At 37.6% G+C, this 57,671-nt stretch carries 46 protein-coding genes and 1 tRNA gene; 25 read left to right on the top strand and 22 right to left on the bottom strand.

Annotation, left to right across the window (positions count from 1 at the left end):
- The first annotated feature begins 66 nt into the window (after positions 1 to 66).
- From PN497_RS04440 to PN497_RS04430, 3 genes are all read left to right on the top strand, one after another.
- The gene (locus PN497_RS04440) at positions 67 to 990 is read left to right on the top strand and encodes an NAD(P)H-dependent glycerol-3-phosphate dehydrogenase (protein WP_096572161.1); all 924 of its coding nucleotides are present in this window, start codon (positions 67 to 69) and stop codon (positions 988 to 990) included.
- 744 nt (positions 991 to 1,734) lie between these two features.
- Entirely contained in the window at positions 1,735 to 2,988 is a 1,254-nt protein-coding gene (gene sigC, locus PN497_RS04435; protein ID WP_096572160.1) for an RNA polymerase sigma factor SigC, read from the top strand.
- A gap of 167 nt (positions 2,989 to 3,155) precedes the next feature.
- A complete protein-coding gene (locus tag PN497_RS04430) occupies positions 3,156 to 3,611 on the top strand; it encodes a Fur family transcriptional regulator (protein ID WP_096572159.1) in 456 nt (151 codons plus the stop codon).
- 84 nt (positions 3,612 to 3,695) lie between these two features.
- Here the strand turns inward: PN497_RS04430 and cobN are convergent, their stop codons facing one another.
- Complete coding sequence (gene cobN, locus PN497_RS04425; RefSeq protein ID WP_096572158.1) at positions 3,696 to 7,496, bottom strand: cobaltochelatase subunit CobN; 3,801 nt, start codon at positions 7,494 to 7,496, stop codon at positions 3,696 to 3,698.
- 200 nt (positions 7,497 to 7,696) lie between these two features.
- Between cobN and PN497_RS04420 the strand changes: the two genes are divergently transcribed.
- The gene (locus PN497_RS04420; protein ID WP_096572157.1) at positions 7,697 to 9,658 is read left to right on the top strand and encodes a GAF domain-containing sensor histidine kinase; all 1,962 of its coding nucleotides are present in this window, start codon (positions 7,697 to 7,699) and stop codon (positions 9,656 to 9,658) included.
- Between the two features lie 95 nt (positions 9,659 to 9,753).
- Complete coding sequence (locus PN497_RS04415; RefSeq protein WP_096572156.1) at positions 9,754 to 10,443, top strand: N-acetylmannosamine-6-phosphate 2-epimerase; 690 nt, start codon at positions 9,754 to 9,756, stop codon at positions 10,441 to 10,443.
- 429 nt (positions 10,444 to 10,872) lie between these two features.
- On the opposite strand, the gene PN497_RS04410 is transcribed toward PN497_RS04415, so the two are convergent.
- Complete coding sequence (locus PN497_RS04410; protein ID WP_096572155.1) at positions 10,873 to 11,103, bottom strand: hypothetical protein; 231 nt, start codon at positions 11,101 to 11,103, stop codon at positions 10,873 to 10,875.
- Between the two features lie 71 nt (positions 11,104 to 11,174).
- On the opposite strand from PN497_RS04410, the gene PN497_RS04405 reads away from it, so the two are divergent.
- From PN497_RS04405 to PN497_RS04395, 3 genes are all read left to right on the top strand, one after another.
- Positions 11,175 to 11,780 (top strand): DUF3318 domain-containing protein, encoded by a 606-nt coding sequence (locus PN497_RS04405; RefSeq protein ID WP_096572870.1) that lies wholly within the window; start codon positions 11,175 to 11,177, stop codon positions 11,778 to 11,780.
- A gap of 129 nt (positions 11,781 to 11,909) precedes the next feature.
- Positions 11,910 to 12,248 (top strand): carbon dioxide-concentrating mechanism protein CcmK, encoded by a 339-nt coding sequence (locus tag PN497_RS04400; protein ID WP_096572154.1) that lies wholly within the window; start codon positions 11,910 to 11,912, stop codon positions 12,246 to 12,248.
- A gap of 148 nt (positions 12,249 to 12,396) precedes the next feature.
- Positions 12,397 to 15,672: a type ISP restriction/modification enzyme gene (locus tag PN497_RS04395; RefSeq protein WP_096572153.1), complete on the top strand. Its 3,276-nt coding sequence runs from the start codon at positions 12,397 to 12,399 to the stop codon at positions 15,670 to 15,672.
- A gap of 263 nt (positions 15,673 to 15,935) precedes the next feature.
- Here the strand turns inward: PN497_RS04395 and PN497_RS04390 are convergent, their stop codons facing one another.
- Together PN497_RS04390 and PN497_RS04385 are read right to left on the bottom strand one after the other, a co-directional pair.
- Entirely contained in the window at positions 15,936 to 17,066 is a 1,131-nt protein-coding gene (locus PN497_RS04390; RefSeq protein WP_096572869.1) for an aldo/keto reductase, read from the bottom strand.
- 149 nt (positions 17,067 to 17,215) lie between these two features.
- Complete coding sequence (locus PN497_RS04385; protein WP_096572152.1) at positions 17,216 to 17,713, bottom strand: bifunctional nuclease family protein; 498 nt, start codon at positions 17,711 to 17,713, stop codon at positions 17,216 to 17,218.
- Positions 17,714 to 18,399: 686 nt separating this feature from the next.
- Between PN497_RS04385 and PN497_RS04380 the strand changes: the two genes are divergently transcribed.
- Positions 18,400 to 19,056, top strand: coding sequence for a riboflavin synthase (locus tag PN497_RS04380; protein WP_096572151.1), 657 nt, complete (start codon positions 18,400 to 18,402; stop codon positions 19,054 to 19,056).
- An 84-nt stretch (positions 19,057 to 19,140) separates the two neighbouring features.
- On the opposite strand, the gene PN497_RS04375 is transcribed toward PN497_RS04380, so the two are convergent.
- Entirely contained in the window at positions 19,141 to 20,730 is a 1,590-nt protein-coding gene (locus PN497_RS04375; protein ID WP_096572150.1) for a peptidoglycan DD-metalloendopeptidase family protein, read from the bottom strand.
- 88 nt (positions 20,731 to 20,818) lie between these two features.
- Complete coding sequence (locus tag PN497_RS04370; RefSeq protein ID WP_096572149.1) at positions 20,819 to 21,619, bottom strand: biotin--[acetyl-CoA-carboxylase] ligase; 801 nt, start codon at positions 21,617 to 21,619, stop codon at positions 20,819 to 20,821.
- 77 nt (positions 21,620 to 21,696) lie between these two features.
- On the opposite strand from PN497_RS04370, the gene pgeF reads away from it, so the two are divergent.
- A complete protein-coding gene (pgeF, locus tag PN497_RS04365) occupies positions 21,697 to 22,473 on the top strand; it encodes a peptidoglycan editing factor PgeF (RefSeq protein WP_096572868.1) in 777 nt (258 codons plus the stop codon).
- Positions 22,474 to 22,702: 229 nt separating this feature from the next.
- Here the strand turns inward: pgeF and PN497_RS04360 are convergent, their stop codons facing one another.
- Positions 22,703 to 23,281: a Uma2 family endonuclease gene (locus PN497_RS04360; RefSeq protein WP_096572148.1), complete on the bottom strand. Its 579-nt coding sequence runs from the start codon at positions 23,279 to 23,281 to the stop codon at positions 22,703 to 22,705.
- Positions 23,282 to 23,375: 94 nt separating this feature from the next.
- Positions 23,376 to 24,413, bottom strand: a complete 1,038-nt coding sequence (gene csaB / locus PN497_RS04355) for a polysaccharide pyruvyl transferase CsaB (protein WP_096572147.1) — start codon at positions 24,411 to 24,413, stop codon at positions 23,376 to 23,378.
- 227 nt (positions 24,414 to 24,640) lie between these two features.
- Here csaB and PN497_RS04350 point away from each other — a divergent pair, with 227 nt between their 5' ends.
- Both PN497_RS04350 and PN497_RS04345 read left to right on the top strand, forming a co-directional pair.
- Positions 24,641 to 24,976 carry a DUF2499 domain-containing protein gene (locus tag PN497_RS04350; RefSeq protein ID WP_096572146.1) on the top strand — a complete coding sequence of 112 codons (336 nt, stop codon included), beginning with the start codon at positions 24,641 to 24,643 and terminating at the stop codon, positions 24,974 to 24,976.
- A complete protein-coding gene (locus tag PN497_RS04345; protein ID WP_096572145.1) occupies positions 24,973 to 25,266 on the top strand; it encodes a DUF3593 domain-containing protein in 294 nt (97 codons plus the stop codon). The genes PN497_RS04350 and PN497_RS04345 overlap by 4 nt, the downstream gene beginning before the upstream one ends.
- Before the next feature lie 435 nt (positions 25,267 to 25,701).
- Here the strand turns inward: PN497_RS04345 and PN497_RS04340 are convergent, their stop codons facing one another.
- Genes PN497_RS04340 through PN497_RS04330 form a run of 3 tightly spaced genes read right to left on the bottom strand, consistent with a single transcriptional unit; the run spans position 25,702 to position 29,035 of the window.
- Positions 25,702 to 27,147 (bottom strand): glycoside hydrolase family 13 protein, encoded by a 1,446-nt coding sequence (locus PN497_RS04340; RefSeq protein ID WP_096572144.1) that lies wholly within the window; start codon positions 27,145 to 27,147, stop codon positions 25,702 to 25,704.
- Positions 27,148 to 27,152: 5 nt separating this feature from the next.
- The gene (locus tag PN497_RS04335; RefSeq protein ID WP_096572143.1) at positions 27,153 to 27,845 is read right to left on the bottom strand and encodes a DUF4276 family protein; all 693 of its coding nucleotides are present in this window, start codon (positions 27,843 to 27,845) and stop codon (positions 27,153 to 27,155) included.
- The gene (locus PN497_RS04330; RefSeq protein WP_096572142.1) at positions 27,842 to 29,035 is read right to left on the bottom strand and encodes an ATP-binding protein; all 1,194 of its coding nucleotides are present in this window, start codon (positions 29,033 to 29,035) and stop codon (positions 27,842 to 27,844) included. The genes PN497_RS04335 and PN497_RS04330 overlap by 4 nt, the downstream gene beginning before the upstream one ends.
- A 208-nt stretch (positions 29,036 to 29,243) precedes the next feature.
- On the opposite strand from PN497_RS04330, the gene PN497_RS04325 reads away from it, so the two are divergent.
- The 4 genes from PN497_RS04325 (at position 29,244) to PN497_RS04310 (ending at position 33,015) form a co-directional block, all read left to right on the top strand.
- Complete coding sequence (locus PN497_RS04325) at positions 29,244 to 29,708, top strand: DUF29 domain-containing protein (protein WP_242052647.1); 465 nt, start codon at positions 29,244 to 29,246, stop codon at positions 29,706 to 29,708.
- A gap of 155 nt (positions 29,709 to 29,863) precedes the next feature.
- Complete coding sequence (locus tag PN497_RS04320; RefSeq protein ID WP_096572140.1) at positions 29,864 to 31,153, top strand: glucose-1-phosphate adenylyltransferase; 1,290 nt, start codon at positions 29,864 to 29,866, stop codon at positions 31,151 to 31,153.
- Positions 31,154 to 31,274: 121 nt separating this feature from the next.
- On the top strand, positions 31,275 to 31,730 hold the full coding sequence (locus tag PN497_RS04315; protein ID WP_096572867.1) for an AAA family ATPase: 456 nt from the start codon (positions 31,275 to 31,277) through the stop codon (positions 31,728 to 31,730).
- Between the two features lie 295 nt (positions 31,731 to 32,025).
- The gene (locus PN497_RS04310) at positions 32,026 to 33,015 is read left to right on the top strand and encodes a DnaJ C-terminal domain-containing protein (protein WP_096572139.1); all 990 of its coding nucleotides are present in this window, start codon (positions 32,026 to 32,028) and stop codon (positions 33,013 to 33,015) included.
- 4 nt (positions 33,016 to 33,019) lie between these two features.
- Here PN497_RS04310 and PN497_RS04305 read toward each other — a convergent pair whose 3' ends face one another.
- A complete protein-coding gene (locus PN497_RS04305) occupies positions 33,020 to 33,577 on the bottom strand; it encodes a peroxiredoxin family protein (protein WP_096572138.1) in 558 nt (185 codons plus the stop codon).
- Between the two features lie 181 nt (positions 33,578 to 33,758).
- Positions 33,759 to 34,361 carry a peroxiredoxin gene (locus tag PN497_RS04300; RefSeq protein ID WP_096572137.1) on the bottom strand — a complete coding sequence of 201 codons (603 nt, stop codon included), beginning with the start codon at positions 34,359 to 34,361 and terminating at the stop codon, positions 33,759 to 33,761.
- Between the two features lie 229 nt (positions 34,362 to 34,590).
- Between PN497_RS04300 and PN497_RS04295 the strand changes: the two genes are divergently transcribed.
- A complete protein-coding gene (locus tag PN497_RS04295; RefSeq protein ID WP_096572136.1) occupies positions 34,591 to 36,696 on the top strand; it encodes an amylo-alpha-1,6-glucosidase in 2,106 nt (701 codons plus the stop codon).
- A 54-nt stretch (positions 36,697 to 36,750) separates the two neighbouring features.
- Here the strand turns inward: PN497_RS04295 and PN497_RS04290 are convergent, their stop codons facing one another.
- A complete protein-coding gene (locus PN497_RS04290; protein ID WP_096572135.1) occupies positions 36,751 to 37,617 on the bottom strand; it encodes a bile acid:sodium symporter family protein in 867 nt (288 codons plus the stop codon).
- 86 nt (positions 37,618 to 37,703) lie between these two features.
- On the opposite strand from PN497_RS04290, the gene PN497_RS04285 reads away from it, so the two are divergent.
- A complete protein-coding gene (locus tag PN497_RS04285; RefSeq protein WP_272109693.1) occupies positions 37,704 to 37,904 on the top strand; it encodes an SDR family oxidoreductase in 201 nt (66 codons plus the stop codon).
- Positions 37,905 to 37,957: 53 nt separating this feature from the next.
- Here the strand turns inward: PN497_RS04285 and PN497_RS04280 are convergent, their stop codons facing one another.
- The 3 genes from PN497_RS04280 to PN497_RS04270 all read right to left on the bottom strand — a co-directional run bounded on the left by PN497_RS04280 (position 37,958) and on the right by PN497_RS04270 (position 41,950).
- On the bottom strand, positions 37,958 to 38,761 hold the full coding sequence (locus tag PN497_RS04280; protein WP_096572133.1) for a Tab2/Atab2 family RNA-binding protein: 804 nt from the start codon (positions 38,759 to 38,761) through the stop codon (positions 37,958 to 37,960).
- 989 nt (positions 38,762 to 39,750) lie between these two features.
- On the bottom strand, positions 39,751 to 40,950 hold the full coding sequence (locus tag PN497_RS04275; protein ID WP_096572132.1) for a 4-hydroxy-3-methylbut-2-enyl diphosphate reductase: 1,200 nt from the start codon (positions 40,948 to 40,950) through the stop codon (positions 39,751 to 39,753).
- Between the two features lie 169 nt (positions 40,951 to 41,119).
- Positions 41,120 to 41,950 (bottom strand): SGNH/GDSL hydrolase family protein, encoded by an 831-nt coding sequence (locus tag PN497_RS04270; RefSeq protein WP_096572131.1) that lies wholly within the window; start codon positions 41,948 to 41,950, stop codon positions 41,120 to 41,122.
- 168 nt (positions 41,951 to 42,118) lie between these two features.
- On the opposite strand from PN497_RS04270, the gene PN497_RS04265 reads away from it, so the two are divergent.
- Positions 42,119 to 42,241 carry a hypothetical protein gene (locus PN497_RS04265; protein WP_272109692.1) on the top strand — a complete coding sequence of 41 codons (123 nt, stop codon included), beginning with the start codon at positions 42,119 to 42,121 and terminating at the stop codon, positions 42,239 to 42,241.
- Here PN497_RS04265 and PN497_RS04260 read toward each other — a convergent pair.
- The gene (locus PN497_RS04260) at positions 42,226 to 43,605 is read right to left on the bottom strand and encodes an ammonium transporter (protein ID WP_199301840.1); all 1,380 of its coding nucleotides are present in this window, start codon (positions 43,603 to 43,605) and stop codon (positions 42,226 to 42,228) included. The genes PN497_RS04265 and PN497_RS04260 overlap by 16 nt on opposite strands.
- A gap of 525 nt (positions 43,606 to 44,130) precedes the next feature.
- Positions 44,131 to 46,344, bottom strand: coding sequence for a CHASE2 domain-containing protein (locus PN497_RS04255; RefSeq protein ID WP_096572129.1), 2,214 nt, complete (start codon positions 46,342 to 46,344; stop codon positions 44,131 to 44,133).
- Between the two features lie 261 nt (positions 46,345 to 46,605).
- Here PN497_RS04255 and PN497_RS04250 point away from each other — a divergent pair, with 261 nt between their 5' ends.
- From PN497_RS04250 to PN497_RS04240, 3 genes are all read left to right on the top strand, one after another.
- Entirely contained in the window at positions 46,606 to 48,648 is a 2,043-nt protein-coding gene (locus tag PN497_RS04250; RefSeq protein WP_096572128.1) for an FHA domain-containing protein, read from the top strand.
- Between the two features lie 89 nt (positions 48,649 to 48,737).
- Positions 48,738 to 49,187, top strand: coding sequence for a hypothetical protein (locus PN497_RS04245; protein WP_096572127.1), 450 nt, complete (start codon positions 48,738 to 48,740; stop codon positions 49,185 to 49,187).
- A gap of 83 nt (positions 49,188 to 49,270) precedes the next feature.
- Complete coding sequence (locus tag PN497_RS04240; RefSeq protein WP_096572126.1) at positions 49,271 to 49,846, top strand: YHS domain-containing (seleno)protein; 576 nt, start codon at positions 49,271 to 49,273, stop codon at positions 49,844 to 49,846.
- Positions 49,847 to 50,159: 313 nt separating this feature from the next.
- Here PN497_RS04240 and PN497_RS04235 read toward each other — a convergent pair whose 3' ends face one another.
- The 3 genes from PN497_RS04235 to PN497_RS04225 all read right to left on the bottom strand — a co-directional run bounded on the left by PN497_RS04235 (position 50,160) and on the right by PN497_RS04225 (position 54,005).
- Positions 50,160 to 50,714, bottom strand: coding sequence for a Uma2 family endonuclease (locus PN497_RS04235; RefSeq protein ID WP_096572125.1), 555 nt, complete (start codon positions 50,712 to 50,714; stop codon positions 50,160 to 50,162).
- A gap of 547 nt (positions 50,715 to 51,261) precedes the next feature.
- Complete coding sequence (locus tag PN497_RS04230) at positions 51,262 to 53,106, bottom strand: GUN4 domain-containing protein (RefSeq protein WP_096572124.1); 1,845 nt, start codon at positions 53,104 to 53,106, stop codon at positions 51,262 to 51,264.
- Positions 53,107 to 53,672: 566 nt separating this feature from the next.
- Positions 53,673 to 54,005: a hypothetical protein gene (locus tag PN497_RS04225; RefSeq protein WP_096572123.1), complete on the bottom strand. Its 333-nt coding sequence runs from the start codon at positions 54,003 to 54,005 to the stop codon at positions 53,673 to 53,675.
- 1,314 nt (positions 54,006 to 55,319) lie between these two features.
- On the opposite strand from PN497_RS04225, the gene PN497_RS04220 reads away from it, so the two are divergent.
- From PN497_RS04220 to PN497_RS04210, 3 genes are all read left to right on the top strand, one after another.
- Positions 55,320 to 56,417 carry a tocopherol cyclase family protein gene (locus PN497_RS04220; protein ID WP_096572122.1) on the top strand — a complete coding sequence of 366 codons (1,098 nt, stop codon included), beginning with the start codon at positions 55,320 to 55,322 and terminating at the stop codon, positions 56,415 to 56,417.
- A 34-nt stretch (positions 56,418 to 56,451) separates the two neighbouring features.
- Positions 56,452 to 56,525: transfer RNA gene (locus PN497_RS04215), tRNA-Arg, on the top strand.
- A 472-nt stretch (positions 56,526 to 56,997) separates the two neighbouring features.
- Positions 56,998 to 57,528, top strand: a complete 531-nt coding sequence (locus PN497_RS04210) for a YdcF family protein (RefSeq protein WP_096572121.1) — start codon at positions 56,998 to 57,000, stop codon at positions 57,526 to 57,528.
- The last annotated feature ends 143 nt before the right edge of the window (positions 57,529 to 57,671 follow it).

The following is a 57,671-nucleotide window of genomic DNA, read 5'->3' as shown; positions in this document are numbered from 1 at the left end:
TGTTCCCTGTTCCCTTCTTCCCCAATTACTAATTACCAATTACCCATTATCCATTACCCATTACCAATGACCAAAACGATCGCTATTTTAGGTGCAGGTGCTTGGGGTACAACCCTGGCAAATTTAGCACGTGCAAATGATCATCAGGTGCGTTTATGGTCACGCCAGGGTGATCTTTCCTTAGAGGATGTTGTTAAAAATGCCGAAATAGTCCTCTGTGCTATATCTATGAAAGGTGTACAGGATGTAGCGTTATCGGTTAAATCTTGTCAAATATCTCCACAGACAATATTTGTCACCGCTACCAAAGGTTTAGATGCGAAAACAACCCGTACACCTTCCCAAATTTGGCAAACCGAATTTCCTGATCATTCCGTAGTTGTCCTTTCAGGTCCTAATTTATCTGAAGAAATTTCTCAGGGTTTACCCGCCGCTACCGTAGTAGCCAGCAAAAATACCGCTGCTGCCCAAGTCGTGCAACAAGTCTTTTCTTCTGGACGTTTTCGTGTGTATACTAACTCTGATCCGGTAGGTGTGGAACTAGGTGGTACACTCAAAAACGTGATGGCGATCGCATCTGGTGTCTGTGATGGTTTGCATTTGGGAACTAATGCCAAAGCAGCTTTAGTAACTCGCGGCTTGACAGAAATCATTCGTATTGGTAAAGTTTTGGGCGCAAAAACGGAAACTTTTTATGGTTTATCCGGTCTAGGAGATTTGTTAGCCACCTGCAACAGCCCGTTAAGCCGTAATTATCAAGTCGGCTATCAGTTGGCCAGTGGAAAAACGCTGACAGAAATTCTCGCCTCTTTACCAGGAACCGCTGAAGGTGTAAACACTTGTCAAGTTTTGATGCAAATATCCCAGGAGCAAAATATTACTATGCCTATTACTGAGCAGGTTTATCGGTTATTGGAAACTCAAGTTACACCCAAACAGGCATTAGATGAACTCATGTTAAGAGATACTAAGCCAGAATATCACCAATAAATTAATGGCTTGCACCATGCTCCACTATAAGCATTATTTCGTAACTCACATCTGCTAATTACCAAATAATCACTAAAGAAATTGTTAAATCGTCAGGAAACTACTTCCCCCATCATGTAAATATAACTATGTAGTTTATCAACAGCAAAATTACTAGGGATAGAATTGTACATAGTTATGAAAATAACCGTAAATATTCCTAGAACATCTCAGTTAACTAAGTCAGTGATTACCGCAAAAAGCAGGTAAATGAAGTCAACAATTGATGTACTTTTTATTTACTTTCCCTATGTACCAAGAAGCTTTGACTGCTATACAGACTTTCGTCCTTAGAGAAGTTCCACCAGAACATCTCTACATACCGCTACTGTGTTTCCAGCCTGGCTGTAGCTAGAAACGTCTATGAGTTCAATCAAAAACCTACAGTCACCCAAAAAATTCGGTAAAAGTGTATCCCTAAGTGAGTTCAAGAATCTAATTTTATACCATTAATAATTTTGGTTGTAGCTTAGGTAGGGTAAGTTGAGTTGTGTACTAGCGAATTATATTCGCCTTCGCCACCTACTTTTCAGACAGCCCCGCAGAATTAGTACAATCTTCCTTCTGCAAAGAATTGTACTGCAAAATTCAATTGTGTTATTTCATCGTGAATTACGGGAACAATAGCAACAGTTGATGATCTGACCGTAATTTTAGCGATTTTAGCTGACCGTAATCTATTAGTACCTTCACAATTAAGACATTATGCCCGCAACATCTTTTCACACAGATGCAGCCTACGATTCCCAAAAGTCTAACCTAACATTAGACTCTGATCTCAATATTGATGAGGGTGATTTGTCCCTAGATGAACTACAAGATATAGAAATAGCTGCTGTTGATCCTCATAACTTGGCTGCAAATAATACCAACCGTCGTAGTACAGACCTAGTACGTTTATACCTTCAAGAAATTGGCCGAGTACGTTTGTTAGGGCGGGATGAAGAAGTTTCCGAAGCTCAAAAAGTACAGCGATATTTGCGGATGCGGATCGTGCTTGCTAACGCAGCAAAACAAGGTGACGCTGTAATTGCCCCTTATCTGAATTTAATAGAAGTTCAGGAGCGTTTAGTATCTGAATTAGGACACCGCCCCTCATTAGAAAGATGGGCTAGAACTGCTGGCATAGAATTATCCGAGCTTAAGCCTACATTATCAGAAGGTAAAAAACGCTGGGCGGAAATTGCCAAGTTGACAGTAGAAGAACTTGATGAAATTCAATCTCAAGGACTTCAAGCCAAAGAACACATGATCAAGGCTAACTTGCGCCTTGTAGTATCTGTTGCCAAAAAGTATCAAAATCGTGGCTTGGAATTATTAGATTTAGTACAAGAAGGTACTTTAGGATTAGAACGAGCAGTAGAGAAATTTGATCCTACAAAGGGTTATCGTTTTAGTACCTATGCTTATTGGTGGATACGTCAAGGAATAACCAGAGCGATCGCTACTTCCAGCCGGACAATTCGCCTACCTGTTCATATTACCGAAAAACTCAACAAAATCAAAAAAGCACAACGGAAAATTGCTCAAGAAAAAGGTCGTACACCTACTTTAGAAGATTTAGCACTTGAGTTAGATATGACACCTACCCAAGTGCGGGAAGTTTTGTTGCGAGTTCCTCGTTCTGTTTCACTAGAAACCAAAGTAGGGAAAGACAAAGACACCGAGTTAGGAGATTTATTAGAAACTGATAGCGTTACCCCAGAAGAAATGTTAATGCGAGAATCTTTACATAAAGATTTGCAGCATTTACTAGCAGATTTAACCACCCGTGAACGTGAAGTGATTCTGATGCGGTTTGGTTTATCTGATGGACATCCCTATTCATTAGCCGAAATAGGCCGCGCTTTAGACCTCTCACGAGAAAGAGTACGACAAATAGAATCCAAAGCCTTACAAAAACTTCGCCAACCCAAGCGCCGTAACCTCGTCCGCGACTATTTAGAATCTTTAAGTTAGGGTGATTGGTGATTGGTGATTGGTGATTGGGAAGATGAATAACCCAATGCCCCATACCCCATGCCCAATAACAACTAACAAACATTCTCAATAAGTTAGGATTGTTGCAAATTGCTCCTAATATTTGTTATATTCTCAATTAACAGGCTTTGTTGAGAAAATTTAGTATGACTGTCTACACAACTGGTTCACTTAAGGCAGAACTAAACGACCGAGGCTGGCGTTTAACTCCTCAACGAGAAACAATTCTACATATATTTCAAGAACTTCCCCAGGGTGAACATTTAAGTGCTGAGGATCTTTATCATCGCCTAGAGAGTGATGGTGAGGGTATCAGTTTATCAACCATCTATCGCACCCTCAAATTAATGTCCAGGATGGGAATTTTACGGGAACTAGAGTTGGGTGAAGGACATAAACACTATGAAATTAACCAACCTTATCCCCATCATCACCACCATCTGATTTGTGTTCGTTGTAATACTACAATTGAGTTCAAAAACGATTCAATTTTGAAAATCGGTGCAAAAACAGCCCAAAAAGAAGGTTATCACTTATTAGATTGTCAATTAACTATTCATGCTGTTTGTCCCAAATGCCAACGGGCATTAATGCCACTTTAGCTAATGTGTGATTGGTGATTGGTGATTGGTGATTGGTGATTGGTGATTGGGCGGATGAATAACCTAATGTTCAATGCCCAATAACTAATTTTCTTCTATAGCTGCTTCTGCTTCATGGACTAAATTTCTCAAATTTTCCAAAGTTTCTAAATTGACATCTTCCCATAAACCTCGTTTGTGTGCTTCTAGCAACCTTTCAGCTATATCTCGCAAAGCCCAAGGGTTTTTGTTGTGAATAAACTCACAAACTACAGAATCTTGTAAATAATTATCTACAATTCCCTGATACATATAATTTTCCACACATTGGGCGGTGGCATCGTAGGCAAATAAAAAATCTACCGTTGCTGCCATTTCAAACGCGCCTTTATAACCATGACGCATTACCCCTGCTATCCATTTCGGGTTAACCACACGGGAACGATAAACCCTAGTAATTTCTTCTTTGAGTTTACGGACTTTGGGTTGAGATGTATTAGCATTATCACCAAAATAAGTTTCGGGGTTTTTGCCTTGGAGAGAACGAACCGCAGCAGTTAAACCACCTTGAAACTGATAATAGTCATCAGAATCAAGTAAATCATGTTCTCGATTATCTTGATTATGTAGAACAACCTGCATTTTTTTTAATCTTTCGACAAATACTTCTTGAGAGGTGACAGTATTATTATTCTCTGTTCCCTTGTAAGCGTAGGAACTCCAGTTGATGTAAGCTTGGGCTAAATCTTGATCAGTTTGCCAGTTTTGGGAAGAGATTAAACCTTGAAGTCCAGCACCATAAGCACCGGGTTTAGAACCAAAAACCCGATAAAGCGATCGCTCTTTGGCATCTTCTAAACTTAAACCTTGTTGTGTCCATAAATCAATATCTTGCTTTACCGCACCTACTAACGGGTTTTCCTCCTCTGGTTCATCTAAACTTGCAACCGCTGCCACTGCTTGAGAAAATAGATCAATTAAATTAGGAAAAGCATCACGGAAAAATCCCGAAATTCTCAAAGTCACATCAACACGGGGACGACCTAAAATTGATAAAGGTAGAATTTCAAAATCTACTACTCTTCTAGCTGCACCATCCCAAATCGGTTGCACACCAAGTAAAGCTAAAGCTTCCGCAATATCATCTCCTCCTGTTCTCATGGTAGAAGTTCCCCAAACTGATAAACCCAGAGTTTTGGGATATTCTCCATGTTCTTGAGTGTAGGTTTCAATGAGATTTTCTGCTGCTTTTCTGCCCACATCCCAGGCGGTTTCTGTAGGAATAGCGCGAATATCTACAGCATAGAAATTTTTACCTGTGGGAAGAACTTCTGGCCTTCCTCTTGTCGGTGCGCCAGATGCAGCACTAGGAACATATTTTCCATCTATTCCTTTAAGTAAGTTGGTAATTTCTTGGGTTGTGTTTTTTAATGCTGGAAGAAGTTTTAATTCTATCCAGTTAAGGACTGGTGACTGGTGACTGGTGACTGGTGACTGGGAATTGATGATTTTTTCGACTAAAAAAGCGGCTTCTTCTTCTAATAGTTCAATGACATCGCCGTGGGTATGACAAGATTTAATTTGCACGCAGAGACGCAGAGGCGCAGAGAGAGTTTCAGGAGGATGAAATTTATTACTATATTCTGTTGTTAAAGGATCGAAATCTAAACCCCAATTTTCTGCGATCGCACGGGTAATTCCGATAGAATGACGGTTGGGGATGCGGGCGATCGCAATGATTAAATCTCTTAGTTGTCTACCTTGGGGAACTTGTCCGAAAATGTGTAAACCGTCGCGGATCTGTGCTTCTTTGAGTTCGCACAAATAACCATCTAAGGAGTTTAAAATTAAACTTTCAAAGTTTACAATATCCTTTTCATCAGTGATACCTAAATCTTTGTAGAGATTTTCTTTGATGACTAATTCTTGAATGCGATCGCGTAATGTGGGTAAACGAGAAGGATCTAATGTTTCTGCTTCGTAATATTCATCAATTAAATTTTCTACCTGTTGCAATGCTCCATATAATTCCGCCCGTGTCATGGGTGGTGTCAGATGGTCAATGATGACTGCTTGAGAACGACGTTTAGCTTGTGAACCTTCACCTGGATCATTAACAATAAAAGGATATAAATGAGGCATGGGACCAAAGGCTATTTCAGGATAACAAGTATTAGATAAAGCTACACTTTTACCTGGTAACCATTCTAAATTGCCATGTTTTCCGACATGAATGATCGCATCACTGCCAAAAATTTCTCTTACCCAATAATAAAAAGCCAAATAATCGTGAGTTGGTTCTAAATCTGGTGCATGATAATTTAAACTCGGATCATTTTCATAACCCCTTGATGGTTGAATACCTACAAAAACATTACCAAATTGAATACCGGAAATCGCCCAATTTTGGATTTTAGATTTTGGATTTTGGATTGGATCAGAAATTGGTAATCCCCATCTTTCTGTGATTCCTTGTTGTACAGGTTTAGGTAAAGTAGTAAAATACCTTTGATATTCTTCTACAGAAAGACTTTGATTTACTCGTTTCCAATCTTTTCCTTCTGGATCATTGGTAACACCAGCAGTTAAAATTTTAATTAACTCATCACCATCAGCGGGGATATCGCCCACATCATAACCAGCCGATTTTAAGGACTTGAGGATTTCTACACAACTAGCAGGAGTATCCAAACCTACGCCATTAGCCAGCCTACCATTGGTGTTGGGGTAATTTGCCAAAATTAGAGCTAGACGACGTTCTGAGGGCATTTTATGGCGTAATCGGACCCAATTTGCAGCCAGTTGGGCAACAAAATCAATGCGATCGCTCACTGGTTCATAAACGACTACATCAGTTTCCAAGTCATCATTGCGAGTTTGCCAACTTTTAAAAGAAACCGCCCTAGTAATAATCCGCCCATCTACCTCTGGTAAAGCCACATTCATGGCCATATCACGGGGAGTTAAACCCTGTAACTGTGCTTCCCACTGTTCCACTGAACTAGCACAAAGAATCACCTGTAACACTGGCACATCTAACTTTTCCCACAGTTCAATTTGCGGTGTTTCCGTCTCCAAACGTGCTAGAGAAAAACTGGTAGTGTTTAATAACAGGCTAATAGGTTGAGAATCTTCAGGTTGAAAAAACTTGATTAACTCATCAGTTACACCTGGTTCACGTAAAGAAGAAACAAAAATCGGTACAGGTTGTAAATTTTTCTTGATTAATGCAGTACATAAAGCATCAATAACTTTTGTATTTCCGGCTAAATAATGGGCGCGGTAGAATAAAATACCTATTTTGGGTAATTGGGAAAAATCTTCCCCCTGCTCCTCTGCTTCTTCCTCCCCTGCTCCCTGTCCTTTATACAATCCCACACGGGGAACAGGTTGTGGTTGTGGGGGGTTGAATGTGGTTAAGAGGGAAATATCAGCGATAAAAAGTAGAGCATTCAGGAAATTTTCTATACCACCTTCCCGGAAATACTGCCATACTTGGTTAACAAGTTCAGTAGAAATAGTTGATTTTGATATTAAATCTGGATCAAGAGCGTCGTCTCCAGGCATTACAATTAAAGTTATGCCATTACTTGCGGCAATTTCCTGCACCACTTCCAAACCATACGCCCAGTAGGAACTTCCTCCTAATAGGCGCAAAACAATTACCTGGGCAAGTTCTAAAACTTGTTCGCCATAATTATCAATACTGATTTGTTGCTGTAGTTGCAGCAGGTTAGCAACTCTAATTTGAGGAAATTCGGCAGGTAATTTTGGTACTGTTGCTGCTAAAGTTTGAATGTCGGTGTCAGCAGCAGTAATCAAAACGAAAGGGGCTGGGGTTTGTTCCAGAAGAACTAAACCGTCTGACTGATTCCATCCGCCTGGTGTGGCACTTATACGATGCATAATTCTTTATTACTACCTTAAACTGTTGATTAGTACACAATCACAAAAAACCAGGAAAAATCCTGCAAGTCCTACGAACAGGCTAAGACGATGGGAAGATAGGGAGATGGGAAGCTGGGGAGGTAAATAACCCCATTACCCATTACCCATTCCCCATTACCCTACTTAGGTATTCCGCCCATCTCATTAGAATTTTGAAAATGCTTAGTTCTCCCGATTTGAGCTTTTCTCGAACCTTGCCTTTAAGTATATTTAATCGGCTTGGCGAGTTGTTGCACCAGATGGCTCAAGCAATAGGCAGTGCTGCTTTGGTACTTACAGAAGCTGTGCTGGCGCGGATTCTCATTCCTGTTGAGTGGCAACAACAACGATTTACGCTTGTAGTTTCTGAGCGATTTAGTGCGCTGTTGTTAGGCAACATAGAGGCAGGGGAAGAGGGAAGTAGGGTAGCACACAAGGAAGATGTTACCTTAAATTGCTTAAATGCTAGTTTGACATTTAATTCCCAAGCGATCGCTGCTTTTGTATCTAATTTAAGAAATTTATTTGAGTCTCATTCTTACACTTACAAAAACATCACACAATATCAACAAGTTCTTGCTCCTAATGATGCAACGCTGCAAAGTAAATTTACCCTATTGTTATTGGAATATCTCCTCCCACTTGTTAACAAGGACTCACAAACATCTACTATTTCCATTCTCACGGAAGGTTTTAGTTGTAAACCTGTAGAAGATGCTCTCACAAAACAAATTGCCCAAGAACGGCTGTTAAATAAGGTAACAACGCAAATCCGTAAAAGTCTAGATTTGCCTGTAATTATGGACACGGCAATTACTCAAGTACGTGAGTTTTTGGAATTAGATAGATTAGTCATCTATAAATTTTTATCATCTCCAGCTAATACGCAAAACACATCTCTTAACTGTCAATATTTAGCACCTACTGTAGTCAACTCTAAACTTACAGAACAAGACCGTCAACAGTATGGGGGTTGTGTAGTATATGAATCTCTAGGACAAGATTCGATTACCTCTGTTTTGAATTTGCAAGAAGAAAACTGTCTGAATCGAAATTCTGGATCTTGGGAAAAATATCACCAAGGTTTTACTTTAGCAGTAGATGATGTAGAAAAAACCTATTCCCTAGAAGATTGTTTATTGAATTTTTTAAAGAAGAATAAAATAAGGGCAAAGTTGGCAGCCCCGATTATTTTTGAAGATAAACTTTGGGGTTTATTAATTGCTCATCAATGTCATACTCCTCGTAATTGGAGTGAAAGTGAAAAAAGCTTGTTGTCATCAGTTGCAGAACAGTTAGCTATAGCTATTCATCAATCTGAATTAATGGGTTCTTTGCGAGAAGCTACACGCACTTTGACTCAAGAAAAACAAACTTTAGAACAACGAGTAATTGAACGGACAATGGCACTGCGAGAAGCACTTTTAGCAGCAGAAGCAGCCAGTCGTCTCAGAAGTGAATTTCTCGCTACTATCAGCCATGAATTATTAACTCCTTTAACTTATGTTATTGGGATGTCTTCTACATTATTGCGCTGGCCTTTGGGTGAGTTAAGTCAACGACAACGGGATTATTTACAAACTATCCATGACAGCGGAGAACACCTATTAGAAATGATTAATGATATCCTCGATTTATCACAGATTGAGGCGGGGAAAACAGTATTAAATATTGCTGAATTTTCTTTAGTGAAGTCAGCAGAAAAGATATTAGACTCTTTATTAGAAAAAGCAACCAGTGAAAAAGTTACCCTGAAACTTGATTTACAAATTAATTCTACCAGTGATATTTTTCAAGCTGATTCTGGAAGAATAGAACAAATTCTTTGGAATTTATTAACTAATGCTATTAAGTTCACCCCAGAAGGTGGTAATGTCACGTTACGTCTATGGGTAGAAGAAAATACCGCTGTATTTCAAGTAGAAGATACTGGAATTGGTATACCAGAAGAAAAATTACCATTACTGTTTGAGAAATTTCAACAACTTGATACTCCCTATCGTCGTCGCTATGAAGGTACAGGAGTTGGTTTAGCTTTAACTAAACAACTGGTAGAACTTCATCGGGGTCGAATTGAAGTAGAATCAACTGTAGGTATGGGTTCAATTTTTACTGTTTGGATACCAAAACAATTAAAATAATTGATAATTGATAATTGATAATTGATAATTTGTAATTCAAAAAACTCCAATTACCAATTACCAATTACCAATTACCAATTACCTCAACATCAAACATGATTAATTTAGAAAAAGGATTAATAGTTTCCTGTCAAGCACCTGTAGAGTCACCATTACATGATCCTTATATTATTGCCGCAATGGCACAAGCCGCAGTGAATAATGGTGCTGTAGCCGTGAGAATTGACACACCCAATCATATCAAAGCCGTGCGGGAAAAAGTCAATGTACCAATTATTGGACTTTGGAAACAAGTAATAGCAGGTTCTGATGTATATATTACCCCCCAGTTTCATCATGCTGTAGCAGTGGCTGAAGCTGGTGCTGATATTATTGCTATAGATGCAACTACTAGATATCGTCCAGGTGATGAAAAATTAATTGATATTATTACCCGCATTCATCAAGAATTAGGTAAACCAGTCATGGCAGATGTGGATACATTTACTTCTGCAAAATTAGCTGTTGACGCAGGTGCTGATATTGTTGGTACTACTCTTTTTGGGTACACTGCGGAAACTAAAAATTTTGCCCCTCCTGGTTGGGAACTTCTCACACAGATAGTAGAAAAATTAGATACCTTTGTTATTTGTGAAGGTGGTATTTCTTCCCCCAAAGAAGCAAAAAAAGCATTGAATTTAGTAGGTGCTGATGCAGTTGTAGTTGGTACTGCAATTACTGGTATTGATTTGCAAGTGAAAGCTTATGTAGAAGAAGTCAGTAGGGGCGAAGTAGGGGCGAAGTAGGGGCGAAGCATTCGGAAAATAGCCTGTGATAAAAATTGATAATTGATCGTCCGAATGCTTCGCCCTTAGAGGTTGTTTGAAAAGTATTAGATGAAACCGATAATCTCTAGAAACCTAACCCCCCTTCCCCCCTTCCCTACAAGGGAATGGGGGTTTCAAAGCCTCTCCCCGCGTCGGGGAGAGGTTTGGAGAGGGGTTTATTTATACATTAAAAACTTTTCAAACATCCTCTTACAGGAAAATAAGCTGTTACACAGCTAAATTGTATAATCCTAATATTCTGAACTCTTGTTTAACAGGCAAGATGCCTGTTCCACTTATACAAATTAAATGCACAACAGCTTAACCTTAGACAAAAATTGATCATTGATTGCCCAATGCTGATGCTTCCAGCATACTTCGCAAACGTCCGTACAGACGTGATTGATATTAGTTGGGAGCTTTGCGATCGCTACTCCAAGCCCACCAAGCACAACCACAATGACACAGGTAAAATTCTTGCCATTTGCGACGATTTTCTGGTGTTGTCACAGGCGATCGCCGATTTAACCAAACTTGTACCGCTTCTCTACTGCTAGAGTGACATTTGGGACAGCAAAATTCATAAGCGTGAACTGCTTGATTTGTCCATTCTGGTGGTGTGGGAGCAAAAGCGTCCATATAAATATTTTCAGTAAAGTTTTAGTAGTAAATTAATATACATAATAATATTATCTCTAATAATGAAAATGATAGAGCCAAATATTGAAATTCGCCGTTTGTTAGATGTCATGCCCGCTTCTGGGCGAATGATGACGAAAATCGTCAGTAAACCAGAGCAAAACAAGGTCATAGATGCCGCTTTTCCCTTACCCTGGAGTCAGGATAGACCAATATATATTAATTTTGATTTGTGGCGACGCTTGACAAAACCACAGCGAGATTTACTACTGTTACATCAGGTAAGTTGGTTAACAGGGGTGAAGTGGATACAACCAGACATTTATCAAGGAGTGTTTTTAGCAGGGTTATTGGGTGGAGTAGTGGAAGCTGCTCAGTCTGATGTGATAGGTGTAATTATAGCTGGGGGATTAAGTGCTTTCGCTGGGGTGCGAATCTGGCGCATCAATCAATCCCAAGCATCACAATTAAAAGCCGATACAACAGCCGTTTTTATCGCCCAAAGACGGGGTTATTCAGAAGCAGAAGCAGCCCAACATTTGTTAACTGCCATTGAAACAGTAGCAAAAATTGAAGGGCGTTCTGGTTTAGATTTTAATGAATTAATTAGGTGTCAAAATTTAAGAGCGATCGCTGGTTTATCACCTGTAGGTATTCCAGATAACTATAGTAAGTGACAGGGAACAGGTGACAGGGAACAGGTGACAGGTGACAGTGTGAAAATTCTTTGGGAATTGAGGTTTTATTAATGGTTTACGCCAATTTGAGCTAACAAAATTTGAGCTAACAATAAGAGGAAAACAACATTGACATTAGCATTAGGCATGATAGAAGTATATGGTGTTCCCGCAGCAGTGGAAGCAGCAGACGCAATGTGTAAAGCAGCTAGAATCACATTTGTAGGTTATGAAAATACCGATTTAGGCAGAATTACAATTTTAATTCGTGGTGATGTGGCCGAAGTAAAAATGGCAGTCACAGAAGGATTAAAATCAGTTTTAAAAGTGAATGGTGGTGAGATACTTTCCCATCATATTATTCCCCGTCCCCATGAAAATTTAGAATGTGTTTTACCAATTTATCAAAGTTCTAGGATTAACCAATTTAACACAGATATCCGTTTTCCTCCCCCATTAAGTAATTAATTAGGTTGACTATAGAAATTCTATAAGATGGTAATAAGCCAAATGTGTCATTTGATTTTTATCTAACAATGGAAAATTATCCCAGGCTTAATTTGATTGAACCGCAAAGGACGCAAAGTACACAAAGGTAAGAGGTTTTTAGAGACTTATGTCAGATTTTAATAATTACATCCAAGATTTACAAGACAAGATTAAACATGGTGGTGAACGTAGTCATTACTCTAGTTTGGAACGTCTGATAGAGGGTTTGATTATTGGTGTTAATGTTATAGTGGAAGAAAAAGGTAATCAAGCTGGTATTCCTGACCTGACTATTAGAAAAAATGATCGGGTTGTGGGATATATTGAGGCTAAGGATGTTAATGTTGATATTAGTAAGTTAGATAAATCTGAACAAATTAAACGCTATTTAGAATCTAATATTGGTTATAATTTTATATTAACAAATTATCTGGATTTTCGTTGGTATGTAGATGGTGAATGTGAAAAAATAGCTAAATTAGCTAATATCAAAGACAATGAAATTTCTTTGGTTGATGATTTACAACCGATAACAGAATTATTACAGTCATTTATTAATCAAAAAGCCAAAGACATTAATAACTATTATGATTTGGCTAAAGCAATGGCAACTTATACTAAAACTATCAGAAATGCTATTGCATCATCTTTGATTATTGAAACAACTACGGACGAATTAAAAGAATTAAAAGAATTAAAAGAACCATTTAAAAAATTACTACTTTTAGATATAGATAACGCTAGTTTTGCGGATATGTACGCCCAAACTATCGCTTATGGTTTATTTACTGCAAAAATAAATCATGCAAATAATCATGCACAAAACCCAGGAGATTTTGTTTTTAACCGCACCAATGCTAGTATTTATATTACTGAAAGAATACCTTTTTTAAAAGGGTTTTTCGATATAGTAATTAATGCTAATGGTGCTAATAGTGTTAGTAAAATTCACAAATCAATTGAAAATTTAATAGAATTATTTAACACAATAGATATGACCAATATTTTAGAAAATTTTGGTCGAGAAACGCGAACAGAAGATCCGGTTTTGCATTTTTATGAAACATTTTTAGCAGCTTATCAAGCATCTTTAAGAAAAAGTCGCGGTGTTTATTATACTCCTGAACCTGTAGTTAATTTTATTGTGCGTGCAGTTAATGATATTTTAACTGATAGAAATATTTTTGATTTAGAATACGGGTTAGGTAATAGACGAGTAACAATTCTTGATCCTGCAACGGGAACAGGGACATTTTTATATGCAGTCATTAAACAAATGCGTGATAATGTTGCTAAATATGGTGTTGATAGATGGAATCTGTGGTTAAAAGATGCAGAAGTTTTAAATCGTTTATTTGGATTTGAATTATTAATGACTGCTTATACAATAGCACATTTAAAATTAGGTTTATTATTAGCAGATTTTAAATATGAGTTTGCACCGGATGAAAGGTTAAAAATCTATTTAACTAATGCTTTGGAAGAAGGGATAAAACAAGGTGATTTAATTCCTGGTATTACTCAAATTATCGCGGAAGAATCTAGTCAAGCTGCAAATGTGAAAACAGAAATTCCGATTATGGTAGTATTGGGTAATCCTCCCTATTCCGTGAGTTCACAGAATGCGAGTAAACGCAAGAGAATTTTAAATCAAGATGAGAAATATTTAGCAGATGTTGAATATACGGGTTTAGTGTGGAATAAAGTTTTAAAAAATGGTAAAGCTGGAAAAACAATTACAGAATTAACCCATATTGGGGAACTTTTAGAATTATATAAAGGTAGGGTGAGATTAGAAGGTGAGAAAAATATTCAACCTTTAGATGATGATTATATTAAATTTATTCGGTTTGCACAATATCAAATTCAAAAAACTCCTCAAGGTTATGGAATTATCGGTTTTATTACTAATCATTCGTATATTAATGGTTTGATTCATCGAGGAATGAGAGAGGAGTTATTGAAATATTTTGATACTTTATATATAATGGATTTACATGGTAATTCTTTATTAAAAGAAACCTCACCAGATGGGGGTGTTGATGAAAATGTTTTTGATATTCAGCAAGGGGTAGCGATTTTAATTGCTGTTAGGGAAAAAAGCGCACCTGATTATTTTTCTACTGCTTATAAGTCTAGAGATGGGGTGAAGGAGTTAGCGCAGGTTTTCTATTATGATTTGTGGGGATGTCGGGAGGAAAAATATAATTTTTTAGAGTCTACAAGTTTAGATAATGTTAATTGGATAGAGGTTAAACCTACTGCACCTAATTATTTTTTTGCACCGAAAAATTTTGATTTAGCTACAGAATATAATCAAGGTTGGAGTGTTACAGATATTTTTCCTGTAAATTCAACAGGTGTTAAGACTCATCGAGATCACTTTGTTATAGATTTTGATTTACAACAATTACGTAAAAGAATAGAAGATTTTAGAAATTTAGATATAACAGATGATAAATTAGTTAATATTTATGATCTGCGAGATACTCGTGATTGGAAAATTAGTATCAAAAGAAAATTATTATCTAGTAATCTAGATTGGATGAATTATTTTACTACTTGTTTCTATCGTCCCTTTGATACAAGGTTTTACTATCATCATCAGGATGTCGTAGAGTTAACTAGAAATGAAATCATGCAAAATGTAAATAAATTAAATAATATTGGTTTGATTTTATGTCGTCAACAGTCTCAATCTGGAGAATGGAGTTTAGTGAGTGTTTCTGATCAAATTATAGAATGTTGCGCTATTTCTAATAAAACTAGAGAAACTAATTATTTATTTCTCCTGTATACATACCCAAATACAGATAATGATCAAACAAATCTTTTTGTAGAAAAAACTCCTAATTTATCTACTCAATTTTTAGAAGCGATTAAAAATAAACTTGGTAAAACACCCACCCCAGAACAAATATTTTACTATGCTTATGCTATTTTTCATAGTCCTACTTATCGCAGTAGATACGCTGAATTTCTCAAAATAGATTTTCCCCGTCTTCCTTTGACAAGTAATCAAAATCTATTTAATGCTTTAGCAAACAAAGGAGAAGCATTAGTAAATTTACATTTAATGAAATCTGATCTTCTGAATAATTTAATTACAACATATCAGGAAATAGGAGATCATCAAATTACTGAAGTCACCTATAATTCAGAATTACAGAGAGTTTATATTAATAAACAGAATTATTTTACAGATATTCCTCAACATATCTGGGAAGTTAAAATTGGTGGATATCAAGTTTTAGATAAATGGTTAAAAGATAGAAAAAATGCTAAACGCAAATTATCAAATGATGAAATTATCCATTATCAAAAAATCGTGGTTGTGTTAACTGAAACTTTACGTATTATGGAAGATATTGATCAAATTATTCCTGGGTTTCCGATTGAGTAAATGAGGTTTTTGTCAGAATCAGGATATCCAGGATTTGAGGATTTTCAGGATTTTTATTGGGATTGTGTTCAAGATGATTTGGAGATTGTAATAATATAGTATTTATCAAAAAACATTTAAAATCTTTATATCGAAAGTAATATAATCATATTCTGAAAATATTAAATATCTCCATCCTGAAAATCCTTAAATCCTGGACATCCTGATTCTGACAAAAAATATTTAATGTTTTAATCCTGGACATTCTGATTCTGACAAAATATCTAACCCCACAACCTCCTCCCCCCTTTCCCATTTAATCTTTCATGGGTATCATTTAATAAAGCAGGAATATCTAAATTTTCAGGACATTTCGGTAAACAATCACCGCATTCTGTACACCGATTTCCTTTCATTCCGGGAAACCAATGACCCGCATTTTCAAACATTGCATAACGATATTTTCCATAATCAATCATATCATAAGCAACTGCCAAATTTCTTAATCTTAAAACTTCAGGAATATTGATATTTTCAGGACAAGGTAAACAAGCATAACATTGACTACATTTATCAGTTCCTAAAACTTGATTCTTTTGATTTTCTAAGTTTTTAAAAACTTTTATCTCTTCTGTTGTTAACTCATTAATATTATGAGAAACTGCCAAAGGTGCAATTAATTCTTCTGGAGTTGCAGCACCGACGCTTAAAGTTGTAATTCTGGAATCACTCAATAAAAACCGATAATTTAATTCTAAAGGTGTGAAAGGTTGACACAGTTCTTTTAATTTGTCTGGTGGTGTGTAAAGTCTTCCTCCTTTATCAGCAGGAGAAATAATAAATACACCCATATCTTTTTTTGTAGCTGCTTCAATCGCTAAATTATTACGTTGGAAAAAATAATAATAATGCAAATTCACAAATTCAAATAAATCTGTATTAATTGCTGCCAAAATAATCTCTAAAGCACCATGAGTAGAGAAACCAATATGTTTAACTCTGCCATCATTTACAGCTTCATGAACAGCTTGCATACAGCCATTTTTAGCTTCTACCCATTCTAAATGTTGCTTAGTATTTAAACCATGAATACCCAAACAATCTAAATAATCTAAATTTAAACGTTGTAAAGATTCATCAATGTACTGATGCATGGTGTCAGCATCAGCACAGGGAGGAATTTTAGTAGTGATATATAATTGATTTCTTGGTACTGATAAACCGCTTTTTATTGCTGTACCTAAATACTCCTCACTTTTACCATAACCTCTAGCAGTTTCTATGTGATTGATACCTAAAGATAAAGCTTTTTCAATAGTTTGATGAGCAGTTTCTACGTTATTTAAATAACGCATTGTTCCCAAAGAAAACACTGATAATTTTAAATTTGTTTTACCAAAACGTCGATATTGCATAATGGGTAATGGGTAATGGGTAATGGGTAATGGGTAATTGGTGATTGGTGATTGGTGATTGGGAAAATACAAATAATTTCCCTCTGCTCCCTGCTCCCTGCTCCCCTGCTTCTTCCCCAGTCACCAGTCCCCAGTCCCCAGTCCCCTATTTAACCGTCACCGTTACCAAATCGCTTGATTAAATCTTCAGGACGAAGATTAGAAACAAATTCCCGGAAAGCTTGTTGTTCAGCTTCATCCGCATCACGATCAACGGGAATAGAAGCATCTGCTACCACTTCTTCCATCACCCAAATCGGTGCATTTGTCCGTAAAGCAATGGCGATCGCATCACTAGGACGAGAATCTATTTCTTTTTTTACCTCTCCTTGCTGCACAATTAAAGCAGCGTAGAATGTATCCTTTTGCAAAGAATGAATTATCACCTTTTCTAAGGTCATATTCCATGCTTCCAAAACATTTACCATCAAGTCATGAGTTAAAGGTCTAGGGGGTTTTTGATGCTCCATAGCACCCATAATCGCCCTAGCTTGATCCTGACCGATATAAATTGGTAAAGCCCGACGATCTGAACTATCTTTCAGGAGTACAATCGGACTACGGGTTATGGCATCTAAAGCTATACCAGCGACTCTCATTTCAATCATTGGCCAACCCTCTAAAATCCTTGTATTGCTTGAGTGCTATGTGGCAAAACATACCCTTGATTGGGTTTTTCTAAGACAGAAGTAAACATAGGGCTTTTCTTCTTTATAATCGCTTCTATTAAACTGCTACATAAAACCCAGATAATCTGGACTTTACTCCTGATTTTATTGGCAAAATGAGAGCAGTGTTCCCTCTTTCAGCTTAAACGCCTATCTTTTGGGAAGCGAGTTATAGCCAAATACGAGCAATTATTGTCCGATATGTGGCAGTATATAAGGCTTTATCGGAAAATTAATCTCCACCCGATGACTCCGAACTTGTAGTAAACACCAGAGTAAGTCAAAATGCTCTCCTCAAATCATAATCGTCTTAACCAAGTATGCCTTGAGATTGATGTTAATGTGTGACTGTTCAGCCTTCAAAAAAAACTTCAGAAATTATCTTTAAATGTTTTACGTTTTTGTTCGGAATTATCAGTTGATTTCAGCCAAAATTAAGCAATAGGTGACTGGGGACTGGTGACTGGGGACTGGTGACTGGTGACTGGGAAAGAAAATTTTAGATTTTAGATTGGAATTGACAAAAACAATCCAAAATCCAAAATTGTATTACCAATTACCCATTACCAATTACCCATTACCAATTCTTAGCAAACTTGTAAATAAAGTTAATTTGGCAAAAAATCATGTTTACAGGATTAATTCAAGGATTAGGTAAAATTAAACCCTTATCTAACGATTTGTGGCAGATTACTTTTGTCAGCCACTCGGATGCCATTATGCACGATTTAACTTATGGCGATAGTGTAGCAGTAGATGGCGTATGTCTGACGGTGGAAGAAATTTTAAAAGATGGTTTTATTGCCACTGCTTCACCAGAAACCCTGCGTCGTACCACTTTAGGGAGAGAAGAAACCCAAGCCAGATATGTCAACCTAGAAACGTCGCTGCGAGTGGGGGGTAAGGTAGGAGGTCATTTTGTCATGGGTCATGTAGATGGGATGGGTGAACTCATTTTAGCGGAACAGACAGCGACCTCTTGGGAAATGACTTTTGCAGTACCAGAGGCGATCGCTCGTTATATCGTCCCTAAAGGTAGCATCGCCATCAACGGTATCAGTCTCACTGTAGCCACCTATCAACCTGAACACTCACAGTTTACAGCAGCCGTCATTCCCCTCACATACTCGGAAACAAACCTGAGTTGTTTAAGTTCTGGTAGTTGGGTAAACTTAGAAGCCGATATCCTGGGTAAATACGTGGAAAAATTCATTTCCCCAGGCAAAACACCACATCAAGAGGACATTACACCCGCATTCTTAATAGAACACGGGTATTTATAGGTGACTGGTGATTGGTGATTGGTGATTGGTGATTGGGAAAAATATAACTGATTACCCAGTCCCTAGTCACCTGTCACCTGTCCCCTATCTGGCCTGTGCTGTTCTGTTGTTGTACACCAAGTTATTTAAACCTGCTTGTAACTTCACACCGGGGTCAACAGCAACCCAACCGTTGGGTGTGAGGTGACGGACTTCAAAATGCAGGTGAGGTCCTGTAGAGTTACCAGTGCTACCAACTCGACCGATCACCATTCCTGGTTCTACCCACTGACCAGGACGAACTAAGATGTCTGACATATGAGCGTAGAGAGTTTGTTGGGCAGAACTGTGATTAATAATCACGGTTAAACCGTAACCACCAATCCAGTCAGCGGTTTCTACTTGACCTCTAGCTGCTGCTAAAATTGGTGTACCTGTGGGCGCTCCTATATCTGTACCTGCATGGAAACGGCGATCGCCAGTTATAGGATGTATCCGCCAACCAAATAAAGAAGTTACAGGCGCAGCAAAAGATAAGGGAAAAGCTACTCCCGAACTACCACCACGGTAAGCATAAGCAAAGGTGTTACTGTAAGGAACTTGTGGTAAAACCGCTGCCAGGGCAAAATCATAAGATACATTACTTGGACGTGGTGCTATATTATCCTCTGCCATTGGCGCGGGTAAACTGCCAAAGCTGGGGGCGATGGGTGTAGCATTGACGGTTGTAGTTGGGGAAAACTCGCTGGGTTGAGGAATAAACCGATTCGGACGATAGGCGGTTTTTGTAGAACTGCTAGTATTTGTTTGGGCAGTACGCCAACTTTGATTATTATTGACAGCAGTAGCAACCGTTTTCACTACATTGCGGGCTTGTGAGTTAGACTGAGCCGCTACTTGCGGTGTTTTTGGTGTTTTTTCTAAACTAGCGGTTTCACTTTTTTTGATCCAACTAGGTGCTGATTTTTTGGGTGCATCAGCTACGGTAGGGGTATCAGTGGCTTTTTTACCACAAGCACCAGCAGCAATTTCTCTTTTAGAAAAAACTGCTTCACAACCGCTAGACCTTTCTGTAACAACTACAGAACTGGGTGGTTCATAGTTGTTAGTTGCAGTCCCATTGTATTCGGTGGGGTCAATCTGGGTGTTATTGTAATCTTTGGTTTTCCTCGCTGTGGCGCTGCCAGTATCCCCAGCATTATTATTTGCTGGTTTAGCTACTTCTGCGGGTTTCTCAGGTGCTGAGTTAACAGAAGTCTCTGGTTTTTTCACCTGTGACGTTTCCGCTTTCGGTTGAGAAGTTTTAATGATGACAACAGGTTGAGAATTTTCTGCTTTTGGTTGAGACTGTCTCAACGGTTCTGCTGTTTGGGAAACTTCTTTATTGTTGAGTTTCTTTTTCAGTCTGGCTCTGCGTTCAGCAAAATCTGGTGTTGATTTTACTGCTTCTGGGGCAGCAGTTTCTTTTGTTCCTGTCTCTGCAACTGCTGTCGGTTGGGAACTTTCAATAGTGGGAACAATGTTATCTACTGATGATTCCGTTTGAGCCAACACAAAACCACCACTTAACAGGCTAACACTACTCAACCAAGTCAGGGCTTGGGCTGGTAATGTAGAAGCAAAGCGTTTTGTTGTTAAACTTTGAGTTCGCTTATTATTCAAGCGGTTATGGGCAGATTTATGAGGCTGCGTCATTTTTTCTCTCAGTTGTGTGTAATAAGTTTAAAGAAGATGATGTGCTTAAAAAGTTAAACAGAAATTAAACAGAAATTAACACCGAAGATTAAGAGTAACCCAAACTGATTGTACCGGGTTCTACAGAAATTTCTGCTTTTATCAGTTCTGTCCTATTATATTCAGCCATTTGTAAGCGGAGATTTCCTTCGGGTGTCACCCCAACTACAGTGCCTAAGAGATTATTGACATACACATGATCACCAATGTTTGTCAGTAAATGCAGATACCGAGACAGTAGTATGCTTATTCCTTCGTTGTTTAGACACTCTAGACCGGACTGTATTCCCAGTAAAACTTGAGCAGTGAGCATTTCTAGCCCAGAAATAGCTTGATCATTCTGGGTAGTTTGCCAGGATTTTAAGTTGATGCCAGTTTCTGGTACTGGGTTAGCCCAGTTTATACCAACACCAATCACAGCTTGGGTAATATGCCCTTGAAAAACCCTGGTTTCTGTTAAAATACCGCCTAGTTTGCGACGATTTAATACTAAATCATTCGGCCATTTTATTCCTACTGTTATGCCACACTTTCGTAAGTGTGAAGCAATTCCCCAAGCACTAGCTAAGGTTAGTTGATAGCTATTGGTGACTTCTAGTTGAGGAGCGATCGCCATTGAAAGGTATAAACCACCCGCAGGAGATAACCATTGTCTTCCCCATTGTCCCCTACCTGCGGTTTGTTGGGTGGCAATCACTACAGATCCTGGTTTTGCTCCTTGGGCGATCAAGTCCCATACCATTTGATTAGTTGACGGGAGACTGTCAAAAATGTGTAGAGAAAATGGTATACATGGTTGCTTACGCCCTAAGTGTAAGAAATTTTCTAAAAGTTGCCGATCAAATTCCACAGTTATTCCCCTAAATCCCGTTGATCAAGTTAGCATTGATTGGCGGTTTTGTATTTTTTGTTTGGGTTTGTTTGAAAATGCACACTTGGCACTGGCACAATTGGGAAGGTCTACCTTACCTGACTTGTAATCTTTTGACACCTTGGCCTCATGGTTTTTTTACCCAGCAGTTTTGGCCACGTCCACCGCAGGAGTTAACACAGGTACTGCAACCAGAAGCTGCTGCTTATCGTTTAAAACAAGTTCACGGTAATACTGTTTTGACTCCCCAAGAGGTAGATGAACATTTAAACAACAGCAATGATGAGTTGGCGTTAGCAGATGGTTTAATCAGTGAAAAACCTTTACAGGCTGTTTGGGTGGCTTCTGCTGATTGTACACCGGTGCTGATTGGGGATGTCAAAATCGGACAGGTAGCGGCTTTACACGCGGGTTGGCGGGGTACAGCAGCGCAGATTGTTCCCCAAGCCATTAAAAAGATGCAATCTCAAGGTAGCAAACTGGAAGATTTACGCATTGCTATGGGTCCTGCGATCGCAGGTGAAGTTTACCAAGTTTCCGTGGAAGTGGCTGCGGAAATTGGAAGCACTATTATACCACATAATGACCCAGAAAAAATAGTTGCTGCTTTACACGATTTACCTGATTCACCTTTATTACCGGATGCAGAACCGGGAAAGGTGCGTTTAGATGTGCGTCGTGTTAATGCTTTGCAGTTAGAGCAGTTGGGGTTTAGTGGAGAACAAATTGCGATCGCTCCTTACTGTACCTATCAATCTCCTGAACACTTCTTTTCTTATCGTCGAGAAAAGGAGAAAAAGGTGCAATGGTCAGGAATTGTTAGTTTATCTTAATTTCCTGTCAGTAGTAACATAATGTTTGATGTGTTACCGTTGTATTGAGCATGGCATTAGCATTTCTATTTAGGGTTTGCTGAAAAAGTTATCTGTGAAAGCTAGGTGACAGGTGACAGGTGACAGGTGCTACGCCACGGTGACAGTTTCAAGAGTTGGATAGGAACGATTTTTTCTTTAAGAGGGTTTTGTGTTACCCTGCTTTCTTCTCTAGTATCTGTCACCTAGTTTATCCCCAAACTATTTGCAAATTCAAAACAAACCCCGGTAAAACATCTTCACCTGATAATTCTTGAGGAAATTCTAATACTTCCACTGGTTTACCAAGACGATAAATTTCCACTTGACGCATTTTACGATTAATCAACCAACCTAATCTTACTTCATTATTGATATACTCCCGCATTTTTTCCTGAGTTTCTTCTAAACTATCACTGGGTGACATTAACTCTAAAACAAAATCGGGTGCGATTGGTGGAAACTTTTCCTGTTCTTCCAGTGTGAGTGCATCCCATCTTTCTTTTTTTATCCAAGCTACATCAGGAGAACGGTTTGCACCATTGGGAAGTTTAAAACAGGTGGAAGAATCAAAACAAACTCCTAGTTTATTTTGACGATTCCAAAAAACAAAATCTGCCGAAATTTCAACATTACGTTTTCCCGTTCCTCCTCCTGTGGGTGACATAATCTGTATTTCTCCTTTTGCATTTCTTTCAAATTTAACTTCAGGATTTTCTCGACACAATTGATAAAATTGATGGTCTGTGAGTTGGATAATAGGATTTAAGTTGACGGTGATCGCTGTCATAATTATCTCTGGGGATATCTCTGGGAATATATATCAACTCGGATCTCAATAATAAATGAACTTGGTATGATTTGGTTATGCTATTTAAGAAAATTTACTTTAAAGCATCCTTTAATAAATCCCTATGCAAAAACGCCCCATTTACCAAAGATTGTATTTTCTCCGATGACAAAGCATTACCATTTTGATAAAAATCTAACCAATTTTTACTAATTAAATCTACATCATCGGGGATATTTTCTAAATCCCATCCAGGTATTTGTAAATCTTCCATTAATCTGTTTATCTTGGGATCATAACTCAATGCAAAACAACGACAACCTTCACTAGCAGCCATAATTAAACTATGTAGACGCATTCCAATAACCATATCTACACCCTGAAATGCACCTTTTAAAATTTCCGGTGCTTCTAAACAAAGAATCTGACTATTATCTGTTAATTGCAGTTGAATTTTTTCGGCAATTCCTAAATCTTCGCTTTTTTGAAATGGTAATATTAAAATAAAGGCTTGGGTAGCTGTTTGTAACTCTACCAAAGCACGAGTTAAATTTGCTAATCTAGTTTCTGTAAGTTGGGGATGATTTCTTAAAGTAACTGCAATTCTTGGTTTTGGTAAATCTGCTAATTCTGCTACTGACTGCGACTTTAATGCCCAAACTGGATCAGGTGCAAGAATATGTGGTATATTCCAATTTGATAATAAAGCCGAACTAGAGCGATCGCGTACACTGACTTGAATACAACCAGCAAAATTTCGCTTTGCTAACCAGCGAGTTTGCGGACGCAATAAAGGTCCTATTCCCTGTCCCCAAGCTATAGTTTTTAATTTTAGGACTTGAGCGATCGCCATTAATCCGCCATAATAAAAAGGGCTAATGGTACTAGTCACATCCTGCATTAAACTACCACCACCCCAAATGAACGCATCACAGGAACGTAAAGCTTGAATTACCTGTAAAAACGCCATGCGGTTGTAACTTTCCACACCATAACGCCGACTCGTTTCTTCAGGATTTCCAGAAAGCACTACAGGGGTGACATGAGGTGGTAACATTTGCAAAAGTGTAGCTAACAAAGCTTCATCACCACCATTACCTTTGCCGTAATACCCAGATAATAAAACACGCATCTTCAATAATTTTGGATTTTGGATTTTGGATTTTGGATGTTAGATGTTGGACTTAGGCCGTAATCATGGAAAAATAAACCGCAAAGGACGCAAAGGACACAAAGGAAAGAGGGTTTGTGAGGTATTCTACGTAAGTCCTGATATTTTAGATTTTGGATTACCAATTTTTTAAGTGGTTATCTACAACTGACAACTAATAGACAACTAATAACTGATTACTGACTATTATGCACGCCCTTTCGATTCCCACCTGGATTATTCACGTTTCTAGTGTTATTGAATGGATAGCCGCTATTTGGTTAATCTGGAGATACGGTGAACTGACAAAAAACCGTAGTTGGTGGGGATTGTCCTTTGCCATGTTACCAGCTTTAATCAGTGCTATGTGTGCTTGCACTTGGCATTATTTCGACAACCCCGAATCCCTAGAATGGTTAGTCACCCTCCAAGCTACCATGACATTAGTGGGTAATTTTACCCTTTGGGCGGCAGCAGTGTGGATTTGGCGTTCTACCAAGTCTGCAACCAAAATTGAAGCAAAAACCATCAAATCAGAACCATGATATCAAAAGAAACCCTCTTTGCCCTTTCCTTGTTTCCCTATTTGGGTTTCTTGTGGTTTATTAGCCGTAGTCCGCAAATGCCACGTTTAGCCCTATATGGATTTTACGGTACTTTAGTATTTGTCGGTATTACCATTCCCGCCGGCATCTATGCCAAAGTTGCTTATGGAGAAGCTTTAGCCAATATAGACTGGTTACATGGAGGCGCTGAAGTATTTTTAACCCTCGCTAATATTTTAGTCGTCTTAGGTTTTCGCCAAGCAGTACAAAATTTAGGGAATAAGGAATAGGTGATAGGTGACAGGGGGAGCGAAGCGATTTTGTGAGATCGGGTTTTAATTCTCAATTAAATTACCTAATTCTCAATAAAAACACATTTTCTGCCGCGATCGCACCCCTAAATAGGGGTTGCTGAATAAACTGAAAACCACGATGAATAAAGAGTTTGAGGGTGAATACCTATGTGCAGATGATTTTTTGTCTCTCTACCCCCCCTCACAGGGGTAGGTTTTTAATATGATCTGTGAAGGCAAGACCAGGAAGACAAGGAAGATTTTATACGGACAATGGTTTTTTGACGGACTATTTTTGTGACTAAAAATACAGACTTTGTACTGTTTTCCTCCCTTGTCACCTTGTCCACCTTGTCCACCTTGTCCACCAAGTCTTGCCCTGACGACAATGTAAAATACCTACCCTTGTGAGGTTAGGGGGGATCTCAATTCCTAACCAAAAATACACCCGCTACGCGCAGGAACATTCAAATCAACACTCTGATTATTCCACTTTATTTCCCCATTTCCAAACAATAAATTTTGCAATTTATTTTCTAATTTCCCACCATCAAAACTCACTGTAACCGACTCCTCACCCACATTTACTGCAATCATTAACTCCTCATTTTCCCAAATTCTTATAAACACATACAGCGTACTTTCCGCATAAATAACTTGATAACTTCCCACCCTCAAAGCTTGATATTGATTACGTAAAGAAATTAATTGTTTATGGGTTTTCAAAATTTGCAAATTCCAATTAGCTTCTAAAGGAAAACCACGACGACAATCAGGATCTAAAGCACCTGGTAAACCCACTTCATCACCATAATATATACTAGGCGCTCCCGGAAAAGTCAATAATAACAAAGTTGCTAATTCTAAAGATGCAACATCACCACCTGCAATAGTTATTAATCTCGCTGTATCATGACTTGCTAATAAATTCAGTTGTGTAAGTTGAATTTCCCAAGGATAAAGTGTCAATAAGTCCTCTATTTTCTCCGCATATTCAGCAGCAAATAAAGGTGGAAAAGGTTGATAATCACGTCCCTTTACCATTTCTAAATCTACACGGTTTCCCGCAGTAAAAGCAATAGTTGGACCTGTAAATAAATAATTCATTACCCCATCAAATTGCCTTCCATCCAACCACTGACGGGAATCTGTCCACACTTCTCCGACAATATAAGCATCGGGATTTATGGCTTTTACTCTACTTCTAAATTCTTGCCAAAAACCAGGAGTTTTTATTTCAAAAGGTACATCTAAACGCCATCCATCAATACCAAATTTAATCCAATATTCGGCAATTTCCATAATATATTCCCGCACTTCTGGGTTATCATGATTAAACACTGGTAAAGAACGAATACCCGCCCAACTTTCATAATTTGCAGGTGCATCACCCGTATAAGGTGCAAGTGGCCAACCTTGAATTTTAAACCAATCTACCCAAGGTGAATGAGGTCCATTTTCTAATATGTCGTGAAAAAAGAAAATCCCCCGACTCGCATGATTAAAAACCCCATCCAACACAATTTTAATATTACGTTGATGTGCTGCATCTAGCAATTCTTTAAATGCTGCATTTCCTCCCAATAAAGGATCAACTTGATAATAATCATGGGTGTGATAACGGTGATTACAAGCAGATTGAAAAATGGGAGTAAAGTAAATAGCGTTAACGCCTAAACTTTGAATATAATCTAATTGTTCTAAAATCCCCCATAAATCCCCACCTTTATAACCTTGGAGTGTGGGGAAAGCATCCCAATCTTCCCATTTTGGATCATTTAATAAACGTTTCCGGGGTTGTGTACTTTTAGCGAATCTATCGGGGAAGATTTGGTAAAAAACCGCGTGTTTTACCCAGTCTGGTGTGTGAATTTGCATATCTACTAATAAATTATGAAATTGTCGATATATCTAATAAATTCTCCCAAACTAGGAACACAATTGACAAGTTTAATATATATAAATTCATAATCTAAATTAGCTGCTAGTCTATTCAGTTGTTTTTCACTCTTATTGTAACCTTTGCCGACATGATTATAAATTTGTTTGATGTCATCTGAAGGTTTAAGTCGTGCTTCCATATCATCGGTTTGAGGATTAAAACCAAAAAGTTCCTCAATTCTATCAGGTGTTAAGCTGGAATCTATTTTAATAAAATGATTATATTCTGCTAAAAACCATGCTTCTATTTCCATCACAGCAAGCACTATATTTACAGTAATTGAACCTTTGGGTAAAGAATAATTCAAACCTCTTTGCAGTTTGAATTTTTCAGCTATGGGTATGGGGTAAACATCTCTTAATCCTATTACTCTCTCATAACCAGCAGTAGTAAGAAAATTATATTGGTCTCTCATGTCGGAAACGACACTTTCATCACGACAAGAGTTATAAATTAAAACATAAAATTTTGTTGCAGAAGTAACAGGATCTTTCATTATTACTTGAGCAGAGTTGCTTTTTTCCCTAGATTTAATTTCTATGGATATATGTAATTTACCAGCAATTTCTGTTAATAACTTTTTGACAAAAATTTGTTCAGTTTTCCCCTCCACAAAAATAGCTAATTTTTTCACTGTTCTATATTCTCCTCATTACCAAATCCCTCTAGATAGAATTGGGTTGCAAAGAAATCAAAATTATTTAAACCAGTGAATTTAAAATCATCAAATATTTCTTTTGAATTATGTATATTATGAAGTTTGGCTAATCCTGGTTGTCTCTCAATAACTGACCAATATTCTAAAGGAACACCATTCATAATAAATCGATCATTCGTGGTCATAATTAACTGAACTAATCCTTTTTCTGCTTCAGCTTTACTAACAAGTAACTTAATCATCGCTGATGCTCTTTCAAAATCGAGTCCTTCACCAATATCATCTATTAAAATACAACTAGGTTTTTTAGCTAAGAGTGAATAGTTTACTTGAATTATGAGAGATAATGCTCTAAACATACCTTGAGACATAATTGATTGTTCAGTTTGATTTTTTAAATCACTTTCCTGAACATAAAGATATTGATATTTTCCGTCTGGCAAAGATAGTTTATCTCCTTTAAAAATCGAAGTTGATGGAGTTTTCAATCCCAATTCATTTATTTTGTAACCTAGATATAACATATCGGATTTTATAGATGTAATAAAACTTTCTCCTAGCTCTTCCTCTCCTCTTTTAAAGATAGCAATTACATTGTCTTTATTTTTGAAGTCTATATTTCCTTTGAGTAAAGAAAAACTTTCATTATTAATTTCAAGCAGACTTTTTCTACCTAAATCCGTTCCAAATTCGTAATATCTCAATGAGTTTGCCCAATTGTAAATTTCCTCGAAAAAAGGATGTTGAATAGAATCTCTACGATTAAAAGCAGCAACTTCACTAGGCGGTGTTTGAAAATCAATTTCCTGATCTAATTGTACAGCCTGAATTTTACCTTTTCCTGATTCATCTCTATTCAGGTAAGATTTAGCTCCTATCGTGTAACTCTCTTTAATTACTTGTCCATTCTCAGCTTTTAAGATGTAGACTTTTTTCTCATCTGTGTGATTAATATCAAAGGTTAGCTTCCACTCTCTTAACCTACCATCCAGCCTACTCAGTCTTTCTTCACCAGCTAAAAAATCCGCTATAAACTTAATAGTTCTGAGGATTCTTGATTTTCCAGAGGCGTTTTTACCTACAATTAAGTTTATATCACCTAGTTGGCAATTTTTTAAACGCCATTTATTTTCATCTTGATAATATTCAACTAAATCTAATCTCATAAATGTTTGATTTCTTACAATTTATTCAGGTAATCAGGGTTGATTATATCCCTTTAGTAATGATACTGATTCTTATCCTACAAGAAAACATTAACCTGTGATTGAGTTTTTCTTGTTGATTAACCCAATATTATCAGCTTCATCGTTTGCAGAGCGATATTCCCACCCAGAAAAACTACAATCAAAGTAAAAGCTCAAAGTAAAAGCTATGGAAATCGCCATGTCTTTACCTAAAACACCTTCCCCCACCCTATATGAAACCGACTACCTGCAATGGATAGAAACAACCTTGTCTAAATTACAAAATCAGGACTACACCAATGTAGACTGGGAAAACCTGATTGAAGAAATCGCTGATATGGGAAGGAGTGAACGCAAAAGTCTTAAAAGTAATCTGATTGTAATTCTGCTGCATTTGCTTAAATGGCAATTTCAACCGAACCAGAGAAGCGGTAGCTGGGAAAGCAGCATCATTGAACATCGCAGACGTGTACAAGAATCACTCCAGGATTCTCCCAGTCTCCAACCCTATCTAGAGGAAATTTTTACAGAATGTTACACACAAGCAGTCAAGCAAGCAAAAGCTGAAACAGGTTTACCAAGAGAATCTTTTCCTGTGATTTGCCCATATCATCTACAACAAGTCATCAGTGATGATTTTCTACCTGATTAACAAAATCTATCCATTATTAATACATTAGTTCTATTTTACTGGTTTGAACCCAATCTCAAAAATTCTTCCTCAAGATTCTTTGATCCCCCCTTATCAGTTGCCACTGATAGTCCTAAACTGTAGGTGAGAGTTGAAAGGCAGTCTGGAGAAATTTTGTGAAAAAAGTTTTAGCAATCATTCTTGGTGGAGGTGCGGGTACACGACTGTATCCCTTAACCAAACTCCGCGCTAAACCCGCAGTACCCGTAGCTGGGAAATATCGCTTAATAGATATCCCAATCAGTAACTGCATAAATTCAGAAATCTATAAAATCTACGTTCTCACACAATTTAACTCAGCCTCTTTAAATCGCCATATTACCCGTGCTTACAACTTCGGTGGCTTCAGTGATGGGTTTGTAGAAGTGTTAGCAGCACAACAAACTCCAGAAAACCCCAACTGGTTCCAAGGTACAGCCGATGCTGTACGTCAGTATCTCTGGATGTTACAGGAATGGGATGTAGACGAATTTCTGATCCTGTCTGGTGATCACCTTTACCGCATGGATTACCGTCAGTTTATCCAGCGTCATCGGGAAACCAACGCTGATATTACCCTTTCTGTGATTCCCATAGACGATCGCCGCGCCTCCGATTTTGGTTTAATGAAAATTGACAACTCTGGTAGGGTGATTGACTTTAGCGAAAAACCCAAGGGTGACGCTTTAGCCAAAATGCGCGTTGATACAACCATCCTGGGGTTAACCAAAGAACAAGCTGAATTACAACCATATATCGCCTCAATGGGCATATATGTGTTCAAAAAAGATGTTTTAATCAAACTGCTGAAAGAATCTTTAGAACGGACTGATTTCGGTAAAGAAATTATTCCTGATGCCGCTAAAGATCATAATGTTCAGGCATACTTATTTGATGATTACTGGGAAGACATCGGAACAATAGAAGCATTTTACAACGCCAATTTAGCCCTGACTAAGCAGCCTCTTCCACCCTTTAGCTTCTACGATGAAGCAGCACCAATTTACACCCGCGCTCGTTACTTACCACCTTCTAAATTATTGAATTGCAATATTACAGAATCAATGATTGGTGAAGGTTGTATTTTGAAAGACTGCCGGATTCAACATTCAGTTTTGGGAGTGCGATCGCGGATTGAATCAGGTTCTGTAATTGAAGAAACCCTGATTATGGGTTCAGACTATTACCAACCATCGGTAGAACGTCAATGTAGTATAGAACAAGGTGATATTCCCGTTGGTATTGGTACAGATACCATTATTCGCCGAGCCATCATTGATAAAAATGCCCGCATTGGTCATAATGTGAAAATTATCAACAAGGATAACGTCCAAGAAGCTGAACGGGAAAAACAAGGATTTTATATCCGTAGTGGGATTGTAGTTGTTCTCAAAAATGCCGTGATTCCTGATGGAACAGTTATTTAGTCTGGTGATTGGTGATTGGTGATTGGTGATTGGTGATTGGTGATTGGTGATTGGTGATTGGGAAAATACAAATAATTTAATTTCTCCCCATCTCCCCATCTCCCCATCTTCCCTATTCCCAATGACTAAACTACTTTTACTAATTGGTGTTCCTGGTAGCGGTAAATCAACATTGGCTGCACAATTACTAACAGAATGCCCTCAGATGCAACTCATTTCTACAGATGCTATCCGGGGGCAGCTTTTTGGTTCTCAAGCCACTCAAGGTCCTTGGTTTTTGATTTGGCAAGAAGTTGAAAGACAGTTTCAACAAGCCACTATTGCCAATATACCCACCATTTTTGATGCTACTAACGCCCAAAGAAGAAATCGCCGGGAAGTTATAGAATTAGCCCGTCACACTGGTTTTACTCACATTACTGGTATATGGGTAAGAACTCCCGTTTGGTTATGTTTAACACGCAATAAAAAACGCGATCGCCAAGTTCCAGAAGACGTTATTTTGCGAATGCACCGCCAACTTTGGGATGCTCCCCCCAGCTTAGATGAAGGACTAGACGACATAATTTATAAGTAAGGTGGGGTGATTGGTGATACAATTTTGGATTTTTGATTTTTGATTTTGGATTATTTTTGTCATCTCCAATCTAAAATCTAAAATCTAAAATCTAAAATTTTCTCCTCCTGCCTCCTCAAGAGTACGGTAATTGCGCTGGCACTATGAGCGACAACCACACTGGATTTTTGCTATTCTTTGCTAATTTAGGATCATCATCCTGTTTCCGGGCATTAGACCAGGCAAACAGTAAATCTCAACATCTTAGAAAAAAACATAACTTAACTTTACCTAAATTTTTACAGGAGGCTGGTAGATGGCTGCAACCGATTTTAAAGACTATTACTCAATTTTAGGAATTACTAAAACTGCCACTCCAGAAGAAATTAAACAAGCTTTTCGTAAATTAGCCCGCAAATACCATCCCGACGTTAACCCCGGTAATAAACAAGCAGAAGCAAAATTTAAAGAAGTTAACGAAGCTTACGAAGTTCTCTCTGACCCTGATAAACGCAAAAAATATGATCAATACGGTCAATATTGGCGGCAGGTAGGAGAAGGTGGTTTCCCTGGTGGATCAGGGGTAGATATGAGCGGTTTTGACTTTGGTCAATACGGCAGTTTTAATGATTTCATTAATGATTTATTTGGTGGTGCAGGACCACGCACCAACAAACAAAGTTATTCCTATCGTACCTCTACAGGTAAACCAGGTACAGGTTTTGGCGGTTTTAATGATTTTGGTTTTCAAGATATGGGCGGTGCTGCTGCCCAAGATAGTGAATATACGATTAGTCTCACTTTTGCTGAAGGATTCGCAGGAGTGCAAAAACGGTTTAGTCTAGGTAATGAAACTATAGATGTTCGTATTCCCGCAGGTGCAAAAACCGGTACTCGCTTGCGGGTGCGGGGTAAAGGTCAAGTTAACCATAGCACTCAACAACGGGGAGATTTATATTTAAAGGTGGAACTGCAACCCCATTCTTTTTTCCAATTTGAAGGTGATCATCTTCTTTGTGAAGTACCGATAACTCCTGATGAAGCTGCTTTAGGTGCTTCTATTGATGTTCCTACTCCTGATGGTAGTGTGAATGTTAAGTTACCAGCAGGGGTGCGTTCTGGTCAGTCTCTGCGGTTACGTGGTAAGGGTTGGCCTTTGGCTAAAGGTGGACGCGGTGATCAATTTGTGAAAGTGGCGATCGCACCCCCCAAAGACCTCACCCCACAGGAGCGAGAATATTATGAAAAACTCCGCTCTATTCGTACCTACAACCCCCGCAGTCATTTAGCACAGGTGAAGTTGTAAGGAGTTAGGAGTCATTCTGACTCCTATCATTAAATTGTGTTAGTAATTTCTCGATACTGGCATTATGTTCTAAAAAAGAAAATAGATGTCTGTAACTTAATTTCCCATCTTTATCTAATACAAACTGCGCTGGTAAGGGCGCTCCTAATGCTTGCCCTGTGTGATATGTTCTAAAAATATGACAACTAGGATTTATTAATAAGGGCATTTTTAATCCTAAGTCTCTTACTACTGCTTGACTTTGGTGTTTATCTGTGCTGGTGATCATTAAAATTTCTATACCCCGTTTTGTAAATTCCTCATAATTTTCATTTAATGCTTTAATATGAGGATAACAAAAAGGACAATATTGTTTTTCTGTAAAAATTCTTGTAAATGCTAAAATAACAGGCTGTTGACCACGATAATCTGATAATTTGATTGTGCGATTATTGGTAACATCTGTTAATTTAAAGTCAGGTGTTAATATTCCCAATCTTAAATCATCGAGTGCTGGTTTGGGTAACAAATTGCGGAAAAATCGCTCGTTCAATAAACCTGTAAAATCTGTAGATGTCAACATAAATAATTAAAAGTTAAAAGTTAAAAGTTAAAAATTAAGAATTGGTAATGGGTAATGGGTAATTCAATTTTGGATTTTGGATTTTGGATTTTGGATTGTATTTGATGAACTCCAATCTAAAATCTAAAATCTAAAATCTAAAATTTTCTTCACCAATCACCAATCACCAGTCCCCAATCACCTACACTGCTGCGAAGTAAACTTTAGACTTCACAGGATCGGGAATCATTGTTTTTTCTCCGGGTTGCCAACCAGCAGGACAAACTTCGTCTGGGTGAGATTGAACGTGCTGAATAGCCTGTAATGTACGCAATGTTTCATCTACACTGCGACCAAATGCTAAGTTATTAATGGTAGAATGTTGAATTACACCATCTTTATCAATGATAAACAAACCACGCAAAGCAATACCAGCTGCTGGATCGAGAACGTTATAGTCTGCACTAATTTCTTTCTTGATGTCGGAAACTAGGGGATAATTTAAGTCACCCACACCCCCAGATTTACGATCTGTTTGAATCCAAGCGAGGTGAGAAAATTCACTATCTACAGAAACACCTAAGATTTCTGTATTAAGATTCTTGAATTCTTCGTAGCGATCGCTGAATGCTGTGATCTCGGTGGGGCAAACAAAGGTAAAGTCTAAGGGGTAGAAAAACAGGACTACATACTTGCCGCGATAGTCAGAAAGTTTGATGGTCTTAAATTCTTGATCTGCTACAGCTGTTGCTGTAAAATCGGGAGCCTGTTGACCAACACGAAGACATCCATTATTGAGTGACATTTAACCTAGTTCTCCTTGAGTTTTATATCCATTTTTTGGCGTGGGTATCTGGGTTAGATCAACCATTCCTCCACGCTCATCACAGTTTAGTTACAATCTGTTACGACTATATCATAGTCATTACGATTTTGAGAACAGTTGATAGTTGATAGTTGATAGTTAAGAGTTTTTACCAATGACCCATTACCAATTACCAACTACCCATTACCCGCTACCAATTTAAAAGCCAATGTTTGATTTAGATACAAGAGAATGGTTACTAACTAATGGCTTAGGTGGTTTTGCCAGTGGTACAGATGCGGATGTGCATACACGGACTTATCATGGTTGGTTATTTGCAGCTACAAATCCACCTTCAGGCAGAAAATTACTACTTTCCCATTTAGAAGCAAGTTTAGAAATCCCAGGAAAAGTTATAGAACTGGGAACAAATCTTTGGGGTACGGGTAAAATTGAACCAACAGGATATAAATTTTTACAACAGTTTGATCATAACCCAGTTCCCAAATGGGTTTGGAGTGGGGATAATTGGCAGTTATCTAGGCGGTTGGTAATGCCAAATGGGTCTTGGGAAAAGCAGGGGAGCAGGGAGCAGGGAGCAGGGGGAGAAGATTTTTCCCAATTATCCAATTCTCAAAGAGTTTTGATTGAATATCGGTATGAGGGGAAAGAGGAAGGGATTTTAAGGTTAAGGTTGTTTATAGGCGATCGCAATTTTCACCATCAACAAATAGGTAACAAAAAAATCGAGTTTTCCCAATTACTCCATCAAAATATACTGTGTTTACAAATGAATAACTGGGATAACTTTGGTGGTAACTTTGGTACACCTTGGCATTTACGATGGACCCAGGGAAAATATCAAGTAGATGGGTTATGGTATTGGAATTATAGTTTACCAGCAGAAACAAAAAGAGGATTAGGCGATCGCCAAGATTTATATAGTCCTGGTTATTTAACCGTAAACTTGCAACCAGGAGATACAGTCACCCTAGAAGCTAAAGTAGGTTTCCCCGACTCCCAAGAAAATTTTTCACCTGATAGTTTTACAGAAGCAGTAGTAACAGAACAAGCAAGAATAGCGCAGATTTTTGGGTGGGGAAATGAGGAGACGGGAAAATGGGGTGAAAATTCTTCCTTAACACTTTCTTCTTTACTGTCACCTGTTACCTGTCACCTATCACCTATTCAAAAACAACTACTCAAAGCCAGTGATCAATTTATAGTTTATCGTGATTCCATAGCCAGTCCTACGGTAATTGCAGGATATCATTGGTTTAATGATTGGGGAAGAGATACATTAATTGCTTTACCAGGATTAACATTAGTAACAGGACGTTTTGAAATTGCTAAAGGACTGTTAAAAACCTTTGGGAGTTACTGTCGTCATGGACTCATACCGAATACTTTTCCTGATGTAGATAACGAACCATTTTATAATAGTATTGATGCTGCTTTATGGTGGATTGAAATTTTAGGACTTTATTTAGAAACTACTCAAGATTGGCAATTTTTGTTAGAACAATTTCCTATTGTGCAGCAAATTCATAAAGCTTTTGTTAGCGGTACTCGTTATAATATTCAAGTTGATGCTATTGATGGTTTAGTGTCTTGGGATGCTCAAGATGTAGCGTTAACTTGGATGGATGCACTGGTAGAAGGAATACCTGTAACACCACGTTGCGGTAAAGCAGTGGAAATTAATGCTTTATGGTATTCTGCTTTATGTTGGTTAAGTAAATGGTCAGAACATTTAAGTCATGAATATATAGATCATTCTAGTCGTTTAATCAATCAAAAACAACGTTATCAACAACAAGCAGAACTGGTAAAAATATCCTTACAAAAATTTTGGCATCCCCAGTTAGGTTATTTATATGATCTCATTGATTTAGAGGATAGTCGTAATTCCCAAATTCGCCCCAATGCTATTTTAGCTTTATCTTTACATCATTGTGCTTTTTCCCAACAGCAAGGACAAAAAGTTTTAGACTTAGCAACTTCGCGGTTATTAACTCCCTATGGTTTACGCAGTCTTGATCCTAGTGATCCAGAATATCAGGGAAAATGTGAAGGAAGTCCGCAAAAACGCGATCGCGCTTATCATCAAGGTACGGTTTGGACTTGGTTGATCGGTGCTTATATTCGAGCTTGGGAGCGTTTTTATCCTGAAACATCCTTACCTTTTGACTGGAAACCGTTGTTAGATCATTTTTCATCTAATGGTTGTTTAGGTTCAATTTCGGAAATTTTTGATGGTGATGCACCCCATACTCCTAGAGGTGCGATCGCTCAAGCTTGGTCTGTTGCTGAAGTTATCAGACATTATAAATGATTGTCTCACGCAAAGGCGCAAAGGCGCAAAGAGAAAGTAAGATTTATAGGAAATTCATTGATTTGCAGCTAACTTTCTCCCATACAAAATAGCCAGAAAACCTGTAACATACATATATAAAGCGTAAACTGCTGCCGGTATGGCCATATCAGGATTATTCAGAATCCCCGCAGTAATAGCTATAGCCAGTGTACCATTTTGTAGACCGACTTCAATCGCTATACAGATTTGTTGAGCAGGTTTTAGATTTAAAAGTTTGCTCACATAAAACCCCAAAAACATAGAAATAGTATTCAACAAAACAACAGCAACACCGACTTGAACAATAAAACCAGGTAGTTTTTCCCACTCACGAATAACTAACAAAAGAATAATTAAAGCTAATAATCCTCCTGCAAGACGGTTGGTTACTTTTTCCAAAGAAATTGCAAATTGAGGAAACAATTTTCTCACTATCATTCCCATAGAAATAGGAACAATAGTCATGATAAAAATTTGTAAGATTGTCGGTAAAATAGGTAAAGCAATGGTAGCACTTTCACCTATAAAATGTTGATATGCAAGGTTGCCAAAAATGGGAATTGTAAACACTGTAATTAAACTACTAAAAGCAGTGAGAGTGACAGAAAGTGCAACATCACCTTTAGCAAGAAACGTAATAATATTTGATGATACTCCCCCTGGACACAATGCAACTATCATTAACCCCATTGCAATTACAGGTTGCATCGGTACAACTTTAGCAATGATAAAACCAATAATAGGTAACAAAATTAATTGACTGAACAAACCAATAGCGACTGCTTTGGGATATTTTGTTACTCGTTGGAAATCTTCAGGGACAAGAGATAATCCCATCCCTAACATAATGATCGCTAAGGATAGAGGTAGAACAACTGCACTTAAAAAACTTGCTTGCATATCTGTATTTAATTAAACAATTAATGAAAACAATAATTAGTATTTCATGTTTTATAAACATTTGTCAATTTCAAAAATCCGCAGCAATGGAAGAATCAAAAATTTCTCATGTTAATAGAATGATGACAACTGAAACTGTGGCTAAAATTGGTTATGATAGTTTAATGGCAAATAAAACTATTGCTATTCCCGGAATTAGAAATCAAATATTAGCTAGATCCGTGAGATTTGCACCTAGAAATATAGTTACCAAAATTGTCAGAAGTATGCACGAATTGAGGAAATAATTTCAGAATTTAGGAGTCAGGAGTCAGAATATTGACTTGCATTACAAATAATTTTACTGTTCCTCTTTTAACAACCAAAAACCACTAAAAGTCATCCCTGAATCATCAGGTTGTACCAATAAAAAATGCAAACCTTTACTTAATTGTTTGCGTTGTTCATAAACTTTTGCTGCTGCTGTAACTTCTGCATCTTCAAAAGTTGCTAAAATCCATCTATCTGCTAAACCTGCTTCTAAAATTAACCCATCAGGTGAACCAGGAATATAATTTAAACTCACAGGGTTAGTTTCTTGTAACCATCTTGCAAAACGCAGAGATTGTCTACCACCATAAATTATCACACCGGGAATAGGAACAGTTGAAGCTAAACCTAAATTAATTGGTTGTAGAAATTCTGGTATTTGTAAAACAGGAATGGGACGATCTGCAAATTCATCAATAATATCACCAGCTTGAATATTTGCAAAACGCCATTCTTCACCCCAGAGATTTTCTGGTAATGGTGTTGGTGGTGGTTTATCAATAACTAAGGAATATTGCTTTTCTTGCAACCATTGTTTTAACGCTTGAGTGCGACGGGTAGCTTCAATTTCAATTTCAATTTCTAAATTATTCGCTGCTGCTGTAATTAAACTTAAAGCTTGAGGACGAAAAACTTGAATAATATCAGGTAATTTTTCCTTAGCTGCTAGTTTAAAATGTTCTGTTAACCAATTTGAATTTGCTTGTGACTGGGGACAGGTAGCGATATATTCAAAGTGACGACTTGGATCACAAATCAATAAATCCCATAATATCTGTCCTGCTGTATCTTTTTGGGGACTGCGATAAAAATCAACTTGCCAAATTAGACTCATGATTAATATTGATGTTTTTTGTTGTCAATTTAATTTTTACCATAAAACGGGGTGTAGTGGAAAATTTCCCATCGGTAAGCAGGAGAGTAATCATCAGTCATTGGTTTTTAATACTTTAGATATTTTAATACTTTAGATATTTTAATACTTTAGATATAAGTTGGTTAATTTTTCCTATTCCTATGAGTATTAAGTGATATGTCTCCCCTTTGTACTTGATACGTAATTGTTAAAATCATAAGTTTTAATTGACCATCACTGTAGTTAAATCATACTACTTTTTGAAGTGCGGAATGTGGGTCTTAATGTTGACACACAAAAAAGGTTTGGTGGTTAACCAAACCTCGCTATAAATCCAGTGCATAACAACATCCCAAAGTAATTTAACCTGTCTGGTTTTGTGGCTGCATCTTCCCAGAGGATGTATGCAAATATGCGAAAAACTGATAATAGATGATCCGGTTGCCAAAAATTCAGTTATTACCCCAAATAAAAAAGGACGGGGGTTATCCCGTCCGCACTAATAGCTTGAAAGTGGCAATACACCTTGGAATATAAAAAAATAGTAGAAATAACATTCAATAGGTTGTCAGGATTGTCAATGACATCAACAATAAAAACGGTAATTTAAACCGTGTAAATTGTTTGATTCATAGATTAATCTCTGCAATTTTGATCAATATAGCACAATTAATTTTTCAGTTTCTGCCAAAATGGCAAATATTACAATGACAAAAGAGACGGGTTTTAACCCGTCCACGGTATAATAATTAAAAACATCTTGGTAATTTCTGTAATATATCAGGTTACATTAGTGGATGATTGCCAAAATGCCAAATAGCTGGTGATTGATGATCGGTGATTGGTGATTGGTGATTGGTGATTGGTGATTGGTGATTGGAAACTAGCGTAATATCCAGATACCCGACTTCTGACAGAAGTAGGGTATCTAGCTTTTCAACATTTTATGTTTAATGATGTTGATCTACTTACCAGTTTGCTTTTAAAGCAAAAATTTTCTCAATGATATCTTCTACAACTTTATCAGGTGTAGAAGCTCCAGAGGTGACACCAACAACTATTTCTCCTTCCGGTAGCCAGTTTTCTGCTATTGTCAATTCTCCAGTTAATTGCCGATGTTCGATGGCGTTAGCTGAGAGAATACGCTCAACGCTATCAATGTGATAGGAAGGAATATTGCGGTCAAAAGCTATCTGTTGTAATTGTGTAGTATTCGAGGAATTAAATCCACCAATTACTACTATTAAATCTAAATTGTGTTCGACTAATTCCAACATGGCATCTTGTCTTTCTTGGGTAGCGTCGCAGATGGTGTTGAAACTTTGGAAATGTTGATTTAATGCAGCGGGTCCATATTTCTGCATCATGGTTTTCTCAAAGAGTTTACCAATTTTTTCGGTGTCACCTTTGAGCATGGTTGTTTGGTTGGCAATACCCACTTTTTCTAAATCTTTGTCAGGATCAAATCCAGCAGAACAAGCTTTAGCAAACTTGGTTAAAAATTCCTCACGGTTGCCACCATTGAGGATATAGTTAGCCACATATTCGGCTTCTTGTAAATTCAAAACAATCAGATATTTACCTGCAAAGGAACTGGTAGCAACGGTTTCTTCGTGTTTGTATTTACCGTGAATAATTGAGGTAAATTCGCCTTTTTTGTGTTTTTCAACTGTGTTCCAAACTTTGGAAACCCAAGGACAAGTTGTATCAACAATTTGGCAACCTTTATCATGTAAAATTTGCATTTCTTGGACGCTGGCACCAAAGGCGGGCAGAATGACTACATCACCTTGATCGACAACAGAAAAGTCCTTTTTATTAGCTTCAACAGGAATAAATTGGACTTCCATTTCTTGCATCCGTTTGTTCACAGAAGGATTGTGAATTATTTCGTTGGTGATCCAGATGCGTTCTGTGGGGAAGTGCTGACGAGTTTCATAGGCCATTGCTACGGCACGTTCTACACCCCAGCAAAATCCAAATGCTTGTGCTAGTCGGATAGTAACATTACCTCTTTGAAGGATGTAGTTGCGATCGCGTATCTCTTGAATTAAGCTACTTTCATACTCAGACTGCAACTGAGTGGACACTTCTGCTTTATGTCCAAATCCTTTCCGATTGTAATTTTCTGAATGTTGGAGGCTACGTTTAAAAGCTTTGGTATCCATTTTGTGTTGTCTGCTAAAATCAATATTTCTTATTTTCTCTTGCCAAGACACAATTCAGTTAATGTGGTGATTGGTGATTGGGAAAGAAGGGAATAGGGAATAGGGAATAGGGAACAGGGAATAGAAGGGAATAGGCAATAGGCAAAAGCTAATATTGTCCTGTCACCTGTCACCTGTTCCCTATTCCCTGTTCATTGTAAATCTGCAATGCAGTGCGCCAGACTGTGTAACCTTGGGAATTGAGGTGTAAACCGTCGGTGCTAAGTTCTCGACGCAGATCACCTTGCTTGTCAGTGAACAAGGGATGTAAGTTGACATATTTAATTTTTTGTTGATTCGCTATTTTTTCTAGTTCCTCATTTAACTTGCGAATACGACTGTTAGGAATAGCTAATAGTTTTTCCCGTCCTTCCCAAGTTGCTTCTTCTCCCCCATGTGGCAAAATTGACTGTAGAACAATTTTGGCTTTGGGGTGTTTTTTCCGTAGATAACCGATGATTTGTTTTTGATTGGCTAAAATTTCTTCATCACCTACGCCGCGAATCATGTCATTAATGCCAATCATGATTAAAATGACTTCTGGTTTGGTACGGTCAAATAACTCTAATCTTTTTAATAATCCTTCGCTAGTTTCACCAGAAATTCCCTGATTTAACCAATTTTTGCCTTCTGGCAATAAATCAGGTGGAAACCATAAACTTAAAGAGTCTCCAGCTAATATGGTTAATTTTTCTGGCGGTTTTTCGGCTGCTACTTTGGCTTCTTGTTTAAGAATGTTTAGCCATTGTTGGTAATTTAGTTTATGACGTGGTCCTAACTCTGGTATGAAAGCTTGGTTTTGAGGGTTGAGTTTGACTGGTTGTGGGGGAGTGCTAGTTGCAAAGGCGGTGGTCAATTTCTGCTGTCGCCAAATCAGTAAAATGATGGCTAACATCAGGATACCATTTGTCACCAGTAAGAAAAATCCCCAGATTGGAAATGGTTTTGCGGAAGTGGACACGATTAAAAAATTAAAAATTCAAAATTAAACCTTGAAAATTTATTCTGTGGTCAGTTAATGCCGAGTAAGTTCAATTTACATCAAGTTTACAAAAATTTAGTAATTTGGCCTTTGAATCTTAAATGATAAAGTCCCCAAATTCTTTAAGAAGCTGGGGATCTCACGGACTTGCAAATAAAAAATAACCAATTGTTGAGTAAACAGGGGAGGTGGAATGATGGGGAGATGGGGAAGATTAATAGCCCAGTCACCAGTCACCAGTCACCAGTCACCTATCACCTATCACTATAAACGTTAATGCGATCGCCAAACTCGGAGTTATAACCTTCTTCTCCGTGTTCGTGGATATCTAAACCTTGGTTTTCTGCTTCCTCTTTTACACGCAGACCAATGGTAGCATCAATAAATTTGAGGATGATCCATGTACCAGCAGCCGCGATGATATAAGCTATGGCGATGGCTGCCAATTCTACAAATATTTCCCCAAAATTACCACGTAATAGCCCATCTTTCCCGCTTGGGTTGACTTCGGTACTAGCAAAGATGGCGGTTAAAATTGCTCCTAATGTTCCACCCACACCATGTACAGGATAGGTGTCTAAGGCATCATCTACATTCAATTTGTGCTTGAAGCTTACAGCATAAAAGCAAACAAGAGAAGTAATAAAACCTATTAATATTGCTGCTAAGGGTGTGACAAATCCTGCGGCGGGAGTAATACCAACTAAACCTGCTACTGCACCTGTAGCAGCACCTACGGCGGTGGGTTTTCCTCTCAGGGTTGCTTCTAAAATTAGCCACATTAACGCACCTGCGGCGGCTGATGTGTTGGTAGCAACGAAGGCTACTGTGGCAATACTACCCGCAGATAAGGCGCTACCAGCGTTAAAGCCAAACCAGCCAAACCAAAGTAAGCCAGCACCCAATAAAATGAAGGGGACGTTATGGGGTGGACTCAGACGATCTGGGTGGTTTTTCCGAGGTCCGAGAACTGTGGCTGCTACCAGTGCAGAAACTCCTGAACTAATATGCACTACTGTACCACCAGCAAAATCAAGAGCGCCTAAACCACCGTATAAGCCCAAAAATCCACCTTTTGCCCAGACTGCATGGGCTAGGGGTGTGTAGATAAAGGTTGACCACAATAGCACAAATAAGCAATAAGCGCGGAAACTCATCCGTTCGGCGATCGCCCCAGAAATTAAGGCTGGAGTAATAATTGCAAACATGGCTTGATAAATCATGTATGCTTGATGGGGTATTGTTCCCGCATAAGAAACTATTTCTTCCGGGGCTGAACCTTGCAAATATCCGCTTGTTTCTAAACCGACACCGTTTAACCCTAACCACTGTAAGCCACCGATGAAGGGTAAACCAGGAGCAAAGGACAAACTATAACCCCACAAAACCCAGGTGACTCCGACAATGGCCATCAACACAAAACTCATCATTAAGGTGTTGAGGATATTGCGCGATCGCACAAACCCACCATAAAAAAATGCTAATCCAGGTGTCATCAACAATACCAGTGCCGATGAGATCAGCACAAATGCCGTATCTCCAGTATCAGGAGCAGTTGGTGTATTTGTTCCTTGGGCTAAGGCATTACCCATGAGTGGGAATACTAACAAACATAGGGTTAAAACCCCAATCATCACAAATTTCTTCAACACTTGTTTTTGTTCCTATGCACCGAATTACTTCACATTATTTATTGGAATAACGTGATGCTTGATACCATTTATGTTGTGAAAGTTACTCAAATTTCCTTTTGGGAGAACCTTAACAAAAAAATAATATTCATTATAGTTTCTAATCGTAATAGTTTCTAATCGTAAACATAGAAATTTACTTATGTATTATTTGCATAGTTTAATGTAAAAATTTGCATTATATATTTATATTTATATATATATAAAAAAGATTAGATAAGACTTATACAATAAAAAGTATCAGTAATAATTTTTACTATATACGTAGTAATTCATAATTACAAATTACGAGGCAGCATCCCAATTGTCAAAAAATAACCACAGCAACACTAAAAATCTCTTAAACTTTCTTACCTTTGTGTCCTTTGCGCCCTTTGCGGTTCAATCATATTAAGCCTTGGGGCATATTATTTCCATAGATAAAAATAAATTTACGCATTTGGGATGCTGCCAATTACGAATTACGAATTACGAATTACGAATTATTAATGACTTCAAATCTTGAATAACTGCGGTAGCAGACTGATAGCGATCGCCAAAATGATAACAAACCATTTTATCTAAAATCCTTGCTAATTCATCGCTAACATTAATTCTGTTTCGCCACATAATATTACCAGTTTCGGGATTTGCTGGTAGTTCTTGGGGAGGTATACCTGTAATAGCTTGAATACCAATCATACCTAAAGCATAAATATCACTACATAAGCGGGGATGACCGGCAAATTGTTCTGGTGGTGAATAACCTCTTGTGCCGATAGCAACAGTAGCTAATTCCGTTTCTCCTTCTATTCGTGGTTGAATTAATTTGACAGCACCAAAATCTATTAACACCAAGCGATTATCTTGAGTACGTCTGATAATATTTGTAGGTTTAATATCCCGATGAATTACACGGTGTTGATGGATAAATGATAAAATTTCTAAAACTTCTTTCAACATATCTACAACATAAGCTTCACTTTTCACGCCTGTTTCTGGGGGTAGTTCTTCACTTAAAGTATGTCCAATAATATATTCTTGAACTAAATAAAATTCTTTATTCTCTTCAAAAGAAGCAAACAATTTAGGAATTTGATCATGTTTTCCCACTACTGCTAAAATTTCCGCTTCCGTGTTAAATAATCTGCGGGCAACTTCCATAAATCTTGTATCTCTACGGGCGGGCATTAATTGTTTAACTACACAAATAGGATTACCTTTTTGTTGTGTATCTTCTGCTAAATAAGTACATCCAAAACCACCAGAAGCAAGGGTATTTAAGATTTTATAACGCCCTGCTAAAAGTAAATCATCAGTTTTGAATGTTGATATTTCTGAAAAATCAAAGTTGTTAAAATCCGATGGCAGTTGTGTCGATTGATCCAATATTAAGCTGATTTGAGCAATAGCTTCTTGTTGTTTTTCAACTTGCAGCAGAATAGCTTGATTTTGTTTTTGAGTTTGATAAGTCGTGTAACTCATGACAGCAACACTAGTAATAACTAAAGCTAAAGAAGGAGTAAATAAAGGTATCCATATTGCTTGCAAATACAAACCAGCCGCAATTCCTACAATACTAACAATAATAAAAAATTCTACTATTATTAATAGTAAAGGATGTCGCCATTGCCTTGCTACAATAGCACCTACAATAGAACAAATCCAAATCCATAACCATTCATAAGTATCTGGAAAGTAATATATTATAGGTCTATTATCGAGAACTGTACTAATAATTTGACTGGCTATTTGGGCATGAATAAAAACACGAGGCATTCTCGCTGGTTGATCTGATAAATTGCTATAAGGTGTATAGTAACCAGGATGTACACTAGCGGCAGTAGTTCCAATAATTACTAAGCGATCTTTTACCCAATTGGGGTTAACTTGATCTGTGAGAACTTGTGTGAGAGTAACTTGTTGGGCTAGGTTATTCGGGTGACGGTAATTTAATAAAATTTGATAGCCATCGTCATCTGTATCTTGATAATTACCTGCGTCTTTATATAAGCGGGGAAATATAGTTTTACCTATTTGTAATTCTTGTTTTTCAGTAAAACTATATTCAATACCTTGTTTTTCTAAATAAATAATAGCTAATAAAGCAGCAAAGGAAAATCTAGTTTTACATTGATGATCTTTTGTTGTATAATCAACAAATAATAAACCACGACGGATAACTTGATCAACCGCGTTATCAGTAACTACATCATCAAAACCGATATTATCTATAGGAAAATTGGCAGGTGGGGCAACTTCTGATCTATCAATATTACTTAATAAACAAGTGGCAATAATTTGATTTGGCTTTTTGAGATTAGCAGCTAAATTTTTTTGTTCATGGCGATAAATATTTAACCCAATGACACGGGGTTGATAAGACTCTAATTTTTTTAGTAATTTATTAATAGTTTGATCGGATAAAGGCCATTTTTCCCTGTTCAGATCCTCTTGAGTAATTGTCACTAATAAAATTCTGTTATCAGGAGGTTCTGGAGGGCGCGAACGCAACATCTGATCATAAATGCTTAACTCACTATTTTGTAACCATTTGAGTTCACTTATTACCCATATTAAACTTGTCACTACTAGACTACTAAACAGAATAATTGATAGGAAATTAGAGACACTAAAAGTTAAAGGTGAACGTTGATCTCGCAGGAGAACAGCACGGATTTTTACTAAAATTTCATTAATCACTGTGGAAATAACTTAGTTTGTTGACACTCTCCGGGCTAAGACCGGGTAGATTATACATTCTACGTCAGAATTTGCTTCCTTCAACTTTCAATACTGTGGCTGATTAGAGATCAGAACTTTTGTATTATCAATAGACCTCTTGTAGTCATTAAATCTGTATAACTTGAAACCTGTTCTAGAGACAATTCATGAATTGTCCCTACCGTAATTTTCACAAGATGTGTAATATGATATCAAGTTCTAAAAGCTAAAATTGAAACCATGCAAATCAAACTGATTTCCGAAAATAAACTGACACAGGAGCCAGAAGAACAGGTTTTTAACCTGCCAGTAGCTATCGGAAGAGATGATATAGATAAACTTCCTAGAGTTATCAATGGTGAAAGGGTGTCTCCTGTACAGTTATCAGACTCTACTAAACAAATTTCTAAGCTTCATGCTCAAATTACCTTAGAAAACAATCAGGTTTATTTAGAAGACAAAAGTACCAATGGTACTAGAATCAACGATCAAAAACTACTTAAAGAACGTCGGAAGTTAAACAGTGGGGATATACTGGGAATAGGTAATTACACTATTACCGTTATTCTCATTGAAGCCAGCGATGATGATGCTACCATTGTACTGGAAAATGATTCCACAATTTTTAACCCCCAATCTGAGATTATTCCTGCATCTAGGGTACGGAAGTCATTAGATTCTGAATCAACCATCATTTTTAACCCTTACACGGATGCCTTAGAACAGCAAACTCCTAACACTCTACCTAGTCAACCTGCGGGTTTTCCCTATAATTTCAATTTTTGGAATGCAGAAAAAGTTTCCCTAAAAGCTATTGATCGCAGTGGTGTTTTAGTCAGAGAAACAGAATACCTGGCCTGTGGGGGAGGAATGGGCAGTTTTGTTTGGGTGGATATGTTGAGAATCGCAGGAGTTAAACCAGAAAATATTAAAGTTTTGAGTGTTCAAGACAAACCTTATAAACGCTATGAAAGCCTACTGAGAAACTGTCAAATTCCCCGATATAAAAGGATTCGTTCTGGTTCAGATTCCTGTCCTGATAATATTTGGGGGTGGCCAGGATATGCTTTAAGAGATGCTTGGAGATCCTTCTTTTCTGGACAAGTTGGTGCAGCTTTAGGATTTTTGTGGCAAATTTTCGCCGAACCTGTTTATGCAGATACTTACACCCCTCGCGGTAAAGATGTATTTGAGTCTATGGATAGGGAAGGCGATCGCATTAGTTGGGGTAAAATGTTAGAATATGGCAGTATTCGCAGTCTACGACAAACGGAAGATGGGCGTTATTGTATTGCCTATTCCACTTCTGATGAAGAAGACGGAAATCACCAATTTTTATTAGCTAAATATGTCCATCTCTGCACAGGTTATCCCAGAATTAAACTACTAAAAAACCTGCAAAAATATCGTCAGCAATATCCCGAAGAAAGAAATCATCCAACTGTAGTTCAAGGTTATGAACCCCATGATTACATTTACGAACAATTAGAAAAAAGAGGCGGTACTATTGTCCTTCGAGGGTCAGGAATTGTCGCCTCACAAATCTTGGAAAGGCTGTATGAAGCCCGAAAAATCAACAAAAATATTAGGGTAATTCATTTAAACCGAGAACCCCGCAAAGGTGATCAATTTGGGCGAGCTAAACGCCATGTAGAAAATGATTGGGAATTTCAACCTTTTAACTGGCCAAAAGGAACTTGGGGCGGTGATATGCGGACAATGTTAGAAGCCGCTGATCCCTTCAGACGACGGGAATTATTAAAAGCTTGGGGTGGAACAACCACAGCTAGTCGCAAAAAATGGCGCGACATTGTTCGTCAAGGAATAAGGGAAGGATGGTATACAATTCGTTATGGTGAAATCATCAGACTAGAACGTAATTCCCAAAGTCAAGTTGTTGCTCATATAGACAGAGGTCTAATAACCCTAACCGCTGATTTTGTTATTGACTGTACAGGATTAGTTTCTGACCCTTTAGAAAGTCCATTTTTAAAAGACCTAATACTGCATTACGATTTAGAACTAAACCTAGAAAAACGTTTTCATGTAGAAAACAACTTTGAAATTAAACAACTGCGAAATCATCCTTCTCGCATATATGCAGCAGGAATTATCACCTTAGGCGGTCCCTACGCCCCCGTAGACACATTTTTAGGACTACAATATGCTGCCCATCGTTCTATCGAGGCTTTGGCGGCTGAAAAAGCTCCAGGAGTCCGCTATATTGAAGGAATTTATTCCCTTTGGCAATGGTTAAAATGGGCATTGAATCAAAAGCCTTAATTGCTTTCAAAAACCTTAATTTACATTATTTCTAACAACACTTCTAACCACACTTCTAACCACACTTTAACCACACTTCTAACAACATTATGACTCCAACTTTATTCGGACGCTGGCAAACGCGAATTTTTTTATTAGCAACAGTGGGAATGTTAGTTTCCCTGCTTTTTTATCAAGGATATTTAGGCATTGCTTCCAACTTAGTTTACTTTTGGGTTGTGTTTTATGTAGGTTTATTTGGCATGGCCTGGGATATCCTATACGATTTTCTGCAAAAATATCTCTGGGACCACGACTGGCCAGGAATATTTCAACTTTATGCAGGAGTTATAGAAGGGGTATTTCTAGGTTTAATAATTGCCAATATCGGTTTACCTCATATTCCTAAAACCGAATTTCACCTAACCAGATTTATTCAACATTATGGTTTAGTGTGGTTAGCAGTTTACTTATCTGCTTGGGTAGTTATGCGGTTATTATTTCCCCGTTGGCGTTTTCGCGGTGGCGAATGGATAGGTAAATGGCCGAGAATTTCTTAGGGATTGATGATATATGAATGATCGGCACTTTCTCGCTTTCGTCACAAATTTCTAATACTGTCATCAAAAAAATAAACATTTCTATGAATCACCGGCACTTTCTCGCTTTTGTCACATCCTCAATATTCATAGTAGGATTAGCCTCAGGTTGTAGTTCTCAGTCTAATAAGACAACCCTAACTTCCAGCCTTAAACCTACTGATAATAGTAATTTTGATCCAAATGCTATTCAAGAGCAAAATATCCCCGCTAATGCCCCTTTAAAACTCGCTAGTAAAGTGTTCAATGTCCAAGACTCTTTTGTTTTAAAAGGTTTTGATGCCGTTGCTTATTTTCAACAAGGAAAAGCCATTCCAGGTAATAGTAATTTTACCCACAAATGGCAGGATGCAAATTGGCGATTTTCCACAGCCGAAAACCGTGACTTATTTATTAAAAATCCTGAAAAATACGCTCCTCAATATGGAGGATTTTGTGCTTGGGCTGTCAGTAGAGGATATACTGCACCTATTGATCCTAATGCCTGGAAAATTGTGGACGGTAAGCTGTACTTAAATGTTAATTTAGACACTCAAAAACGCTGGGAAAAAGACATTCCTGGAAATATTCAAAAAGGTGATCAAAATTGGCCTGGTATAGCCAAAAAACTTCGTCGTTAATGAGTATTTAGTCCTACTTTAGATCCCCGACTTCTTTAAGAAGTCGGGGATCTGGGTATATTAGACCTCTCCAAAATATAATGTATTAATAATGTATTAATTTGTCATAAGTTGTAGGGGCGAAGCTTATGGGCGATAATTTAACGGAAAAATCAGACATCTATATATTCCATAAGCTTCGACCTGCCCCCATAAATAAGTTCCATAATTTCTTTTCTGGAGATATCTATTGGGTATATTATATATGTTGGGATTCGGGTTCAGCGACAGTATAATCCGACGTTTATGTTAGGTTTTGTACTTCACAACAAACTTATTCAAATACAGGAGGCCATAATTCAGAAATAGCAATTTCCCAACCAGGAAATAATTCATTTACGGTTAATTTATCATCTGCCGTTAATAATGTAATTTTACCATCAGGACGATAAACAGTAACAGTTAATTCATCAGGATTAATGAGAATTGCTACCTTTGCACCTAATTTTAAAAACAATTTGAGTTTATCTTCTAATTTAGGAACTCTATCAGTTTTTGATTTAATTTCTACTACTAAATCGGGAACTAAATTACCAAAATCTCTCACAGTCCGCTTTAATCTTTGAGCAGAAACAAAAGAAACATCAGGAGCGCGTAAATCAGTATTTGGCATAATAAACCCACCACTGGAGTCAAATATTCTCCCTAATTTACGAGGATTAGTCCATAATTTTAGCAAATATATGAACTCAGCGCCAATTTCACTAGATTCTATATCCGATGGACCCATAATTAAAATATTTCCTTCTTGTAATTCTATTTGATAGTCGTTATTATCATCTTTTAATATTTGTTCTATTTTTTCTAAGTTGTTAATTGTGAGAGTCATATAATTTTCATCTCCAGTGATATTTGTGATGATTAAATATCATAACATTTTGTCAAACTATGTAGGTTGGGTTGTTCGCGTTAGCGTTGCGAAGCAATGGAACAAAACTCAACATTTTTCCTTCTTTTGTTGGGTTTCACTTCGTTCTACCCAACCTACAATAGACATTTCCGGGAATTAATGTAGAGACGTTCTATAGAACGTCTCTACAAGGGTTTTAGAAAACGCACATTTAATTTTCGGACAAGTCTAAGCTGTTGTGCATTTAATTTGTATAAGTGGAACAGGCATCTTGCCTGTTAAACAAGAGTTCAGAATATTAGGATTATACAATTTAGCTGTGTAACAGCTTAATACTATTTTTTGTAGGTCGGGTTCAGCGACAGTGTAACCCGACGTTCATGTCATGTTGGGTTTCGTACCTCAACCCAACCTACAAACTAAACCCCCGCTAACAGGTAATGAAATCCCCAAAGCCTAATAAATCGGTTATTTACTTCTTGATAAGAAATACTTATAATCTTGTATAACGCTTATGGGTTATAGTCTAGAGAAGAGGAAAGAGTATCCGTAGTCCATCCCAATCCACGCGTGGCAGGTGTCCGTGTAGTGCATTTGTACTAAAGGTGTATCGACTATAACTGAGCCAATCACCATTTTTTCTCCAACCAACGCGATCGCCTAACTTCATAAAAGTATCTAAGTCCAATTCTCCATCTAACTTACCACCCAACTCCAGCCAAATTTGCTTTTGTACAGAAAAGCCAAACTTACCATTGCTATATTTTACCCATAATTGATCCATTTTCCGCAATTCCTGTCTGGGAAAATTTTTCAGATCTTCAATTCTTAAAAATCCTTCCTGTTCTCGTTTAGTTAACTTTAGCATCAAGTTCCAAGTTTCTAAATCTGCATCTCGCCATTTTCCTGCTTTTAATAACGCTTCTAAATTTTGAAATATAACAGGTGTAGATTCCGTTGTAGCAGAATCAGCAGGTTCACCTTGAGGTGTTGTAGCAGAATCAGCAGGTTCACCTTGAGGTGTTGTAGCAGAATCAGCAGGTTCACCTTGAGGTGTTGCAGCGGAATCAGCAGGTTCACCTTGAGGTGTTGCAGCGGAATCAACAGGTTCTTGAGGTGTAGATTGCGTTGTAGGAGTAGGATTATCAGGTAAATCCGGTAATTTTTCCGTGGCTATTTCCTGAACTCTATTTGTCGTTTGTTTTCCTCCTGAATTTATGATAATTGGATAAGCTAAAAACACAGTAGAAGACAAAATAATTCCACCGATAATAATAATAAAAAATTTAGGGAATGGATTAGGATCGAATTGATGAGGATTGATAACTTTTGTATCATCTTTAGAATTGATTTTTTTACCTTTAGAATGCTTATCAGTAGGTTCTATGACTTCAGTTACTATCCGAGAATTGATAACTCCTTTCGTATCATCACTAGGATCGATTTCTGTATCTGTAGAAGACTCATCAGGTTTATTCAGAGGCTTGATTTTATCCAAAGCTTCTATGACTTCCGTTGCTGACTGGTATCTATAATAAGGGTCTTCTCGGAGCATACGCCCTAATATCTTACCTAAAGGTTCACTAATATGGGGATATTTTCGCCAATTCCAAAGATTCTTGACATCGCGGGAATCTCTGTGAAATTCACCTGTCAATAATCGCACACAAGTAGCAGCCAAAGCATATAAATCACTGGAAGCATTAACTTGTTGACGGGATCTTTGTTCTGGAGGAGCATAATTATCATCTCCAAAGACAATAGATGTTTCTTTAGTGTCAATATCACCTTGAATTACTTGTTTTACTGCTCCAAAATCTATTAAATAAAATTTGTTCTCTTCTTCTGTAGAACGGATAATATTCTGGGGTTTAATATCCCGATGAATAACTTTCTTATTATGGATAAATTTTAAAACTGGTAAAATATTTTTTAATAAATCCAAAACTTTTGTTTCTGAGAAAAGTCCTTGTTGTTTTAGTTCTTTATTGAGATCCTCTCCTTCAATATATTGTTGAACCAGAAAATTAAAGTCTTGTGGAATATGCAGTAGAGGGTGAGGTACAGTTATGGAAAAATAATCATACAAGGAAGGAATGTTACCACTTCTTTCCCCTAATTTTTCCAAAGTCTCAGCCTCCTTTTCAAAGGCTTCTTTGATTCCTGCAATGATTTCAGGAGGATGATAAATATCCATTCGTAATAGCTTAACAACACAATAGCGTGTATTTACTACCGAAGTCAAATCATTAGCGAGAAAAGTATATCCAAAACCCCCTTTTCCTATAGGTTTGATAATTTCGTATCTTCCTCTTGTTCCCTGTAAAATTTTTCCCTGTAAAATCGGCAGTGGTTCTTGATTCCCCATCATTTTCTTACCCCTGGTTTACCGCATTCTTGATCTAACACCTCAAGTATTATAATAGCAGTAATTGTGAACTCTTATTTAAATCACAAAAGTCAGTACAAGTAGGTCGGGTTCAGCAACAGCGTAACCCGACGATGTTGGGTTTCATACTTCAACCCAACCTACAAACTAAACCCCCGCTAACAGGTAATGAAATCCCCAAAGTCTAATAAATCGGTTGTTTATTTTTTGATAAGAAATAGACATCTCTGTAAAAAATGTAGAGACGTTGCATACAACGCAATACTGTTCGGTTAACGAAATTTTCTACTTAAACAATCTATTAGACATCTCCGGTAATGAAATGTGCATAACCTGAAACCCATTCGTAGGGACAGTTCATGAATTGTCCCTACATCTTTTTCTGAGAAGTCTATTGTATAAAAACAACAAATCCTTGAAGCTTATGGGATATCTAGATGTCTGATTTTTCCGTTAAATTATTGCCCATAAGTTTCGCCCCTAGTTTCAACTTATGACAAATTAATACATTCTATTTTGGAGATGTCTATTGTATAGAATGTTCTTATTTATTCCTGTGAGGGTTTGTTAACTTCTTCCATAGGAGTTAACATTGTGACAGCAACAGGAGTTGATGAAATGGTTGATGAAATGGTTGATGAAATTGGAGTTGATGGAGTTGGAGTTGATGGAGTTGATGCTTCTAAATGCGATGGTTCTGGTAATATTTCTGCTTGTACATCACTGAAATAAGAACCGACTATTTTATCGTAATTGGAAACAACCGCTAAGAATGCTCCGCCTAAAATATAGATAGGTAATGGTAAAGATAAGTCTTTTACCCAGTCAAAAAATTCTGCCAAAGCAAATAATACAAAGAAACAGGCAAGCCAAACCCTCATTTTTTCTTCCCCTGCACAGAAACAACTATATTTAACTATATTTAACTATATTTAACTATATTTAACTATATTTTTAGATTAAACAGCTTGCATGATGATGCAAAATAGAATTATTAGACTTCTCCAGAAAAGAAATTATGGAACTTATTTATGGGGCAGGGTGAAGCTTATGGGATATCTAGATGTCTGATTTTTCCGTTAAATTATCGCCCATAAGCTTCGCCCCTACAACATAAGCTGTTATGCCTTTAACTTGAATAATTAATACAAGCAAGATGCTTGTGCTACTGTAACTTCAGGTTTTTTGATTGTACAGTTTAGCTGCACATCAGCTTATTACAAATTAATAGATTCTATTGTGGAGAGGTCTATTGGGGATTTTGGGTAAAAATCGCAATGGTAGCGATCGCATCTAATACAGCCGTTTCCTAAGTTATGAGGTACAAGGCTAACAGGCAGGATGCCTGTTCCACAAGGGTTTTATGATTTCCGTTTGTACCTCACTAAAATGAAATATGCTGTAAATGAATCGTCACTGCTTTCTCAAAAATTCCGCTTTTTCAATCCTCTGACTTTAACCAAAGCGGTAATTGTCAATTCTTCATTGTTAATTGTCAATTATTGAAAGCTACCCAAACCATAAACCACCGTAAGTTGCGACAGAGAGACATCAGCAAATTACAGTGGTTTGTTTGTAACTAAATAATTCAAAAAAATGGGAAAATCCGAATTTACTACATCAACTAAGGTGGACCCGATTCGCAATCTACCAATCAGAATTGTGCATCCTTCATTCTAACTAGGCAGGCATTTCTGGCTATGGGTTTCAAAACCTCCAATTACAACTCGATGAAATCAAGGCTAAAACACTTGGAAGCCACAACCTAACCGTGATTGCGATGACATTAGAGCAGGAGGCACAGGCTCTAATTCAGTTGTTTTTGTTTGAACTTTTAACCTTTCTGTACCATGAAAATAATCTAGCATGAATTTTTGAATGTGTGTGATATATTTACTAAAGTTGATTTTCTGTAATATCTCGCAATAATTGTGAAATATTGCTTAAAATTTAGGGACTAGGGAACAGGAAACAAGGAACTTTGAAAAAGCGAATTTTTTATTTTTCCCCTTGCAAGGTAAGGTTTTAAACCGTATGGCTAACGCCACGCTACGCTATCGGCTGACGCTCACGGCGGAAGCCTTGAATGAAAAAATTGTCAATTTTCAATTGTCAATTTTCAATTGTCAATTTTCAATTGATCAAGGTTTGCCCAACTTCGCAAAAATCAAATAGGATTTCTGTATACTGTATTCATGCTGATTATTCCCAAAAACTTCCTCAACTCAACCCAAACACCTCACAGCGGCTACCACTGGGACGGTACAAGTCGCCGTTTTTTTGAAGGTTGGTATTATCGCGTTACATTACCGGAAATTGGGCAAACCTTCGCTTTTATGTATTCCATCGAAGATCCTATTGGTGGGAAACCTGATAGCGGTGGTGCTGCTCAAGTCCTGGGTCCAGATGATGAATATTTGTGTCGCACATTTCCCGATGTCAACAAATTCTGGGCGCGTCAAGATGTGTTAGCTTTAGGACATTGGGGAAAAACAAACTTAAAAGTTTCTCCTCACTATCTCCTACCCCGTGACTTTACACACCATATTCAAGAAGGTTATCAAGCTACAGCTACTTTAAATCAAGGCATAATCACCGATCCTGCTACGGGTAATTACTGCCGTTGGCAGTATGAAATCAAACCTGTTTACGGATGGGGTAATCAAAATAGTATCCAGCAATCAACCGCTGGCTGGTTGTCTTTTTCACAGATTTTTGAACCAGGTTGGCAAATTTTAATGGCTCACGGTTTAGCCACCGGTTGGATAGATTGGAATGGTAAAATTTACGAATTTACCAACGCCCCAGCCTACGGGGAAAAAAATTGGGGTGGTGCGTTTCCTCAAAAATGGTTTTGGCTTAATTGTAATTGTTTTGACAACGAACCCGATTTAGCTTTAACTGCTGGTGGTGGCAGACGTGGTGTATTATGGTGGATGGAATCAGTAGCCATGATTGGTATTCATTATCAAGGGCAGTTTTATGAATTTGTTCCCTGGAACTCACAAGTAAGCTGGCAAATTCAGCCTTGGGGTAAATGGCAAATGCAAGCCAGAAATTCTCATTATGAGGTGGAATTAACAGGAACTACTGATTTACCAGGTACACCCCTACGCGCACCCACCAGCAATGGTTTAGCGATTTGTTGCCGGGATACGATGCAAGGTAAGCTAGACTTAACACTGCGAAAATTCAGTAGTTGTAAAACTCAAATCACTTTCAAAGCACAGAGTAATCTTTGTGGTTTAGAAATAGGTGGTGGTAGTTGGGAGAATAGTTGGCACTCTGACTAAATCTACTGCTATCATTGTAGATGTTTGTTCATTTGGGGCTGTAGCTCAGTTGGATAGAGCGGTCGCCTCCTAAGCGACAGGCCGTGCGTTCAAGTCGCACCAGTCCCGTATATTTACATTAAACTACAAAGTTGAACAATTAATGGGTCTTAACCCCTATGATAAATTGTCTAATATAAGTTAGGATAGTGCATTGAAGAGAGCGACCCTATTTATATCGTGGATACATACTTTTATACATAAGCATCTACCAAGTTCTGATTTGGGTTTATTTTGCCCAAATTTCCTAATCTACAGCAGTTTTCATGTCTTTAGACCACAGTCAGGGCGAAGCATTCGGATGATAGTCTTAGGTAAAAACCGATAATTAATTGTCCAAATGCTGATGCTTCCAGCACGCTTCGCGAACGCCCCTACATTGTTGAAGCGAAACCTAAATCAAAATGTGGTTTATTTACCTGAAAATAGCTGTAATGTAAATATTTTTTAGATAAAATTTTTTAGATAAAATTTTGATGTTCGCAAACACACTTACACAGCCTTGAAAAAGCTATTGTTTAAAGGTAAATCTTTGCGGTTTATGTCTTTTATCCTACCCCTGTTTATATGGTGGGGATACAAAGAAATACAAAATCAGTTTGTACATCCACAAGCAGTCTTAGTTTTGGGCGGTTCTACTAAACGTTTAGAAAGGGAGAAGTTTACCGCTGAATTTGCCAAAAAGCATCCCAATATACCAATATGGATTACTGGTGGTAGTCCACCTAGCTATACGAAAGAAATCTTTGTTAAAGCTGGAATTAATCCTAAGCGTTTATATTTAGATTATGAGGCTGTTGATACAGTTACTAATTTTACTACGTTGGTAGATGATTTGCAAGCAAGGGGTATCAAAAGCGTTTATTTAATTACTTCTGATTTTCATATGCGCCGTGCTTGTGTAATTGGTGAGATTGTTTTGGGTAGTCGAGGTATTGAATTTAAGGCGGTATCTGTTCCCTCAAAAACTGCACCAGAACCTATCGAAAAAGCTATCCGCGATGGAGTTAGAGCTATACTATGGCTAGTAACTGGTTATACAGGAGCAGAGCAAGCTCAAACTAAACGCTAACCTTTATTAATGAGGGCGTTCGCGAAGCGTGCTGGAAGCATCAGCATTCGGGCGATCAATTCTCAATTTTGATCACAGGTTATTTTCCTGTAAGGGCGAAGCATTCGGGCGATCAATTCTCAATTTTGATCACAGGTTATTTT

This window comes from Sphaerospermopsis kisseleviana CS-549 (assembly GCF_028329225.1).
Classification (GTDB): domain Bacteria; phylum Cyanobacteriota; class Cyanobacteriia; order Cyanobacteriales; family Nostocaceae; genus Sphaerospermopsis; species Sphaerospermopsis kisseleviana.
This window is presented reverse-complemented; position numbering and strand designations above follow the sequence as displayed.

What these genes read in the sequence shown, in the direction of transcription:
- PN497_RS04440 (WP_096572161.1), top strand. Translation starts at nt 67, where the DNA reads ATGACCAAAACGATCGCTATTTTAGGTGCAGGTGCTTGGGGTACAACC.
- sigC (WP_096572160.1), top strand. Translation starts at nt 1,735, where the DNA reads ATGCCCGCAACATCTTTTCACACAGATGCAGCCTACGATTCCCAAAAG.
- PN497_RS04430 (WP_096572159.1), top strand. Translation starts at nt 3,156, where the DNA reads ATGACTGTCTACACAACTGGTTCACTTAAGGCAGAACTAAACGACCGA.
- cobN (WP_096572158.1), bottom strand. Translation starts at nt 7,496, where the DNA reads ATGCATCGTATAAGTGCCACACCAGGCGGATGGAATCAGTCAGACGGT.
- PN497_RS04420 (WP_096572157.1), top strand. Translation starts at nt 7,697, where the DNA reads ATGCTTAGTTCTCCCGATTTGAGCTTTTCTCGAACCTTGCCTTTAAGT.
- PN497_RS04415 (WP_096572156.1), top strand. Translation starts at nt 9,754, where the DNA reads ATGATTAATTTAGAAAAAGGATTAATAGTTTCCTGTCAAGCACCTGTA.
- PN497_RS04410 (WP_096572155.1), bottom strand. Translation starts at nt 11,103, where the DNA reads ATGGACGCTTTTGCTCCCACACCACCAGAATGGACAAATCAAGCAGTT.
- PN497_RS04395 (WP_096572153.1), top strand. Translation starts at nt 12,397, where the DNA reads ATGTCAGATTTTAATAATTACATCCAAGATTTACAAGACAAGATTAAA.
- PN497_RS04390 (WP_096572869.1), bottom strand. Translation starts at nt 17,066, where the DNA reads ATGCAATATCGACGTTTTGGTAAAACAAATTTAAAATTATCAGTGTTT.
- PN497_RS04385 (WP_096572152.1), bottom strand. Translation starts at nt 17,713, where the DNA reads ATGATTGAAATGAGAGTCGCTGGTATAGCTTTAGATGCCATAACCCGT.
- PN497_RS04380 (WP_096572151.1), top strand. Translation starts at nt 18,400, where the DNA reads ATGTTTACAGGATTAATTCAAGGATTAGGTAAAATTAAACCCTTATCT.
- PN497_RS04375 (WP_096572150.1), bottom strand. Translation starts at nt 20,730, where the DNA reads ATGACGCAGCCTCATAAATCTGCCCATAACCGCTTGAATAATAAGCGA.
- pgeF (WP_096572868.1), top strand. Translation starts at nt 21,697, where the DNA reads ATGCACACTTGGCACTGGCACAATTGGGAAGGTCTACCTTACCTGACT.
- PN497_RS04360 (WP_096572148.1), bottom strand. Translation starts at nt 23,281, where the DNA reads ATGACAGCGATCACCGTCAACTTAAATCCTATTATCCAACTCACAGAC.
- csaB (WP_096572147.1), bottom strand. Translation starts at nt 24,413, where the DNA reads ATGCGTGTTTTATTATCTGGGTATTACGGCAAAGGTAATGGTGGTGAT.
- PN497_RS04350 (WP_096572146.1), top strand. Translation starts at nt 24,641, where the DNA reads ATGCACGCCCTTTCGATTCCCACCTGGATTATTCACGTTTCTAGTGTT.
- PN497_RS04345 (WP_096572145.1), top strand. Translation starts at nt 24,973, where the DNA reads ATGATATCAAAAGAAACCCTCTTTGCCCTTTCCTTGTTTCCCTATTTG.
- PN497_RS04340 (WP_096572144.1), bottom strand. Translation starts at nt 27,147, where the DNA reads ATGCAAATTCACACACCAGACTGGGTAAAACACGCGGTTTTTTACCAA.
- PN497_RS04330 (WP_096572142.1), bottom strand. Translation starts at nt 29,035, where the DNA reads ATGAGATTAGATTTAGTTGAATATTATCAAGATGAAAATAAATGGCGT.
- PN497_RS04325 (WP_242052647.1), top strand. Translation starts at nt 29,244, where the DNA reads ATGGAAATCGCCATGTCTTTACCTAAAACACCTTCCCCCACCCTATAT.
- PN497_RS04315 (WP_096572867.1), top strand. Translation starts at nt 31,275, where the DNA reads ATGACTAAACTACTTTTACTAATTGGTGTTCCTGGTAGCGGTAAATCA.
- PN497_RS04310 (WP_096572139.1), top strand. Translation starts at nt 32,026, where the DNA reads ATGGCTGCAACCGATTTTAAAGACTATTACTCAATTTTAGGAATTACT.
- PN497_RS04305 (WP_096572138.1), bottom strand. Translation starts at nt 33,577, where the DNA reads ATGTTGACATCTACAGATTTTACAGGTTTATTGAACGAGCGATTTTTC.
- PN497_RS04300 (WP_096572137.1), bottom strand. Translation starts at nt 34,361, where the DNA reads ATGTCACTCAATAATGGATGTCTTCGTGTTGGTCAACAGGCTCCCGAT.
- PN497_RS04295 (WP_096572136.1), top strand. Translation starts at nt 34,591, where the DNA reads ATGTTTGATTTAGATACAAGAGAATGGTTACTAACTAATGGCTTAGGT.
- PN497_RS04290 (WP_096572135.1), bottom strand. Translation starts at nt 37,617, where the DNA reads ATGCAAGCAAGTTTTTTAAGTGCAGTTGTTCTACCTCTATCCTTAGCG.
- PN497_RS04285 (WP_272109693.1), top strand. Translation starts at nt 37,704, where the DNA reads ATGGAAGAATCAAAAATTTCTCATGTTAATAGAATGATGACAACTGAA.
- PN497_RS04280 (WP_096572133.1), bottom strand. Translation starts at nt 38,761, where the DNA reads ATGAGTCTAATTTGGCAAGTTGATTTTTATCGCAGTCCCCAAAAAGAT.
- PN497_RS04275 (WP_096572132.1), bottom strand. Translation starts at nt 40,950, where the DNA reads ATGGATACCAAAGCTTTTAAACGTAGCCTCCAACATTCAGAAAATTAC.
- PN497_RS04260 (WP_199301840.1), bottom strand. Translation starts at nt 43,605, where the DNA reads ATGATTGGGGTTTTAACCCTATGTTTGTTAGTATTCCCACTCATGGGT.
- PN497_RS04250 (WP_096572128.1), top strand. Translation starts at nt 46,606, where the DNA reads ATGCAAATCAAACTGATTTCCGAAAATAAACTGACACAGGAGCCAGAA.
- PN497_RS04245 (WP_096572127.1), top strand. Translation starts at nt 48,738, where the DNA reads ATGACTCCAACTTTATTCGGACGCTGGCAAACGCGAATTTTTTTATTA.
- PN497_RS04240 (WP_096572126.1), top strand. Translation starts at nt 49,271, where the DNA reads ATGAATCACCGGCACTTTCTCGCTTTTGTCACATCCTCAATATTCATA.
- PN497_RS04235 (WP_096572125.1), bottom strand. Translation starts at nt 50,714, where the DNA reads ATGACTCTCACAATTAACAACTTAGAAAAAATAGAACAAATATTAAAA.
- PN497_RS04230 (WP_096572124.1), bottom strand. Translation starts at nt 53,106, where the DNA reads ATGATGGGGAATCAAGAACCACTGCCGATTTTACAGGGAAAAATTTTA.
- PN497_RS04225 (WP_096572123.1), bottom strand. Translation starts at nt 54,005, where the DNA reads ATGAGGGTTTGGCTTGCCTGTTTCTTTGTATTATTTGCTTTGGCAGAA.
- PN497_RS04220 (WP_096572122.1), top strand. Translation starts at nt 55,320, where the DNA reads ATGCTGATTATTCCCAAAAACTTCCTCAACTCAACCCAAACACCTCAC.
- PN497_RS04210 (WP_096572121.1), top strand. Translation starts at nt 56,998, where the DNA reads ATGTCTTTTATCCTACCCCTGTTTATATGGTGGGGATACAAAGAAATA.